The sequence below is a fragment of the Bacillus cereus group sp. BfR-BA-01382 genome (assembly GCF_022663475.1).
Taxonomy (GTDB): Bacteria; Bacillota; Bacilli; order Bacillales; family Bacillaceae_G; genus Bacillus_A; species Bacillus_A thuringiensis_S.
The window spans coordinates 1-57671 of the sequence record NZ_JAKUFQ010000013.1 but is presented as its reverse complement, the minus strand read 5'-3'; the positions used below and the strand labels follow the sequence as shown (position 1 = coordinate 57671).

Sequence of the window (57671 nt, the reverse complement as noted above, 5' to 3'; positions counted from 1 at the left end):
TTCCATTTATCGTTACACTGTTTGCTACAAATGTTGTTTCTAAAGCAATTGGATCAAGGAAAGAGACATTCGTTGCTGTTACTGTACCGTTATTCCGAATGACAACAGAATACGTGTAAGTTTCTCCAAGTGCTGCTTGTTGTACAGATGAAGATTTTTGTATATTTAACTGTGCTGTGTTTACTTGCGTCACAACAAAATTACTATTTGTAACAGTCGTTATTGGAGGGTTTGCTGGATTTATAAGAAAACTTGCAGTAACGTTCGATTGGTTTCTTATATTTCCACCGCTCGGAACACTCGTCACTGTAACTTGAAACGTAATCGTAGCCGTTTGCCCGACCGGAATATTTGGTACCGGGAAACCTAGCATAGGATCCGCACCTTGCTGAACAACTCCATTTATCGTCACACTATTTGTTACAAACGCAGTACCAGACGGAATTGGATCTTGAAAAACAATATTTGTTGCAGGAACAGTTCCTGTATTTTGAATAAGAATCGTATACGTTAACGTATCTCCTACACCGGCTTGTGGTGTATTTACACTCTTCATTACATTAAGTGATCCTACATTCACTCGCGTCACAACAATATTACTAATCGTTACAATTGTAATTGGTGGCTGGAGAGGACTTACTTGGAAATCAGCAGTTACATTCGCATTATTCGGAAGAACTCTATTTGGTGGTACACTCGTGATTGCCACTTGAAAAGTGACCGTCACCATACCTCCTACTGGAATATTAGCAAGTGGAAATCCAATTGTCGGGTTTAAACCTGGTTGAGGTGTCCCGTTTATTGTTACACTATTCGCTACAAAAGTGGTTCCAACTGGAATCGGATCAAGGAATGATACATTTGTCGCTGTCACCGTTCCACTATTTTGTATACGAACTGTATACGTTAACGTATCTCCTACACCGGCTTCAGTAGCACTTACACTTTTCATTACATTTAACCCTGAAGAATTCACAATCGTCATAACAGTATTACTTGGTACTGTTACAGTAATCGGTGGCTCTGTTGGATTTACAAGGAAATCTCCAGTTACATTCGCATTATTTACGACATTATTCCCTTGGGGAATTTCATCAATTAATACTTCAAACGTAACAATAACACTCGCGCCAGTAGGCAAATCATTTAATTGGAATCCAAGTTCTGGATCTGCCCCTTCTTGTAAAACACCATTCACAACTACACTATTTTCAATAAATAATGTCCCTTGTGGAATTGAATCTTGGAAAAATACATTTGTAGCTGGTACACTACCTGCATTTATAACTTCGATTGTATATACTAAAATATCCCCTACAGTTGCAACAGCCGTATTCACTGATTTCACAACTTCAAAGTTCCCTGTTTGTACTGTCGTATTCACAACATTACTCGGAACATTGATGGTTACTGGTGGTTCACTCGGATTCACTTGAAAACTTGCTGTTACATTTGCTTGATTTAAAATATCTTCATTTTCTGGATCCTGTACAATTAATACGTCAAATGTGACTACAACTGTTTGAGCCGCAGGAATATTCGGAAGAGAAAATCCTGTATTCGGATTCAATCCACTTTGCGATACTCCATTAATTGTTACAGAATTTGCAACAAATGAAACAGCAGAAGAAATAGGGTCTTGGAAAAATACATTTGTTAACGGAACGTTTCCTGTATTTTGGACGGCAATTGTGTATGTTAAAGTATCCCCTACCGCCGCTTGCGTTGTATTCACTTCTTTTATTACATTTAAACCGCCTGTATTAACTTGTGTCACAACTGTATTCGTTTGTCTATTAATTGTTATCGGTGACTGATTCGGAATAACGACGAAATTAGCAGACACATTTCCGCGATTCGCAATCGTACCTCCCGATGGTGTAGATGTAACTCGTACTCGAAATGTAACAGTCCTACTTCCGCCAGGAGATATATTAGCTACTGTAAACCCAGTTGCTGGATTTGCCCCAGGTTGTGAAACCCCGTCCACAGTCACACTATTTGCGATAAATGTCGTTCCAATTGGGGTCGGATCTTGAAAAATAACGTTCGTCGCAAGTACATTTCCTGTATTTTCAATTGTAACAGTGTACGTAAGAACATCATTTACCGTCGCAAAAGCTCTATCCACTGTTTTTCTCGTTCTTATATCAGCTATGTTAACGGTCGTAACTACAGTGTTACTTGTCGCTTGCCCTGAAACTGGTTGTTGACCAGGCACTGGAGTAAAGGTAAATGTAGCACTTGCACGATTGGGAATTGGATTGACAAGAGGATTAGATGTTACTCGAACTTGAAAGCGCACTATAGTCGTTTGCGAAGCATTAATACTTCCAAGATTTATACTACTTGCTGGATTCGCTCCTGGGCGTGCTACTCCATTCACTGTAACGCTATTTGGAACAAATGTTGTTCCAGCAGGTATACTATCAACAAAAATAACATTGTTTGCAGTAACGTTCCCATTATTTGTGACATTAACTGTGTACGTTAATACATCATTAAGCGTTGCCGTCTGTAAATCTACAGATTTTTGCATACTTATAGTCGCTTGATTCACTGTCGTTTGTACTGTGTTTGAAGAAGACGTACTTGTAATAGGAGGACTACTAACGAAAGGACGGAATTGATATGACACCATTGCACGATTTAAAATAGGATTTGGGTTCGGAAACGATGTTATTCGTACTTGAAATGTAACAATTCTTTGCGTGTTATTTGGGATTGTGCCTAAATTAATTCCATTAGCAGGGTTCGCATTCGGCTGTGTTACTCCACCTACTGTTACACTACCTGTAACAAACGTCGTTCCGTTCGGAATACTGTCTTGTAATATAACATTTTCTGCACTTCCTGTACCTGTATTAGGAACTGTAATTGTGTAGGTAAGAATATCTCCAACTCCTGCAACTGTTCTATTGACCGATTTAACAGGATTAATAATTGGCCCCGTTGCATCAATTTGAACCCCAAAACCAGCTGCAGCGTATCCATCTCCATTAGTAACGAATCGAACCGTTGCTGATGTTTGATTGTTTACTAAAGATGAGGAGGCATCTACATTTGTAATATCCCACCCCTGTCTTCGGACGGCCAAAGCTATCCCTAACGGCTGATTCAAATCTCCAAACGTGCCACTCGTATCTAAATTTCCACTGTCATTACAAATTTGTGACTGAAAAAAATTATTCGCAGGATTTCTCGGTCCGAATAATGCAACTGTAGCATTTGCATTCGGTCCAAAGCGAAGTTGATCTCCAACAATGTTAGAATCACCTTCTTGAGCAGTTACGAGCACTCGTCCTGTTACAGCTCCTGTAGCTGGAGTAGCAAATCCTGAAATAGTGGCATCAACTGGTGGTGATGAAGCATCAATAATTTCTTGACCTGCATATACTGACAAATTTCGAAGTGGTAAATTGGCATTTTGATACACAACCTCAAGCGTCCATCCAGCTGAACGACTGATTGTTGGGTCGGCTGAAGTTCTTGCAGCTGGCACAGCACCCGTTGTATATGTTCCTGCTCCACCTGCACTAACAAGATTCGTTACATTGGCAGAGCGAGCATAATAAAACTGGTTTCCTACTGAACCTTGCTGCGCGGTAACAGGATCTGGCGTAACAGAAAACGTCCCTGCTGGCGTTGTAAATGTAATGTTATCATTTAAAAATGATAACACATCTTCCGTATCAGTCCGGAACGTACCAGCCCAAACTAATTCTGCATATAACACACTGCTTCCCGCTGGAAGATTTAAAATTGCACTTGAAGAATTCAATTCCCATTCATCTGTTGTCCCTGCTGGGAATCCTGGTACTTGCAATGCTGTATTTACTGTCGTAAACACAGCAAGTGTACCAAAAATATTACCTGGTGCAGGTGATGTAGGACTAAGTCCCAGTGTATTCCCAGTGAACGTGACGGCACCAGGTACTGTTGTCGTAAAACGATTTATAAAAGGCACACAATCATCTCATTTCATTTATAGTAAAAAGTGCTCTATACTATAAAATGTAGACAACCTATGGGATGTACGTTGTCCAACAAAATTCCGCACATATGAGAGGAGTTTATAAAACTATGCGCTATGTTATTATAACAGGAACTTCACAAGGTTTAGGGGAAGCTATTGCCACGCAATTATTAGAAAAAAATACAACTGTCATCTCTATTTCTAGAAGAGAAAATAAAGAGCTTACTAAACTTGCAGAACAATATAACAGCAATTGCATTTTTCATTCCCTAGATCTTCAAGATGTACATAACTTAGAAACTAACTTTAAAGAGATCATTTCATCTATTAGAAAAGAAAATGTATCCTCTATTCATTTAATTAATAATGCGGGTACAGTTGCACCTATGAAGCCAATTGAAAAAGCTGAAAGCGAACAATTCATTACGAACGTTCACATTAATTTACTTGCACCTATGATTCTTACATCTACGTTTATGAAGCATACGAAAGGCTGGAAAGTAGATAAACGCGTTATTAACATTTCATCTGGTGCAGGAAAAAATCCTTACTTTGGCTGGGGCGCTTATTGCACAACGAAAGCTGGTGTAAATATGTTTACACAGTGCGTAGCAACTGAAGAAGTAGAAAAAGAATATCCAGTAAAAATCGTCGCTTTTGCACCTGGTGTTGTTGATACAAATATGCAATCACAAATTCGTGAAACAAATAAAGAAGATTTTATAAATTTGGACCGCTTCATTGCATTAAAAGAAGAAGGAAAACTATTATCACCTGAATATGTTGCGAAAGCTATTCGTAACTTACTAGAAACTGAGGACTTCCCTCAAGGCGAGGTTATTAGGATTGATGAATAATAAAAAGGCGTGCTATTTTAGCACACCTTTTTGTTCTACTTCTCTAAAAATATAAGCACAGACTCCGCAATTTGCTCATAACCGATTTCTTGATAAATTTTATTAGATGTCGGATTCGCTAGATCAGTATATAACGTAGTCGTCTTGTACCCTTCATCTAACATACATTGACTAAGTGCCGCTACACAATTAGATGCGTATCCCTTTTTCCTTGCTTCTTTCGGCGTATATACAAAATTAACTGTTATATTATTTTTAGTTGGTCTCGTTTTTGCAGCTACAGAAACGAGTTTCCTATCCACTTCCAAACCAAACAGTCGATTTGTAGTTATTAATGTATGCGCAGTTTGTTTTGCTTCTTCTTTCGTAGTAGGAAGCTTTACATCTTCACAAAATTGATATATCCACTGTTCTATTAATGGTAATTCATCATTATTTACTGCCCGGAAAAGTCCGTTCGCATTACACCTCTTCTTTACTTTGTTCAGCTCATACACACCTTGCTCCATTGCAACATTCGTTTTCTTATTTTCTAATACCGCAATCTCTTCCGCTAATTTCTGTACAATTTTCTTATTACCGATCAATCCAGGAATATCCGGGTATACTTTCGTTAACTCTTTTGCAAGTTCCTCAATAGCTACTCCTGCAATTTCAGAAGTTGCAACAATGATTTGTTTCTTCTCTTCTGTTTGCAGAAATACAACGGCAATTTCTTCTCCTTGTTTCGCTATCCCCATAAATATCGGTTCTTGGACCATTTGTAATACACCTAATATGAGATTGTTTTCCTGCTCATTCTTTTCTAGAAATGTTGTAACATCTTCTTTAAAATGAAAAATCTCTTCATATACATATAATTGAATCATCGACAATCTCTTCTCTCTATTTATAGTTTCATAAAGTATTGGCGATTAATTCACTAAATTCCTCTTTTACGATTCAACAATATTCAAAGTTAATGAATTCAAATTCGTTTCAGCTTGTAAAATTCTTTGTTTTTCCCTTTCAAATACCTCTTCTTCATTTTGAAATGACTCTTTTCGATTTTTAATCATGCGCTCCATTTCTTTTTTACTCGGTCCACCGTATACATTTCTTTTTTGAATAAAAGCTTCTGGCGATATAATTTCTTTCCACTCTTTTTCTAATAAATTTATTTTAAAATGTTCTTGCAAATACATATTTACATCTTTGAAGTGTAATTCATGTAGTTCTTTTTTCTGCTCCAATGACATATTTGCAATAGCACTTGCTGCATGATGAGCATGCCGAAATGGAATGTCATAATTTTTTGTTAAAACATCTGCGAAATCAGTTATCGTAATTGCATGTTTATAGGAACGACTTTTCAACGTTTCTTCTTCTACTTTCATCGTTCGAACAACTGCATTCATCATACAAAAAACACGAATGGTCTTTTCAATTCCTTTATATAAATACGGCTGCAAGTCATCTTCCGTATCGACAATATCACCAAATGGCGTATTATGGATCATTTGAAATACTGTAAATGCTTCTCCTAAAGCACCACTCGTAATTGCACGAGCGTGTTCAATTGAAACTGGATTTCGTTTTTGCGGCATTATACTACTGATTTGTACATATGGCTTTGCAACAGTAATACCGTCATATTCTTTCGTTGCTAACAACAAAAAGTCATGAATCCATCTACTCGTGTTCGTCATCATTACCATAAGTAGCGAGCTAACTTCCAATAAATAATCCGCCCCGGCAACAGCATCATATGAGTTCTCAATTACATTTGTAAATCCAAGTAGATGAGCAACTCGTTCTCGTTTAATCGGGAAACTTGTTGTAGAGAGTGCAGCCGCCCCCATTGGAGACTGATTTAAAAGTTGGTACGTTTTTTTCATTCGTTCTAAATCTCTTTGCATCGTATCATAAATTGCTAAAGTATAATGACCAAATGTTGTTGGCTGTGCTGGTTGTGTATGTGTATAAGCTGGCATAATCGTTTCCTTGTGATTATCGGCAAGTTGTAATATACTTTCTTGCAATAACAAATGATGCTCCATTAACCGTAGTACATATCGCCTTAAACTCATGCGATACATCGTTACACCCATATCATTTCTACTCCTACCAATATGCATATTACTTACAAAATCGCATTTCGCTTCTTGAGAAATTAAATGTTCGACTAAAAAAAAGAGGTCTTCATGCTGCTCTGTATATACCAATTTATCTTTTGGTATTCGCTCTACTTTTCTAAGTGCGTTTAATATAACTTTAGCTTCTTCTATTTTCATTAAACTTTCTTCAGTCAACATCGTAATATGTGCTTTATGCACTTGAAACATATCTTTCAATAAGTAATTTCGTTGAAAATCAAATACATGTTGTAATACACAATCCACATATGTTTTTCCAGGGAAATCAGCGCCTTCACTCTTTATAAACTCTTCCTTACTCTGTTTCATCACCTTTTCCCCTCTCACCTAAGTATTACTACCCATCATACCCAGAGATAGAAAAAAAGTGCTTGTACATAAAAATAAACTCGGTGCTCTCTGCACCGAGTTTATTTAATAAAAGTCGCATCATACTTATCACTTTGCAACACTTGGAAATGTAAGTTTGCTAAATGTTTCCGTATTTCTGCACTATCGTCTTCATTTAAATTATTCGCTAAAAACACAATTTCTGTACAGTTTCCACGTTTATCCATAGCGTAAACTGCTTTTGTCACCGTCCATGGTGTGTAACCATTCTTTTGCCCAGCATGTCTAAATGTTTTACGGTATTTCTTGGCACTCATGTCTGTTTCAACGATATTTGCCCATACTTTTTCTTCAGCCTCTGTCAAGCCGCCTTTATGGTTTGCTTTTTGAAGTAATACCATATAATCATTTGCGGAAGCTGCTGGTAATCTATCTGACCAAATTTTGTCGTAACGTTCCTCTAAATAAAGCGGAATTTCCTTCTGTAATAATGGTCCCTTCTTCTTTAAGCGTTCATGAATATTCATCGCATATTCACGATATTGCTCTTGAGACATTTCTTTTAACTTTTTTTCTATTTTATATTTTGGAACATGCAATTCTTTATGCAAATATCCCGGGATATATAAAGATGAAACGATTGGAAATAGTGGTTGATGTGCAGGAAGTGATAAACTTTGTAAATTCCGATTAATGTTATCTAATCCTAACAATTCCATTAAGTATTCAGCATTCGCATTCGAACTAAACTTAACCATTCCTTTTGCCACTTCTTCTAAAGAAACCGCTCCTTCAGTTATCTTGCCTGTCTTCTCCAAATACTTTTGCCATCTATCTTGTGCACCTCCATCTGTATTCGGAACATAATAACGATTCACATCATTAATCGAAACTAAACTAGACGAATCAATTTTCCCTTCAGTAACTTGTTTCGTATATTCAAGCGCCACAATTAATTTCATCGTACTAGCGACTGGCAATACAACATTGGGATTTACAGAATAAACAACTTTATCATTTCTCTTTACTAGAAGTGCACTATTTTTTTCATCTTTATGTTCTTCAATAAAAGATGCAATATACTGTGCATCATCATTATTTGAACTCCATACTTTTTTCACTAAAAAGTTACCCGATATTAGCAAAACGAAAATACCCACAATTACTGCGCATACTATAGTTTTTTTCAAGTAAAATTCCTCTCCTATTGTGTAACTCTTCTCTATTTATCATTAAAAAACAAATTAATGGAGATGGTCATTTAAATAACCATCTCCATTATTTTAACTTGTATGCTCCCATTATGTCTACGTCATAAATTTCACAAAATCCTCAAGAAACTTTTTATAATGTAACGACCAACCAATTCGCACCCAATTTTTTAATGCTTTTGCATCAGGTTGAGGCCGAAAATCAGCAATACTCTCTCCTTTTGCAATTCCAACTGTATCTACATCGACACGACGATATACATAGTCTAAAAGGGATGGATTTGCCGCAACCATCATTGTAACGACGTCATGTACTGGGCTTCCTTTTATTTTCGGATTTAACTTTCTATAAGCTTTATAATAATACGTAAATATCGGCTCGATTAACTTATTAAAACTCGTTTTAGAGTGTTTCGTAATATATTTTACCATTTCCGGCGTAATAATTGCTTCAGATGTAACGTTAAGTGGTACTAATGTCACATTTTTAGCATTTTGCATAACTAATTGCGACGCAATCGGATCACCATGAAAATTCGCCTCTGCGACTGGTGTTACATTGCCAGGCATTAAGAAAGCACCGCCCATTATATAATATTCTTTCACATACTTCATCATCGGCTTTTCTAAAATAAATGCCGTCGCTAGTGTTGTTGATCTACCAGCATCGACTATTATTAATTCCCCTTTATATTTTTCAAGAAGATCAAAAAATGCACAAAAAGGCTTTATATTTGGCAAAAAAGTTTTTGGAGGTTTAATTGGCCCTAAACCGTCTGCCCCATGAATTTCTGGATAATACGTTGTAACATCTCCGGATAAAGGAATTTTCGCACCATTAATAACAGGTATATCTTCCCGTCCTGCCATTTGCAATAAATATGCGGCATTACTTGTCGCCTTTTCTTGTGTTACATTTCCATATCCCGTTACTACCCCAACAATATCAATATCAGGATGCAACAATCCATACATAATTGCTAAAGAGTCATCAATGCCTGGGTCTCCTAAAAATAACACTTTTTTCATCGACCTCAACTCCATCCCCTCAGTTGTTATTAATTTATGAATAAACGTGGATATACAGAATAAAAAAGAACAAATTCATACGAAAAAACGCAGTCCTATAAGGACTACGTTCTTCAGCTAACCTATACTGTTTTTTTTACAGCACTCATACTTCCAATAACATAAGCGATAAACGCAAAACAAATTGGGAAGACAACTGTATGTATACCGAACGGATTTGGATAGAAAAGATGAATACACATATATGAACCTACTCCAACGAAAATGGAAGCAAGCGCTCCTGTAGCATTTCCTTTCCTCCAATATAACCCTAATACGATTGGCCAAATGAATGCTGCTTCTAATCCACCGAAAGAAAATAAATTTAGCCATATTAAAAAATCTGGTGGTTTAATCGCCGCTGCATAAACGAGTAGTCCTACAATACCAGTAATCCACAAACTTCCTTTTTTTATCGTACTGTCTGCTGCATCTTTCTTTATGTAATTTACGTATATATCTTTAATAATTGACGAGCTTACAAGTAATAATAAAGAGTTTACTGTAGACATAATCGCTGCCATTGGTGCGGCTAAGAAAACTCCAGCTAACCACGGTGGCAACACTTCCATCGCAAGTAGCGGCATTACTTTATCTGGTACCGTTATACCTGGAAGTACTACTCTTGCAAATACACCTGTTAAATGCATACCGATCATAATTGTACCAACGACAACTGTTCCAATTATTAAAGCTTGGTGCATAGCTTTTGAATTTTTATAAGACATGGCACGCACGCTAATTTGCGGTAAACCTACAACGCCAATTCCAATTAAAATCCAAAATGATGTAACATATGATTTCGTTAAACTGCCATCTGCTCCGAATGGTGTAATTAAATTTGGATTAATTTGAACAAGTTCCTGCATAATCTTTTCAATTCCACCACCAGCAATGACAGTAGCAATTAAAATGATTGTCGTTCCAACTAACATAATGATTCCTAATAATGTATCTGATAGCGCGACTGCACGAAATCCACCAATTAATACGTACACAAGTACAGAAAAAGTAAATAAAAATAGTGCTGTTGTATACGATAGACCCGTTAGTGACTCAATTAATCGTCCACCGCCGACCCACTGGGCTACTGTCGCCGAAAATAAAAAGATAATAATACATAACGCAGAGAGTATAACAACTGCTTTATTATTGTATCTCCCTTTTAAATAATCGATAAGAGTAATTGCTTCCATCTTCCTAGCGATAATTGCAAACTTTTTACCGATAACCGTTAAAACGATATACCCTGTTACAACTTGAATCGCAGATAACAGTACCCATCCAAGCCCCATATTGTAAGCAATACCAGGGCCACCAATAAAGCTACTTGCACTACCGTACGTAGCAATCATTGTCATCGCTAATAATAAACCGCCTAGCTCACGCCCACCTAGAAAATATTCTTGTAAAAATTTATTATGAGCAGTTGCTTGCACGCGTCTTGAAGCATATACACCAATTAAAAATACAACGATAAACGAAATTATCATTGGAATGATTACATACCAATTCATCTATTATTCCTCACTTTTTTCTTCCTCATCGAGTGAAATATCTTGAAATACAAAACGAACAACTAAACTAAGTAAAATAACCATAACGATAAATCCAACGATACAGCTATAAAAAAACCATGTGGGAAAACCGAATACATATGTATATTCACTCGGATTTTTACTACCAAGCCCATAAGCGAATCCGTACCATATTATAAAATTAATAATAGCAAGTCCAAGACCAATTAACGCTTCTCTATGGGCTATTCGAAAGCGTGGATCATCATGATAATCTTTCATTTTTCCCCCTCCTCTCACGATGTATTATTGTACCATTGTTCTTCTAGTTTTTCCTACTAGAAAGCAAAAACAAGCAGGATTTTTTACAATCATATAGAAGGTTCTGTTACATTACATATTTTTTACAATTGTAACACAAATGAAATTTGAATTTTCAGTATTTATTAATTATGATTTTAATTAGAGGCTTTCCATCTAGTTTCCACATCCTTGATTTCGGAATAAGCGCCGTCTCGTACTGCGTTTACATTATATTTTCAAGGGGGTTATACAATGAGTCAACTAGCTGTAAATCTTCATGAAAAGGTAGAAAATTTTCTTCAAGGTACAAAAAAGTTATATGTGAATGGATCTTTCATTGAAAGCGCTTCCGGAAAAACATTTAAAACACCTAACCCAGCAACTGGTGAAACACTTGCCGTCGTTTCTGAAGCTGGTCGTGAAGATATTCATAAAGCTGTAGTCGCAGCTCGTATGGCTTTTGACGAAGGTCCTTGGTCTCGTATGAGCACTGCTGAGCGAAGCCGTCTCATGTACAAGTTAGCTGATTTAATGGAAGAACATAAAGAAGAGCTTGCACAGCTCGAAACATTAGATAACGGAAAGCCAATCCGTGAAACAATGGCAGCAGACATACCACTTGCAATTGAGCATATGCGCTATTACGCTGGCTGGGCTACGAAAATCGTTGGTCAAACAATTCCTGTTTCCGGTGATTACTTTAACTATACACGCCATGAAGCTGTTGGTGTCGTTGGTCAAATTATCCCTTGGAACTTCCCGCTTCTTATGGCAATGTGGAAAATGGGAGCAGCGCTTGCTACAGGATGTACAATCGTTTTAAAACCTGCAGAACAAACTCCACTATCTGCTCTATACTTAGCTGAATTAATTGAAGAAGCTGGATTCCCGAAAGGTGTTATTAATATCGTACCTGGATTCGGTGAATCAGCTGGACAAGCTCTCGTTAATCATCCACTCGTTGATAAAATTGCATTTACCGGTTCTACTCCTGTCGGTAAACAAATTATGCGACAAGCATCCGAATCATTAAAACGCGTTACACTTGAGTTAGGCGGTAAATCACCAAATATCATCTTGCCAGATGCTGATTTATCTCGCGCGATTCCTGGTGCACTTTCTGGTGTTATGTTTAACCAAGGACAAGTATGCTCTGCTGGATCACGCTTATTTGTTCCGAAGAAAATGTATGATAATGTCATGGCTGATCTCGTCCTTTATTCTAAAAAATTAAATCAAGGCGCTGGTCTAAGTCCAGAAACTACAATCGGTCCTCTCGTTTCCGAAGAACAACAAAAACGTGTAATGGGCTTCATTGAAAAAGGGATTGAAGAAGGCGCTGAAGTACTTTGCGGAGGAAATAATCCATTCGATCAAGGCTACTTCGTTTCTCCTACAGTATTCGCTGACGTAAATGACGAAATGACGATCGCAAAAGAAGAAATTTTCGGTCCAGTTATTTCTGCAATACCGTTTAACGATATTGATGAAGTAATTGAACGTGCGAATAAATCTCAATTTGGCTTAGCTGCTGGTGTATGGACAGAAAATGTTAAAACTGCACACTATGTTGCAAGTAAAGTACGTGCAGGTACAGTATGGGTAAACTGTTATAACGTCTTTGATGCAGCATCTCCATTTGGAGGATTTAAACAATCTGGTCTCGGCCGTGAAATGGGATCTTACGCATTAAATAACTATACAGAAGTGAAGAGCGTTTGGCTTAACTTAAATTAATGAGAAAGAACCTGACTTACCTGGTCAGGTTCTTTTCATTATGTATTCCTTTAAACTTGCAGTCCTCCGCTCACATTTAATACTTCACCTGTAATATAAGATGCGTATTCTGATGCTAAAAAGGCTGCTGCGTTCGCAATATCTTCTGGCGTTCCAATTCTACCAACTGGAATAGCGCCCACCATCTTTTCTTTCACTTTATCTGGTATCGTTTTTGTCATATCTGTATCCATAAACCCCGGACAAATCGCATTACAAGTAATACCGAAACTTCCAACTTCTTTCGCTGCTGTTTTTGTTAATCCTACAACTCCTGCCTTTGTAGCCGCATAATTTGCTTGACCTATGTTTCCTTCTCTACTAATTGAAGATATGTTAATAATGCGTCCATACCCTTGTTGTCTCATGTAAAGAAGCGCTGGTTGCATACAATAAAAAACTCCAGTTAAGTTCACTTGTAATACTTGTTCCCAAGCAGACTTCTCCATTTTATGTAACATTGCGTCTCTTGTAATTCCAGCATTATTCACCAAAATATGTAATGTACCAAATTTTTGAACCGCATATTCAATTAACGACTTTGCTTCATTTTGATTACTCACATCACATCGATATGAGCACACTTCATATCCTTCATCTGATAACTCACGTGTCGTCTTTTGTAGATTCTCTTCATTTACATCGCTAATTAATACTTTCGCCCCTAGTTTTGCATAAACCCTTGCAATCTCTTTTCCAATTCCCTGTGCAGCTCCTGTTACAACAGCTGTTTTCCCATTTAAAAACTCCATTCCTATCCCCCATTTCTATTACTTATACTGTATATTTCGGCTTTTTGCTTTCCAATTCCTCTTTGTATAAAAAAGTCTATTTGTGTCAAACTAACTTTGCAACGTCGCATAAACGCAAGGAGATTGTGTCGAATGAACAAAAAGAATTTCAAACAAAGCAAAGCAACTGATGGCATTGATGTTGAGTTCTCTCGCGAACTCGCTGACCACAATGACTTAGAAGCAAACGCACGTGCAAATGCCGCTGATGCACGTCAAAAACGCCAGTCAACCGAAAAATAAGGTACATCACAACCTTATTCTTTTCAAAAGGGACCTACTACCCAACAAAATAAACCGAGAGACATCTCTCGGTTTATTTTCTATATTTTTTTGTATAATGAGCCAAAGTAAGCAACGGATATATATGAGCATAACTATGATAACGAATATAAAACCCACCTGGTAAACCTGTTCCAGTAGGATATTTTTCATTTACATAAGGGTTGGAGAGCAAATATGAAATACCTTTTCGAATGATTGGTGTTTCTTTTTCATAGTAAGAAATGAGAGCATCTAACGCCCATGCCGTTTGTGATGGTGTACTAAACGGCAAAGTAACAAATCTTTTTTCCACACTACTTTGGCAAGATTCTCCCCAGCCACCATCTTCATGCTGTATATGTTCAAGCCATAAAGCTGCTCGTTTTAATGATGGATCGCTAGATGGTATTCCTAGTGACCGTAAACCAGTCAACACTGCCCATGTACCATATATATAACAAATTCCCCATTTCCCATACCATGATCCATTTTCCTCTTGTACATTCATTAACCAATTTATCGCACTTTGTTTTTGTTTCTCGGGCAATTCATTTTGCGCATATGTCCCAAAAAACTCTAGCACTCTTCCTGTAATATCTGGTGTAGAAGGATCTGTAATCATATCACTTGCATTTTCGATTGGTAAATTTGCTAATATACGGCTCGTTACCCCTTTTTCAAAAGCTCCCCAACCACCATCATTATTTTGCAATCCTTTAACCCAATTAACCGCTCTCTTCCAAGCATTATCTACATTTTCGTCCCCTCTACTTCGCGCCAGTGCTCTTAACACAGCAGTTGTATCATCAATATCTGGAATCATCGTATTCACATCCGAAAAGCCCCAACCACCTGGGAATAGATTCGGTGCATGTACACTCCAATCTACTTTCTTCGTTTGCTGTTTTCTTAGTAAATACGCTGATGCATTTTGAATCACTTTACTTGCTTTCGGAACTTGAGCTTCTTGCAAAGCATAACTGAGTAAAGCTGTATCCCATACAGTTGACGGAGAGTTTTGCAAATGGCTCCCTCTCTCCATCTTCCATATATAAGATGCGATTCCCGTTATAGCCTTCTGAATAATTGGCGATTGAATAGAATGCCCTAATGCAAGTAAAGCATAAATCATATAAAACGAGGCAGTTGCGTAACTATATAATGTTCCATTTTCATCAATACGCTCTTTCATAAAACGTTCTACTTCCTCATATCCTTTATGATGCAAAGAAAGTGGATACGTTATAATTTTCTTCACCTCACTTAATAACGTTTGAAAAACTGGAGACCGATCCTCCCGAAACCATTCTCCGCCCCCGCCTGCAATGTGATTTAAATTTGGCAATAACTTTTTCCCTACTCGAAATCTTTTATTTAAACACAACATCATCGGAATTAAATGGATACGTGCTGAGCTACTCAATTCAAATATACTGAGGGGGGAATCGTTCTGCAGAAACATTATTGGTGTTGGCAAATGAAAGAGAGAAGGATATTCATATTCTCCATGAATCGCTAATAAAAACTTCGTCATAAAATGAGCACGCGCCACCCCCCCGCGCTCATTTATAAACATTTCCGCTCGCTTCATATTCGCATCTTCTTTTGTATATTTTTCCGATGCAAGTAAGGCAGCATAAGATTGAATTGTAGCAGATAAATTACCACCCACTTCATCTTCATACAATTTCCATGTTCCTTCATTTGTTTGGAGTGATGCTAATCTTTTTACAAACGGTTCTATCTCTTTATCTCTACCTAATAATTTTAATAAAAAAATCATATGACAATCTGTTAGTGGCGCTCCTTCAAAACAAAACCGCCACGTACCATCTTGCCGTTGCATCGTTTGAAGTGCAGTTGTTCTTCTCGCTATTTCTTCATGCACTTTTTCATATAATAACAAGTTACTCACCCACCCTTTCGAAATCCGTATAACGATATTCAAAAAGGTAGCTGAATATGTATGAAAACAAAGAAAAGCAGAACATATAAAATGTTCTGCTCATAAACAATATCCTACTCCGACAATAATCCCTAATAAAGCACCGACTACTACTTCATACGGTGTATGCCCAACAAGTTCATTTAACTTCTTATATTCTGTTTCTCTACCGTGAAAAAAGTCATTCAATATTTTTGCTTGTTTACTTACTGCAAGCCTTACTCCTGAAGCATCATACATAACAATAATGGCAAAAATAGCAGCAACCGCAAACATCGAGCTTTCCACACCTTCCACAACTCCAACTCCTGTAGCAAGCGCTGTAACTGTTGAAGCATGAGAACTTGGCATCCCACCTGAAGCAAAAAACTTTGCAAAATCAAATTCACCCGTTTTAACTAATTTAAAGACTACTTTCGTTAATTGTGCTAAAAACCATGAAATTACAGCTGCCATAAGCGGATCATTATGTAAAATTGTTTCCATGTTCTCAGCTCCTTACTGACTATAATGGAAATTCTATATAATATAAGTATAAAGAAAAATGCGTAGAAAATACTACGCATTATGATACTTTTGCTGATTTATTTTTTATAAATTTCGGTTGTTTCTGCACTAAAAACTTTGTTTTCGCTACCGAGAATACAAATAAAGCAACCCATATACAGAAAAATGCAATCATATGTGTAGATGTGAAATGTTCACCAAATACAAATACACCTAAAATTAAGCTAATTGTTGGCGCAATATATTGTAAAAATCCCACCATATAAAGCGGAATAAGTTGCGCTCCTTTTGCAAAATAAAATAGTGGTAATGCTGTTACAATACCTGCTCCTATTAAAAGTAACGTTGATAACATTGAAATAGATCCAAATGAGCCGAAACCATGTGCTCCTGTCATAACAAGATAAATGATCGCAAACGGCGTCACTAACATGGTTTCCATCGTAAGTCCAATTGTAGCATCATAGTTTAATAGTTTTTTCGTTAATCCGTATAATCCAAATGAAAAGGCAAGTGAAAGAGAAACCCACGGAATAGATCCGAAACGTACTGTTAAAATGACAACCCCTACTCCTGCTAAACCAACTGCAACATATTGCCAAAAGTTTAACTTTTCCTTTAAAACGACTGTACCAAGTAAAATACTAATAAGCGGATTAATATAATAGCCAAGACTCGCTTCAATAACATGATTATGATTAACGGCCCATATGTAAACAAACCAGTTTCCGCTAATCAAGACTGAAGCTATTGTTAATGACATTAATAATTTAGGTCGTTTAAAAAGATTCACAAATTCCCCAATAAACTGGCGAAACCTCTTCGTAACACCTAATACAAGTAACATAAAAACAAATGCCCAAACGATGCGGTGCGCTAATATTTCATCTGCTGGAACTTCCTCAACCCATTTCCAATAAATCGGTAGAATTCCCCACATCGTGTAAGCACCAGCCGCATATAGTATCCCTTTTTTTTGCTCTGCTGATTGACTCCCCATCTTCCTTTTTCTCCCCTTCTCATTTTTTCTCCATTATACGGTCTCACATGCTCACTTTACCAATAATCAATCTGCATTTCTTTCGACATTTCTCATACAACGAATAATAAACATACCGTTATTACAACAAGTAACGGTATGCCGAAAACAAATTTCTTTTTATGAGTTTTATGATGAAACATATACATGCCGATCCAAGCTCCAACTGCTCCTCCAGCTGCCGCCGATAAAAACAACGTACTTTCTGGCGTTCTCCACTGTTTCTTCTTTGCTTTTCGTTTATCAAGCCCCATAAGGCTAAAAGCTATAACGTTAATAATAAGAAAATAAATCCATTTCATCGCTTTCTCTCCTTATGAAAAATTCGATTAATAGTAACACGAAAAAACGACGGAAACAACTGAAGAACTCTTTTTATCCAACTAGTTTCATTCCTTTTTCTTAATTAATTGCCTTCATATTTATATAACCAACTAAAATCGCAATTAAAGCATTTAAATAGAAAAACGTTATGAGCAGAATCTTATATTTCATTACATTCACCCACTACCATATCATCAAAAAAATTGCTCTCAATCACTTTCTCATCAAAATGAAGAACTACAATTAGCCCTACATATAAAGAAACAAAATTTAGAAACCATTCCCCATTCTCATCTTTCTTAGCTAAGCATTTAAATATCTCTTGAAATTGCATACGCTCGTCTGCAGCAACAACCAGACGCACACCAAAATATTTCAATACGAGATTCAGCTTCAGCTGCACGGATAATGATAAAATATATTTTAATAACTCCGTATACTCTGCACAATCTTTTTGACTATACAACTTCACAAGCTTTTGATGTAAAGTAGAAATCGATAATTCTTCGTCAGTCACTTTAGTTGCTTCTACCATTTCAATCATCTTTTTCATATTCATTACATTCACCCCTTCTGAAAAAATTCTAAAGCCAAAGAGTACTTAATTCAAAATGTACAATAATTGTGCGTTTCTCGTCTCTCGTTCTTCCTCACTGACTAAATCATACTTTTTTAGGAGGTGAAAAACATCATTTAATAATTTCTGTGAATGAATACCTTGCAAAAAACTCTTTAACTCTTTAAAGATCCCTTCAGGTAAAAAACTCTTTTGACTTTCAAGCTTATTCATCACATCTTCAATAGAATGATCAATGTTACATGCCATATTAAACTTCCCCCTCTATCCTCTATAAATAATATCCTCAGCTAACGATGTAAACACTTCTCCTACAAGAGAGTCTTCATCATATACAGATGAACCGTTATTTTCTTCTCGTTTTGCAAAAGGTATTTGCGCGATCACTTCTGTTTGCAATTGTTCTGCAAGCATTTCGCCGCCACCTTTTCCGAAGAGATAGTTTTTCGATCCATCTTGCTCTTCATAATAAGCCATATTTTCTACAATCCCTAAAATCTCGTGTTTCGTATGCTTTGCCATAACTCCTACTCTAGATGCTACGAACGAAGCTACATTGTGTGGTGTTGTAACGATAATTTCTTGCGCCTGCGGGATCATTGCTGCAACATCAATAGCAATATCTCCTGTACCAGGTGGTAAATCAAGAAGTAAATAATCTAATTCTCCCCAGTGCGTATTCGCAAGGAAATTTTGAATCCATTTATTTAACATCGGTCCGCGCCACATAACCGGGTTATTTCCTTCCGTAAAAAATCCCATCGACATAATTTTAACACCGTGACTAACGACCGGAATTGCTGTTTGATCAATCATCGTTGGTTTCTTATTCGTTTCCATCATAGCTGGAATGCTAAAACCATATATATCTGCATCTAATATCCCCACTTTTTTGCCCATACGAGCTAGTGCAGTTGCAAGATTAATTGTCACCGTTGATTTTCCAACTCCACCTTTTCCACTCGTTACAGTAATAAACCGTACTCCTGAATCAAGGCGAAGCATGCTCGGCATACCAGTTTCTGTTCTACTATTTTTCTTTAACTTCTCTGTTAAAGCTGCACGTTCTTCTTGTGTCATAGAACCAAATGTTACATCCACTTTAGAGGCACCAATTGGGTGAAGTGATTCTTCAATATCTTGTTGAATTTTTGCTTTTAACGGACAACCTTGTATTGTTAGTACTACTTCAAGTTTAACCTCTGTTCCGTTCATTTGTATATTTCTAACCATATTTAATTCTACAACACTTTTGTGTAACTCTGGATCCTCTACATGTTTTAATGCATTTATTATTTGTTCTTGAGTAAGCATAGAACTCATCCCTTCTCTTATTCTAATTTATATACAACATCTTCTCGGCGCTTCATCTGTTGAAAAAGCTTATTACCCTCCGCTAACGGGCGGGATTAATGCGACTATATCTCCTACTTTTATCATCTCTTCATTCGTTACAAACTCTTCATTAATTGCAACCATTACTGTATCCAAGGATTGCAAATGATAACTATCTTTCAACCATTCTTTTAATTGCCCAACAGTCATTTCTTGTTTTTCTGAAATTATTAATTGATCCAATCCGACTTCCTCACGCAAATTTGCAAACAATAAAATTGTAATCATTTTCTCATTCTTCCTTCTTTGGTTTTCCTTCTGGATATGGTGTGTTTTCAAGTTGATCTCCAACCCACATCGTTCCATCTTCCCGAAATTCTTTTTTCCAAATTGGAACGATTCGTTTTATACGTTCAATCGCGTACTCATTCGCTTCATAAGCTACTTTACGATGCGGTGATGAAACTGCAATGACTACCGCAATATCCATGATTTCTAGCCGCCCTACACGGTGCGTAATTGCTACTTTTGCATCCGGCCATCTTTCACTAATTTCTTCACCAATTCTCATAAGTTGTTTTACTGCCATCGGTTTATATGCTTTATACTCTAAATGTAGCGTTCGTTTTCCTTTTGTAAGTTCTCTCACGGTACCAATAAATGTTGTAATCGCACCCACTTCCCTTCTTGCGACTTTATTCGTTACTTCTTCAACTAAAATCGGATTATCTACAATCTCAAATAACACTTGTCCCATTAGAACCACCTCTCACTTTATGAAATGTCCAAGGCCATTCACTACCTTCGTTATCTTCTAATAAAAGAACATCGACAAACATATCTTTTTTATATCCTCTTGTCCCGCCCGGCAATACGATAAACACGTTTGATTCTGCCAATGAGGAAACTGAGCTAGATTTATCAAAACCTGATGGATAAGCTATTAATTTCCCCTCATCATATTGCAATTTCGCTCGTACAAATCTTGTAAATGGATTCGGTTTTAGAAAATCTTCTCCTAATAACGCTTTTTCTCTTTTTAAATGTACTTTTTCACTAAACATATACGCCCGAATACACGGTCTTACGAATAATTCAAACCCTACATAACAAGCTGATGGATTTCCTGATAAACCAAATAATAACTTGCCATTTAATTGTGCTACAGTCGTAACACTCCCTGGCCGCATTGCAACTTTATTGAAAAGAACAGAGGCACCTAACTTTTCGTAAATAGCTGGTAAATAATCGTAATCTCCTACTGATACACCGCCCGTTGTAATTAACATATCCACTTGCCCAAGCGCTTCTTTCACAGCTGTAAAACATGTATTAAAATCATCACTAAACTTCCCAAAATATTTTACTCTGCCGCCTGCTCTTCGAATTTGAGACAATATCATATACGTATTACTATTTCGGATTTTCCCTGGCTGTAATGAATCATCGACATCAAGCAATTCACTCCCAGTCGCTAACAGTCCAATTACAGGCTTTCTCGCAACTGGCACTTCACTATAACCGAATGTAGCAAGAAGAGCTGAAATACCTGGATTAATGTACGATCCTTTCTTTGCAAGAACCGTTCCTTTACGAGCATCTTCACCTTGAAAAGAAATATTGTCGCCCTTTTTGAATGATCGCTTCACTTCCATATAATTGTTGCCATTCTTCTCATATTGACGAGTCAGCTCTAACATAACAACCGCATCACACCCATTCGGAATTTGTGCTCCCGTCATAATTCGAACTGCTTGAAACGGACCTACTTTCTCATGAAATAGCGATCCTGCACCAATTTCACCCACTACTTCAAATACAATTGGCGTTTCATAACTTGCTAAATTAGTATCTTCTGCTCGAATAGCAAATCCGTCATACGGCGAACGATTAAATGACGGTACATCATGGTCAGCTATTAAATCCTCTGCTAATATACGTCCATAAGCTAATTCAATTGGTAATAGCTCCTTTAAGCCTTTATCAGCAAATCCCATCACTTTACGAACAGCTTCTTCAACCGTAATTGGCACTCTTCTTTCCATTGTTGACACCCTCTCTATTAACCGAATACGCGATAATATAGTTGTTTCGCTTTCGAAATATCATTTGTACCATGAATAAAAACACGACCATCTCGAAAAACAACCACGCGGTAATCATCGAATTGGCAAGATAGTAAATACGGATTCCGATCTACTTTCCCCAGTTTTTGTAATACTTTTTCTATATCATCAAAATTGTATTTCCTATTGTCTACTGTTCTAATTTGAACTGTATTTCTTCCGCATAAAACAGCTGCTTTCGTTTGATTTTCGTATGATAAATAAGGATAAGTTCGATTCAAACCGCATGAGAGACAAGCGTCTGTTTTTATTTTCCCTAATTTTATAAAATGATTTTGATTACTCCATATATCAAACATGAAAAATGTTTTTCTAATTGCTGAGAAATCTTCCACTAAAATTTTGAGTGCTTCTGCCAATTGATATGCTGCGACGATTTGAACAGTCGGGCTAATAATTCCAGCGGTATCACATGTCACACCTGTAACAGGAATATTTTTCAGCATACAATGTAAACACGGTGTCTCTTGCGGAATAATTGTATAACTCATACCATACGATCCAACGCAAGAACCATATACCCAAGGAATATTATGTTTTTGTGATAAATCATTTATTACAAATCGAATATCAAAATTATCTGTTGCATCAATGATTACATCTACATTTTTTAATAGACCTTCCATATTTTCTGAAGTTGCATCCATTACGAAAGCATGTATTTGTACTTCCGAATTAATTTGTTCTAACCGATTTTTTGCAGCAATTGCTTTCGGCATTTTCTCTCTCGCATCTTGTTCAGAGTACAATTGTTGCCTTTGTAAATTACTCCATTCAACGTAGTCACGATCAATAATCGTCAACTTGCCAACACCTGCACGTACGAAACTTTCGGCACTTGCACTTCCTAATGCGCCTGCCCCTACAATTAACACATGTTTATTTCGAATTTTTTCTTGTCCTTTACTCCCAATTGGTTTGAACAACTGTTGTCGTGAATACCGATCAGCCATTACATACCCTTCCTCTCAAGAACTCTATTTCATATTAGAATGTTGTTTCTGATAACAAGCAAAGTAAGCAAAACCAACAAACCCAGCTCCTCCAATTACATTTCCGATAAAAACAGGAACAAAATTTTTAGCCAAATCCATCCACGTTAGATGACCAGCAAAAATAACAGCGGAAATGACAAACATATTTGCTACTACTTGCTGAAATCCAATCACTACAAATGCCATAATTGGAATCCAAATTCCGATGATTTTTCCGACAAAATCACTCGTCCCGTAAGCGAGCCAAAGAGCAAGACAAACGAGCCAATTACAACCAATTGCTAAAATTAAAGTTCTTCCAAATGATTCATGTAACTTCCCTTCCGCTATCGCTACTGTTTTATTTAAATACTCTCCCTCTGTTAATCCGCCAAGATGTCCAAAGCAATACGCAACGAAAATTGCCCCAATAAAATTCATGAGAGTAATCCAAACCCAGTTATTCAGTACACTTATCAATGTAATTTTCTTTGCATAAAGCGCCATAGACAGTGACATCATATTTCCCGTAATTAATTCTCCTCCTGCTAATACTACGAGCATAAGTCCAACAGGAAATACCGCTCCTCCTAAAACATTCACTAGACTCCCCCAGCGCTCAGGTAAATTCCCTAAAACTCGAATGTTAAGTAAAAAACCTATCGCAATAAACGCTCCTCCTAAAAAACCGAGAATAAGCATCGCTGGCAATGTCTGTCTTACTTTTTGAACACCGGCCTCAATGACAAGCTCAGCAATTTGTTCCGGCTTATGAAATGCCATTACCCATTCCTCCATTTTCTCCAAATAAAAAAGCAGCTTCAAAAAACCTCCTCAAAATAAAGGTTTTTGAATGCTGCTTAATTTCTCTGCACATCTTTTACAGAGATATCAATCATCACTTTTACTATAAAATAGAAAATCCACAACTCTTGTAAATTCCCCATTTTTCACTATGACGCTAGCTTTATATATTAACCACCGATATGTGACATTTCAATTTTAGGTATTGTATTCTTATTTTTATGATTTAAGCGTTCATCTGAATAACGATCTTCCCTATTATTCCATATATCGCGTACTACATCTGTAATGTCCTCATCTGTATGTTCAGAACGAAGCAATTCTCTTAAATCATTTCCTTTAGAAGCAAATAAGCAAGTATATAATTTTCCTTCTGCAGAAATACGAGCTCTCGTACATGATGAGCAAAAAGAATCTGTTACCGATGAAATAATACCTATTTCCTCGTCGCTTCCTATATAACGATACCTAGTAGCCACTTCACCAGAATAATTTGCTTCTATCCGTTCTAACGGCATAACTTGATGAATCGTATCTACTATTTCTTGTTTAGAGACGACCTCTTTTAAATCCCAACCATTATAATTTCCAACGTCCATATACTCAATAAAACGAAGAATATGCTTGTTTTCCTTAAAGTATTGCGCCATCTGCAAAATGTCCTGTTCGTTTTTTCCCTTTTGAACGACCATGTTTATTTTAATTTTCATTCCAACTTCAGCTGCAGCCTGTATTCCTTCCAGAACCCTTTGCACTTTGCTCCTATTACCATTTAAATAGAAAAACCGCTCTTCTTCTAAGGAATCTAAGCTAACTGTTACACGTGATAGTCCCGCCTTATATAAATCAGGAGCAAATTTTTTAAGTAACGATCCATTGGTTGTTAAACCGATATCTTCTACACCATCTATTTTATGAAGCCGCTCAATAAGCTTTGGAAGCCCTCTTCTAAGTAACGGTTCTCCGCCTGTAATCCGTAATTTTCTCACACCTAAAGAAACGAAAATACGTGTTATCCTTTCAATTTCATCAAAAGATAAAATTTTGTCATTAGACAAAAACGAGTAATCAGGACCAAATATTTCTTCTGGCATACAATATCGACAGCGAAAATTACAGCGATCAGTAACTGAAATACGTAAATCCTTTAACGGACGTTGCAACTTGTCTAATGTAACTGATTTCATCTTCATTGCCTCACTTTTATTTTATATTTAAAACACGCTCTGGATGGGTATACACATTTAAGGAGTGATTACGAATAAATCCTATTGTCGTAATACCTAAATCTTCCGCTAGTTGCAAAGCTAACTCAGTTGGAGCTGATTTTGATAGTATAATTTCACAACCGATTTTTGCAACTTTCAATAATATTTCCGAAGAAATACGACCACTAAAAACAATGATTTTATCTTTTATAGAAATATCGTTTTTTAAACAATAACCGTAAATTTTGTCTAGTGCATTATGCCTACCAATATCCATTCGGCTTAAAATAATACCATTCACATCACATAAAGCTGCATTATGAACCCCGCCAGTATGATGAAACGTATCCGCAGATTGCTGCATTTCTTTCATTAACCGAAAACAATCATCGGCAGCAACCTGTACATGGACACCCTTCATCTTTTTTGCACTTAGTGCATCATTTGCAAAAACAAATCCTTGCCTACTCATACCACAACAAGACGTAATATATCGTTTATTTTGCATTTGTTCATAATACGGATTTACTTTTGTCGTTGTTACATGTACAAATCCTTCTTTCTCCTGCACCCATACACTATCAATATCTTCATACTTTCGAATGATTCCTTCAGATGCTAAGAAGCCTATTACCATATCTTCTATATATTCTGGAGTACTAACCATTGTAACAAACTCCTGTCCGTTCATTTTAATGGTGACAGGAAACTCTGTTACAATGCTGTCCTCTATATGCTTAAATACCTCTTGTTCATAACGAAAGATTTCTCTTTCTACCTGTATCGGTTTCACGATCAGTATCCTTCTCTCACGTTATATTTTTATCAAAAACAAATACCGAAACTGCAATATCTTCTTCTACTTTCATATCTGAAAACAAATTCACTAATTTCGCGCCAACAAGTTCCTCCAAATGTTCACGGGAATTCGCAGCATACACTTCTTGAATCATTTTTGTTCTAGCCAGATGAACCATTTCCGCACCGTCCATCGTACTTGAAATAAATTTTTCAGTAGGTGTTAAGTTTCCATAAAGAGTCGCTATAGCCATATTTTCTGCAAAAACAGTATGAATTCGTTCCGGTCCTTTTCCGAAAAGTTCCTTTCGAAGTTTTCGGATCATATCATTAAATTCATGTACTTTTTTTGACATACAATTATACCTCCCAAAAGCCTCATTTTACTTTATTATATATTTTACCAAAATGAGCCTTCCGCCCAAACTATTTCGTACAAATATTTGGGCGAAAAGGTTCACTTCATGAAGTTTATTCGTCTTTTAACCCTTTCCCCATTCCTTTTAAGAAATGAAGCCCAAACCCGATCGCACGGTTAATATCTGGGTCTTTCAATACTTTCATAAGATCGAATACCCCTACTTTTTTATTACTTTCTAGATGTTCATTACCTTCTTCTAGCCCGACTAATAAACTACCTATAAGCTTTTTCGTAAGTTCTGGGTCAAGTTCAGTTAACGCACCTGCAGCGCCCATCATATTATTAATTAAATTTGTAACAGGCTCACGAGTTACTTGACCTAGAACAATCTTCGCAATTGGTTCTTTCGCTTTTAGCATAGAATTTGCAGCTTCTAGCATTCCAATGTCATTTAATTCCCCTACTATATTAAACATCTGATTTAGAGCTTCTTCATTATTAGTTAGAAGCTCTTTTAAATCATCTAACTTTTGCTGTTTTATTTCTTCCTCAGTTAATTCTTGTTTTTGAATCATTTTTATAGGTGCAGCCATAGTTTTCTCCTCCTACTTATCCGTTAAATGCACATACCCTGTACGTGCCCACTTACGATGTACCTCAATTCCAGCTTGAGGGTGACGTTTTTTATTGCGTGGGTTCGCTTTTGGCATCGGATTTTCGCCATCAACTTCTAACACTTCCATACGTACTTTCGTTTGTTTATACGCAGGTGTATTCGTACGTACATCCACAGCAGGACCTGTTAAGAAATTAATTGCCGTTTCGTTATCTGTAGAGTTCATCGGTAAATATAACTCATTCGCTTTTACACGATCTGTAACGAGTGCACGTAATTTTAATGCTCCAAAAGGAGAGACAAGACGAACTAACGAACCTGTTTTTAAGCCACGTTCTTTTGCAAGGTCTGGAGAGATTTCAACGAAAACACCAGGTACTTTCGTTTGAATACCTGTTGATTTATTTGTCATATTCCCTTCATGGAAATGCTCAAGCATACGACCGTTGTTAATGTGAAGGTCAAACTCGGCTGGAAATTCAGCTGGACGTACCCAGTCAGCAATCGCAAAACGAGCTTTTTTATCTGGGAAGTTAAATCCATCTTGGAACAGAAGTGGTGTATTCGTTCCATCAAAACTTCCCCAATGGAAACTGTTCCATCCTTCAAGCACTTCATAGTTCGCTTGCGAGAACAATGGTGATAAACTTGCCATTTCAGCAAAGATTTCACTTGGGTGGCTATAATTCCAGTTTGCACCTAGTTTATTCGCAACTTCCTGGACGATCCACCAGTCTGGTTTCGCATCTCCTAGCGTAGGAAGAACTTGATATAATCTTTGGACACGGCGCTCTGTATTTGTGAAAGTACCTTCTTTCTCAAGAGATGGCGCTGCTGGTAATACAACATCTGCATATTGAGCAGTTTTAGAAAGGAAAACATCTTGCACAACGAAGAAATCAAGGCTCGTTAACACTTCATGTACATGATTTGCATTAGAATCTACAAGAGCCATATCTTCTCCGACAAGATACATTGCTTTCATTTTTCCTTCGTCAATTGCGTGAAGCATTTCAATATTATTAAGACCTGGTTCACTATCAATTTTCACTCCGTAAGCAGTTTCAAATTTCGCACGTTCCATTTCGTTAGTAACGTGCTGATATCCTGGAAGCCATCCTGGTAAAGTACCCATATCACAAGCACCTTGTACGTTATTGTGACCTCGAAGTGGGTATGCACCTGCTCCTGGACGACGATAGTTCCCTGTTGCAAGAAGTAAGTTTGAAATCGCAGCGGAAGTATCAGAGCCACCTGTATTTTGCGTTACTCCCATCCCCCAAAGGATACATGTACCATCTGCATCACGAATCATTTCAGCCATTTGAATAAGTGTTTCTTTTGAAATACCAGTCATTTCTTCTCCATATTCAAGTGTATATTCTTTCAGGCTCTCTTTGAAATCTTCAAAGAAGTTTACATTCTCATTAATAAATTCTTGATCATGCCAACCTTGATCAATCATATATTTCGTAACAGCCATTAACCATACTTGATCTGTTCCTTGTTTTGGACTAATAAAGACATCTGATCGCTCTGCCATTTCTGTTTTACGAAGATCAGCTACAATTAACTTTTGTCCGTGTAATTTATGTGCACGTTTAATACGTGTAGCTAAAACAGGATGACCTTCTGTCGGATTACATCCTACAATAATAACAAGACCAGATTGCGCAATATCTTTAATCGTTCCTGCATCACCGCCCATACCAATTGTACGGAACAAACCATCCGTTGCTGGTGATTGGCAATAACGTGAGCAGTTATCAATATTATTCGTTTCAAATACTTGTCGGGCTAGTTTTTGAATAACGTAATTGTCTTCATTCGTAATTTTAGATGAAGAAATAAAACCGATAGCATCTTTACCATACTCTTCTTTAATCGATCCTAATTTACTTGCAACTACATTCAATGCTTCTTCCCATGTAGATTCAACAAACGTTCCATTTTTACGAATTAAAGGTTTTGTAATTCGTTCTTTAGAATTTACGAAATCCCAACCAAATTTCCCTTTTACACAAGTGGAAATTGCGTTAACTGGTGCATCTGAAGATGGCTGTACTTTAAGGATTTTACGCCCCTTCGTCCACACTTCAAACGAACAACCTACACCACAAAATGTACATACTGTTTTCGTTTTCTTCGTACGAGTATCACGCATGGCCGCTTCCACTTCTGATACCGCAAAAATACCGCTATATCCAGGCTCAACTTCTTTAATTAAATCTACCATCGGTTCAAGAATATCTGGTTTTAATCCCGTCATAAATCCAGCTTCACCGAGCATCGTTTTCTCCATTAAAGCGTTACAAGGGCAAATCGTTACACATTGACCACAGCTAACGCATGAAGAATCATTAATATTTACTCCTTCATCCCAAATAACTCGTGGGCGTTCCGCTTCCCAGTCTATCGATAACGTTTCATTTACTTGTAAGTTTTGACACACCTCAACGCATTGACCGCATGCAATACATTGATTAGGGTCATAGCGATAAAACGGATGCGTCATATCAACTTCACTTACATCTACTTTCGGTTCATAAGGATATTTTTGATGTTCGATTTCCATTAATTCTGCTGTATTATGCAGTTTACAGTTCCCATTGTTATTGTCACATACTGTACAGTATAATAAATGATTTTCTAGTAACCGATCCATCGCCTCTGTTTGTGCTTCTTTTGCGCGAACAGAAGCACGTTCAATGTCCATACCTTCCGTTGCTATCGTCGAACAAGAACGCATTAACTTTCCGTCAACTTCTACAATACAAGTGTCACATGTTTGAATAGAATCTACTTCTGGCACGTAACAAATTTGCGGATGTTCAATCCCGTTCTCATTAATCACACCCAATATCGTTGAACCAGGCTCCGCTGCATACTTTTTTCCGTCAATTGTAATATGAACCATGTTGTCATTCATGGTCTTTCCCCCTTTTTGAGAATAAAAAAACTCCACCACGAAAATATACGCACCACATTTTTGGCACGCTATTATCATGGTGGAGTAGTTTATTAGCACATCTTGCTAAAATACCAATCCATTTATTCATAAATAAAACGATAGATTCATAACAGGTCATATCACGATTCCATCTTTAACACTATAATTATAGCGTTAAATGTACAAATATACAATATAAATTTTAAACTGCGCATATGTCTGTATGTAACTATCCATAATAACCCATATAAAGTTCAACGAGGAATAAGGTGAATATATGGGTTCTTTTCGAAAATGGATAAGGGGCGAAAAATCTTTCTCTACACACGAGCAATCTGAAACTGTATTACATAAAGAAATTTCTTCCTCCATGCCGCTTAATCTTAAACACTTATCCAAATTATTTAGTGGTATTCCAGAATTAATTACACGCACTTTCCCGTTAAAAAACGGAAAAGAAGCTGCTCTTATATATATGGAAGGACTTGTAGATAAAACTGTTATTAATGTAGATATTCTTCGGCCTCTCTTATTTAAAGAATGGAATGAAGACGATTTTTGGGAATCTTCTGTTTCTATAGGGAATATTAAAAAAGTTCAGAAGTGGATAGACATTGAGCAATCTCTCTTACATGGCAAAAGTATTTTATTTATAAACGGTCAATTATCAGCTTTAGAACTAGATACACAAGCGGCGCCAAAAAGGAGCATTGAAGAACCTACAACAGAGACTTCCATAAAAAGCTCACACGAAGGATTTAATGAAGTGGCAAGTGATAGTATCGCACTTATTCGTCGCTATATTCCAAATCGCGAATTAAAAGTGAAGGAATTCACTGTTGGCGAACGAGCAACCTCTAAAGTTTTTTTACTTTATCTTGCAGATGTTGCAAACGAAGATGTTGTACAAGATATGGCATGCCGCATCGAATCAATCAAAGTAGATGCTATTCTTACTACCGGTGAATTAGAAGGATTTGTTGAAGATAATTCCTATACTCTCTTCCCACAATTGTCTATCACTGAACGTCCTGACACAACGGCACATCATATTTTGAATGGGCGAATCGCTGTTGTTGTAGATCGCTCACCAGGCGTATTAATAGGACCTATGACCTTTTCATCCTTTTTTCAGACGATAGATGATTACAGCTTCAGACCTATGATTCCATCTTTTATACGACTTCTTCGTTTCACTGGGCTATTTATTGCAATATTTGCTCCTGCTCTTTATATTGCTATGATTTCCTTCCATTATGAAGTAATTCCGCTCAAATTGTTGTTAACGATTGGAGAATCTCGAGCCAAAATTCCTTTCCCCCCCATATTAGAAGCTTTATTAATGGAATTAGTTCTCGAAATGCTCCGAGAAGCAGCGATTCGGCTTCCTGGGCCTGTTGGACAAACAATCGGCGTCGTAGGAGGAATTGTAATTGGACAAGCTGCGGTTCAAGCTGGGATTGTTAGTAACGTTATGGTTATCGTCGTATCAATTACTGCGGTTGCCTCTTTCATTATTCCTAACTTAGAAATGTCAGCAGGAATTCGGCTTCTTCGATTCCCAATGATGATAGCAGCCTCTTTATTTGGCGTCATTGGAATTATGGTTGGAATGGCAATCATTATCATCCATATTCTTTCTATGGAATCACTTGGTGTGCCATATGGTAGTCCTTTTTCTCCGTCATATGCCTCGGACTTAAAAGATACCCTTGTACGTTTCCCATGGAAAATCATGAAGAAACGGCCACTATCTCTACAATTAAAACAAAATAACCGGCAAAGCGATGTTGAGGAAAAGGAGGAGAATAAGTGACAAAACGTGCAAAGAGGGAAATCACTTTATTTCAATACATTTTAACTATTAGTGGTGTTCAAGTCGGATTCGGCGTACTTACACTCCCGCGTGAAGTTGCACAAGGGGCGAATACAGATGGCTGGATGTCTATTATTATCGGATGTGTCATTACTACTTTAGTCAGTCTATGTATTGTAAAAATTATGGAAAAACATCCAGGATATACTTTACTTGATGTGCTGATACGCTATCTTGGAAAATGGCTAGGAAGAGTAGTAATGATTTTTTGGATTTTATATGCTGTACTCGCAGCTGTTTCCTTAATTTTTTCCCTCTTATACGTTATTCACATTTGGATTTTACCTAGATCTCCTATGTCTTTAATTATGATTTTGCTATCTATTCCAATGCTTATGCTTGCATGTAAAGGAGCACTTATTATTAGTCGTTTTGCTGTTTTCACTGTCATCTTTACACTTTGGATGCCATTATTATTATTTATTCCTCTTAAAGATGGGCATTTTATATATCTACTTCCTCTTATCAAGGAAGGATGGCTACCAATTATAAACACCGTGAAATCAACTATCATTGCGTTTCTCGGATTCGAGTTTTCGTTTGTCCTTTATCCTTATTTAACTAACAAAGCATCTGCAAAAAAAGGAATCGTTATTGCGAATTTGATTACGTTATTTATTTATCTTCAAATCACGTTCGTTTCTTTTATTTATTTTAGTCCAGATGGTATAACAAAGTTTTTATGGCCGACACTTTCTCTTGTTACACCGTTTCACTTCTCATTTCTTGAGCGATTTGAAATTATCTTTTTGTCATTTTATCTCTTTATTATTTTTGATTCCTGTATTCCTTATATTTTCACTGCTTCAGATGGAATTAATCAATTACTTAACAAAAAAGGCAGTTCATTACCTATTTATTTTTTATTATTCGGATGTATTTTCATCTTATTCTTTTATATCCCTTCTTCTTATCAGATAAGTGCGTTGCGGGAATTTTGGGGAACTGCTAGTTATTTTATCGTTTTTCTATTCCCAGTGGTATTTCTCTTATACATGACACTTTATCAGCATTGGAAAAGGAGAAAAATTTAAATGAGACGTTGTATTCATTTTATTATATTTTGTTTCCTCATAATTTTTTTAGTAGGCTGTGAAGATCGGCTTGATTTAGAAAAACAATCCATCTCATTAATTTACGGTTTTGACGCAAAACCAAAAGGAAAATTAATTGTGTATCACGTAAACCCTATTTTTAATGAAGATGTAGAGAAAAAGTACGAAATTCATGAAGCGAAAGTACATACACCCCGAGAAGCAAAAGATACGTTTAACAGTTCAAGCAGCGGTTTAGTGTCCACAGAAAAGTTACAGCTCATATTGTTTAGCACAAATTTTTTAAAACAAGAAGGAGCTATGCCTTATCTGGATGTTTGGTATCGCGATCCTAAAAATACAGGAAATATGCGCATGGTTGCAGTAGATGGCCCCATTTCTTCTGTTATATATAATAATTTCAAAGATAAGCCTGCTCTTCCTGAATATTTAACAGATTTAATTAATACGAACAAACTATACAATCGGACCGTGTTTACGACATTCCATGAATTTCATAGACAAACTTTTAATAAAGGCGTAACTCCTGCTATTTCAGAAATAAAAAAAGGGAAGAAAGATGTTATTGTTACCGGTTCGGCACTATTAACTTCTCGTGGAACTTATAAGATGTCTTTAAATCGCCATGAAAGTGCCCTTCTTCTTATGGTGCAAAAGAAAGCTAATATACCCGTTTCACTTACAATGAAAATCCCCTCTAATTTAGTTGAAAGTAATAGCCATCTAAAAGATACAAAAGGCGACGATTTCATAACAATAAACGTTCTTAGTATGAATCATGATATCGATACAGACTATAGCGATAACCGCTTCAAATTTAATATTAAAATGGATTTAAAAATTGCCGTATCTGAACTTACATTCAACATGGATATAGATAAAGATAGAAAGAAATTAACTTCTCTTATTACAAAACAACTAAACAAAGATTTAAACGAATTAATCTACAAAATTCAAAAACAGCAACTCGATCCATTCGGATTTGGTGATTATGCGAGAGCATTTCACTATAAAGAATGGAAACAAGTTGAAGATGATTGGCCACGTGCCTTTTCAAAAGCTAATGTGAAAGTAGCACCAACTATTAAAATTTTAGAAAATGGGATTATTAAATAGAAAAAACACGCTACTTGCTCTTATACGTTTAAAGAGCAAGTAGCGTGTTATCATTTTTTATTTTGAAGCTTATGCAGTTACGCTTCTGTTTCTGGTTCTTCGTTTTCCGCTTGTTCCAACCTTTGCTGCTCCGCAAGTTCAGCTGAAATCATTCCATAATAAATTTCTGGATATAATCCAAATATTTGATATACACTTCCTAAAAACGGCATCAGAATCCCTCTTTTCTAAAGTTGTATTGCCACTTTTAAGGATTCCCTTTTCATTCATTATACATTCGTTTTTGGCGTTTCTTCTTCATCTTGAACACTTAATAAATTTTGCCATTTTTTATACGGAGCGCTATTTGGATCTACATATCCTTTTGCATGCGAGCGATCCCACAATTGTTTAATAAACATTTCTTTCTCTTTCTTTGCCACCATATCGGCACCTGTACCGTAATAGTTCTGGAAATACAACTCGATTTCATCAAGGAATAGTCTTAATAATTCATCTGATGTTTCTTCTAACGTCGGATCATACTTCGCTTCACGGTCATACATTAAAATCATGTCTAAAAGATTGTGGACATGTTCTTTTCTAAGCCATCTTACATCTTGGGCTCCTAATACGAACGGATGTGTATATAAATGTCCACCTTGTATCATCGCCTTTTCTTGCTCTTCTTCAAATCGTGACAAGATGTTTTCATAAATAAACGGATTATGAAGCAATGCTCTGTGTAATTTATAACTTTCGCTTGAAATATTTTTCCCCATCGACTGAATTAAAAAGCTACGTCCCACACCGTTATATTGATACACAAACTGTCCATCAACAGCAACTAAACTAATCCAGCGATACATATATGCGTATAGTAATGCACGATTACATTTATCATAATCTAATTTTGTTTGAGTCGCGTTTAAATCTGGCATAAAGGCTGGTAAGTGCCAATACTTATCTAAATGCGGCGTTAAACTAGATTTTTTACTATTTAATTTGTTTACACGGCGATAATACGATTGGAAATAGTCACCTTTATCATTCATAAATCCGTTTGAAATATGTCCTGATGATAATTTAGGAAAGTCTTGCAGCGATAAGCCGTAATGTGCTCGATAACAGATCACTTCAAATGGCGAAAAGGCTTCATGTACTGTATCTTTTTCTTTAAACATTTCTTGAATTAATTCCTCTTGCAGCTCTTTCTTTAAAGAAGGATGTATACCCCAATATTGTAATTCCCTATGATGAGCAACTTTCGGAACGAATGGACTCGCTAAATGGAACAGGTCTTCAATTTTTTCACGAACGTATTCATCGCGATCACGTTTCTTATAATCCGCTTCTTTTCGCAACGCCTCAATGATATTCAGTTCTAATTTATCACGATAGCGTACTTGCAGTTCGTCATAACAATAGCTCAGTATATGTTCTCGGTAGAAATCCTCTACCTTTTTCGACTGAATCTCTTCTGTTTTCGCATCACGACAATATTCCCCGTACAAACTCATATAAATTTCCGCTGATATATCTTTCGGTAGTACACCTAAATTTAAATGTTGCTGCATATCTTGCCATATCTTTTCTTGCAGCTGTTCCTCAGCTAATACATATACATTCGTCGGGTTTGTTTTCCCTTCAAATTCCTTACTGCGCTTTTGGATTTCAAACAATAAATTTTCACGTGTTTCATGTAAATTATCAAAAAACCTTTCCCAATATTGAATCATTTTATTAACTGTTTGATATAGCGATTGATACACAAGTTCTAATAGCATTTCTTTTCGATATTCATTTAATTTGTGTACATATTGCGTTACGATGTCTTCAAATTCTCTTTTGAATAAACGTTGCTGATTATTAATCATTTTTCCAAACCAGCCTTGTTGTTGAGCAATTTCTACTCGGCGTACAGCCGTTACCGTTCCATCGATATTACCCACATTAAATTTTTTATCGTAGTTTTGAATTACATTACGCTTTTGTTCATTATTTTCATGTAGTCGATTCATTTTTTCTACTAACTGCTTTCGAATTTCATATAACATAAAACGTGCTGCTACTGGGTGAACTGGATCTGTTTTCTTTAAAAACCATGTATTTAGTTGATAGGACTGCCCTTCAGAACCACTTGGTGAAAAGCGGTCTGATTCAATCATGTCATATAAAAGTGTCGTTACATGTTCATGTACACGGCTCGGAATCGCATACGCATATAAACGCACCGCATGATCCACTCTTGCCACTTCACCTTTCATTTGTTCCATCATTTTCAGCTTCGCAGCTGAAATTTTACACTCATGTTGCAGACGATTTAATTCCTCATCTTTTTGCACCGTGCGTTGTACATAACTTTCTACAGCTTCTAAAAACAGTTTTGATTTCGCAACTCCGAGCTTACCACCCTCTGCTCCTTCACGCGTTTCATTGTACATTTGTCTATAGAAAATATGAGCTTGCTCTGGACGGGTAGCAAGATGTTCCAAGTCCTCTAAATAACTTTTACCTCTCTCCGGCTTTTCACGCTGCATCCCACGTTTTACATCTTGGTCATATCTTTGCTTCTTCTCTTGAAACAGTTGATCTAAATGAAGCCACGATTCATCTAAACCTTGCACAGCCCATTTTAAAGCACAATATTTTAACACATGCTCATACGGATAAATGAGTTTTGCCGTTCCTGCCCCGCAATATCGTCCTTTTCCGCTTGATTCTGCTAATTGCTGAATTTGATTGTCTTCCTGTGCAAAATGATTTGTAGACATCGGGCTAAATAACTGTAAATAAATTGTATTTGCCATTTGCTCCATATAATCTGATAAATTGTGCAAATGGTGTCCATGTAGGTTTTCGTAGTCGTATAAGAAACAATAATTGTACGGTAAATGATGTTGTTTAATTGTATGATTCGTTCTTCCGTCTTCATCTACTTGATCAGGGCGATACTCTAATTCAATTGTTACCCCGCCGCGTTTTGATAATTCTCCAGTAGAACCGAGCGTAATAGCATGTAATTCTTTTAACGATGCATATCCGTTTGCTTGCACCGTCTCAAACTCTTTCGCACTAACTGTTCTCGTCTTTACTAAAACATCAGGCATTAAAAACGCACCGCGTATTAAAATGTTATGATGCTGCAATTTTTTCCGAAGCATTTCACGTAAATATAATGCAATTTGTAGAAACATCCCCGAACCTGTTCCGCCTGCTAGTGATGTTACTATAATGACACGCACACCATATTCTGTTTGATCACTTGTAACTGGAAAAATTTTCTCGATTTCTTGCCAAAAAGAGGTCAATTTATCTTCTTTCATCGCAGCACGTAACGCTAAACGTGAAATGACACGTAACTGTCCTGCTCCTTCTGTTAATGGTTTATCAAGTATAGTCGGATCCATCGGAAACCACTCTGGAATCGTTGGATCTCCCGCAATATACTCCCTAGGCGTTTTACTAGAACTTGTTTGTGTCTTAAACTTTCGAATATGATCAAATTTACTCAAAGTATTCACATCTGTATCAAATACGTGCATTGCTACCTTTTTTCGGCGCTCTTCAGGCAGTTTTTCATATATTTGATGCGTCACAGTACTACCGATTCCACCTAAACCAATTAATATTGTTGGAACTTGTAATGTCATGTGAACCACCTTCCTATTCTTGCTTGTTTGAAAAAAGGGAAAGAGAATCAATACTCCATCCCCTTCTTTTCCCTATCTACTATTCACATTCGTATTTGTAAATCTCCTTACCATATCCTCTATCAATTAGTAAAAGTTCATTTGGATATAGTGTCTTATGCTCCATTCCTACTTCTTCCTCTGTTATAAACATCCCATCAATAATCATTCCTACTACTTGTGACTCTTTCGCTACAAAGACAGATTTCGAACCTTTCTTGGCTATAAACGTAACGGATTGCACAGTTTTTCTTTCTGCTCGAAATGGGATACCAAAATAATGTTTCCACCATTTATTTCGAAGTAATTCTGGTTCAGATTGATATAACCAATCTTTCGCTACTTCTTGATCCCATTCGTAATACAATAGCGCTTTCCGGTGAAATCTTGGACGAACAATCCATCCTAAAACGATTATGCCTACTACTAGCAGCAATAAAGTGATAGGAATGACAAACTTAAAAATAAGCGCATACTTTTCATAAAACGGCGCACTTTGAATATGGAGTGATATTTGCTTCTTTACTTCTTGTAATTTCGCATCTTGTATAACGATGGTAGCTTCTACGGTGCCAGTATCTGTGAAATTGAATGTGTCGGAGTAATAAGGACGAGGATAAACGTAAATTTGATTACCACGTTGTTTTATTTCATAGTTGATTGATTGTTTAGATGTGACACCAGTAGATTTTAATAGTTTCTTTACAGCCCCTTCTGTCATCGGCTTACCATCTAACTTTGGTTGTAAAATAAACGGTTTACTATTCTCTAAATTCGTTACTTTTTCTTCATAATCTTTCGTAACAGTTTGAAGTGATAATTTTGGCTTTTCTGTTGTTTCAATTTTGAATTCTTTCGTCTGTCTGTAAAATCCCTTTATATTCATATGAACTTTTCCACGTACTAACCCTTTACCAATCTTCGTTTCGTAATAAAACACATGCCTCTTATCGTTCCACTTCATCGGATATTGTTTTCCGTCTATTTCTACTTCTGCTTGAAAGTAAGAAGACTGAATTGGTAACTCAGTAGGCTTTGCTTCAATAACAGCAGTAACACCTTCGTACATTTGTTCAACATTTTTTTGACTATTATCATCTTTGTCATAAGTAGAAACCGTATAGTTAAGCGCTGGTTCAACAAGTACTTGCAATCCTTCTTTCTCAATATCCCGATCCACTTCTATCGTATATGTTCCTGGTTTAATGACTTCCTGATTTTCCGTGCTTATATGAACTATATTTCCGAATAATTTCGCTTCTCCGGGTGCATGTATGGAAAAAGAAGACTGTAACTGTAATGGTTTCGAAATTTGTGTGACCTGATAATTAGACAGCGAAGGCGATTGTCGTACAAGCGTCATACGCTTTAATGGGAACGGCGTTGTAATCTCTACTTTCTTTCCTACTACTTTCGTTTTTACAATCGATTCAACGGAGGAGAATGGATCACGATTCGCAACTAATGCTGCCACTTGATTTACACTTTTTACAATGCCATCCTCTCCGCTTGACGGCATCGTAACTCCGTTTATCTCTTTCTTCCATATTTCCTTGAACGTATTTAGTTGTTCTTTTTCTTGTTGTCCTAAATCTTCTTCCATCGTAATTAAGACTGGATGTAACGATATCTTTTTTGCATCCATTTCTTTCTTAAACTGGGCTAATTTCTGTGTAATTTGTTCTTTTCCGCCAACTTTATCTTTTTCTAGATCATTAAATGCCCCGTCAGTTAATACAATAAGCCAAAATTCACGTTTTCCATCTATATCTGCTTCCTTTTTTATAGATTGCATCGCCGTCTCTACTGCGCTAAAAGGAGTATTTAAATACGTTTTCCACGCTCCAATTCCTTCAATTTCTGTTTGCCTTTTATCCTTCGTTAACGAAATGTTTAACGGATTATTCGGCTTGCTCATTGGAACATAAGAAAATGTATCTTTTTCATCTAATAGCGCAACTAAACTTTGCAAAGCGTAATTGGCATATTTCCAGCGATCGTTATTTCTCATGCTGCCCGAATCATCATATACAAGTGAAACGACCCTTTCCTTTGCCTCCTCTCCTTTTGCAAAAGTCCAATAAGGATGTAACCATATAAATAGAAACAACATGAATGTGGCACAAATTCGAATTTTCATGATGAGGCTTCGCCACCTTTGTAGACAAATTCCTATGTTTAAATTTATGAGAGGAAACAAGATATATGACTTGTATTTTAGGACAACTAACCCACCATAACTTTATTATGTAAACATATATATACACTTGGTAATATTCTTTATAGCATTTTCTATCCAATTATATAAGCAAAAAAGCCTGTCTAAGCTTCATACTTAAAACAGACTTTTCCTACTTTTCATATTAAAAACACACAACAAAAAGTTTGATTTTTCAATTAGCACATTACTTCAATTGTAAATCCACCAGGTGCTTCAACGTAAAATGTATATGCATGGGCATGCTTAGGAGGCTCCACCAAAAATCCATCTTTCTTCAATCTTTGATTTATCTTATCTACTTGTTCTTCACTTCCTTGTGGAAATCCTACATGAAATGTTTTTGGATACTGAACTTCTTTTCCCTTCATTAAAGTTAGTATAAATCCATCATTATCACGCATAACTACAAAGGCATTCCCCCTTGTTCCACTACAAATTAAACCAAAATACCTCTCTAAAAACTCTCTAGATGCTGTTACATCTGTAACTGTTAAATTAAGATGTTTAATTCCCAATCCTCCACCTTCTTTCTCAATTTTCTAATATTTTATCATACAAATAAAAAACACGCCTTTCACAGCGTGTTTCATTGCTTCACATATACTTCAACAATTGGATTATCTTTGTTATCTGCATGTAAGCGTATATTCGCTTCACTCGTATTATAAATGCTGGCTAATAGCATAATTGTTAACAAATTAGGAGTCTTAGCATCACTTCCGTATTTTCTTTCAAGCGCTTCTTTATATTCAAACTCTAAATCCCCCTGTATATATGTATACACTTCAAATCCATCCTCTAAATTGCAAACTACTGTATCAATAATATCCGCTCCTACTTGTTTCTTCATTTCATCTCGCAATGCTTCTATAAATTCTTTCCACGGTACTTCGTATGTTTGAAACTGATCTGTAGATTTCATTGCCTTTCCCTCCTTACTATATCCTTTCTCTATATTTCCCCTTTCATATAACAATTATGATAGGTAGGTCATTCGTACAAGCCGCACTTGTCCCCCTTACATATCGTATTACTGTAAGGGGGAAGGAGGACAGAACATGCATAGACAAAGATGTTATGATACGTGCCGACGTTATTTCGGTAAAGTTGTTCGAATTGAAGATCGCGATGGTCGCATTCATTTAGGCAAAATAATCGATGTGACAAATGAATCTGTATGGATCGAACCAATGCAACAGCGCTCATCTTTTGATACAGGATTCGGATACTATGACGCATATGCAAACGGTGGTTGTGATCTTTGCGGCGGCATTAGCAGGTGTGATAGTTGCGGATTTGGTTGCGGTGGTGGATTCAGTAGCTGTGGATGTGGCGGTCGTGGTTGCGGTAATTGTGGTGGCGGCGGCTGTGGTGGCGGTTGTGGCTGGGGCGTTGAACTTGGATTTGGTTTCATCTTCGGAATTACTTTAGCTGCATTATTTTTCATTTAACATAGTAAAGAGTTGACTACCTTTAGCCAACTCTTTTTCTTTATTTTTCACATATAAAAATACGATGCCCTAAAATATGTTGGTACATAAGCCGTACATTTTCATGCTGTACCCATGCCTCATATAACTCATTCGGAATATATGTTGATACATTCCATTCCGGCTCTTCTATATAGCTAGATATCGTTTCTGCAATTGTACCACCGCCAGCAATTGTAATTCTTTTGAAATTTGCTTTCTGAAATAGTTGTACCCACTCATTCTCAGTTAATAATTCTTTCATGCCATATAATTGGGCAATTTTTTCTTCCTCACTCTTCTCAATATGTGTATTAATAATCATTTCAATGACAACAAGCTTACCATCCTTCTGTAATACACGATAGCACTCTGATATAACCCTTTCTTTATCTGTAAAAGCGAGTATCGATTCCCCAAGCACAAACTCAAATGAATCATTTAAACAAGGTAATCGCTCTGCATCACCTTGAATCAATTGTACATTCAATCTTTCAAACAACCATCTATCTTTCGCTTTTTGAATCATAATTTCATTCTTTTCAACCGCTGTTACTTTATAACCGAATTCTTTTGTCATGTAAGCCGCTGTTTTCCCTGTACCACAACCTATCTCAAGGACATCCGCTCCTTGTCTAAGAGGCAGTTGTGCTAGCAATTGTTTTGTTAACGTAAAACCACCAGGATGAGCACTTCCTATTCCGTAATAAGCTAAGAAATCGATGTAAGTATTTCGTTCCATGGGATTCTCCCTTTTTTATTTTATATATTCAAGGAAGAATGAAAAGTGCATAAAAAAAGGGCGCATCACGCGCCCCCTCAGCTTATTTTTCCTCACCGATATATGCCCATTTGTAGCTGTAATCTCCACCAACTGGGTGGTGAACAATTCCTTTTACTTTTGCTCTTTGAACAATTGCATCACCACGTTGATATAATGGTGCAATTGCTGCATCTTCCAGTAACATTTTCTCCGCTTTCAGTAAGCTATCCCAACGATCTTTCGTTTTCGTTAATAGCTCGCCTTTACCTTTTTGCACAATTTCATCATATTTAGGATTTGAATATCCTGTTTGGTTATGAGGCCCATTTGTAACGAACATATCAATGAACGTCATTGGATCTAAGTAGTCAGGGCCCCAACCAGCGTAAGATAAATCATAATCTAGATCTGATTCTAATTTTAACTTTTGTTTAAATGGCTGGTTTTTCAAATTCACTGTTAAGCCTGGTAAGTTTTTCTCAAGTTCTCCTTTTAAGAACTCTCCTACTTTTTTCGCACCATCACCATCATAGTTTAATAGTTCTACTGTAATTGCATCTTTTCCAAGTTCTTTTTTCGCTTTTTCCCAATGCTCTTTTGCCTTTTTCACATCTGTTTTTAAAATATCTCCATTTTCTTTACGGAAGTCTTTTCCATCTGGGCTCTTAGCAAATTCTTTTGGTACTAAGTAATCTGCAGGTGTAGAACCATCATTTAAAATTACATTCGTTAAGCCTTTTTTATCATACGCTTTTGCAATCGCTAAACGTAAATCTTTGCTCTTTAGCACTGTATCTTGCCCACCACGTTTTTGGTTTAAGCGTAAGAAGTACGTTGACGGTGTTTTTTGTGTAAAGAAATCGGGGCTTGATTTATATTTGTCAACAAATTCAGATGTAAGTCCTGAGCGATCAATTTGTCCACTTTCATATAAATTGACACGTGTACCGCTATCTTTTACCACATTAAAGTTAATTTCTTCCAACTTAACTGTTTTATTATCCCAGTATTGTGCATTTTTCTTTAACTTCCAACCTTCTTCATGTTTCCAGTCTGTTAATGTAAATGGTCCGTTGTATAACGTTGTATCTGCTTCTAAACCGTACTTTTCTCCTTTTTCTTTTACAAACTTCTCGTTTAATGGATAAAATGTTCCAAATGAAGTTAATTCTACAAAGTAAGGAACTGGATTTTCTAATTCTACTTCTAACGTATAGTCATCTACAGCTTTTACTCCTAACGTATCTAGCTCAGCTTTTCCTTCATTAATCGCTTGTGCATTTTTTAAATCAAACATAATGTATGCATATTCTGCTGCTGTATTTTTATCTACCGCACGTTTCCAAGAGAATACGAAATCTTTTGCTGTTACAGGCTCTCCATTTGACCATTTTGCATTTTTATTCAATGTAAATGTATATTTTTTACCATCATCACTCTTTTTATATGATTCAGCAACCCCTGGTGTTGCTTTATTATCTTTATCAAGTCTATACAAACCTTCCATTACGTTGTTTAAAGCGAGAAACGATACTTGGTCTGTCGCTTTAGCAGAGTCCATAGATGGAATCTCTTGAGACTCTGTTAAATTAAGCACTTGCTTCGCCGCTAGCTTTCCGCCTTCTTTTTCACTGCTTTTTGGTGTTGTGCTTGCTTTATCTTTTTCCCCAGATCCAGAGCAAGCTGTTAATGCCATACTCATTACTAAAACTGGTGCTACTACCGCTGTTAATTTTTTCATCTTTTTTCTCTTCATTTTTGTACCCTCCCCAATTATATGTACGCTATTAACATTTAGAGATTCCCTACTAACTTTCGTTATCAGAAAATTCTTATTAATTAATATTCTACTGTTTTTTCTAGTTTTGTAAAGTATTTTTGTAAATTTTCTAAAAATTTATTTTTTTATGATAGTAACTTGTTGTTTTAACTACTATATGAATTATCCCCCGTCTACTATATGTAAACATCCATTCCCTTATTCCACTCTATTACTACGTTCTATATTTTTCTTATTAGCATGAGGTCTCTTACTATCATTCATCTTTCTTACTACTTACTGACCTCTCTAATTTCCTCGGATAGAACCTTCTTTATTACCTATCCGATTCTCAATAGGCTAACGAGATTTATTCCCTTATACATACTAAAAAGCATTTCACTTTATTTTTTCCGCCATCCTCAGTTACATACGCCCACTTAAAGCTATATTCTGAACTGATGTTATGTTTCACAATTCCTTTTACATTCGGTTTCATTACGTACGATCTTCCTGTTTGATATAAAGGAACTAACCCTGCATCTTCTTCAAGGAATAATTTCTCAGCTTTCCCTAACGTTTCCCAGCGTTTTTTCGCATCACTCATTAATTCATTACCTGCTTTTCCTACCATTTCATCGTATTTTGGATTTGAATAACTCATTTGGTTGTACGGGCTCTTCGATTCAAACATATCAATAAATGTCATTGGATCCGCATAGTCTGGACTCCAACCTGCATAAGAAATTTCATAATCTTGCGCAGTTTCTAATTTTAATTTTTGTTTGAACGGCTGAATTTTTGTATTAATTGTTACACCTTTTAAATTTTTCTCAATTTGATCTTTTACATAGTCAGCAATCTTTTTCGCAGTTCCATCATCATAGCTTAGCAATTCAATTGTAACTTGATCTTTTCCAAGTTCTTTTTCCGCTGCTTCCCAAGCTGCTGCACCTTTTTTCGGATCATATTTTAGACCATTTTTAAATGCACCTTGGTAATCTTTACCACAAGGACCTGTCGCAAGCCCTTTTGGTACTAATTGATCTGTTGCTTTTGAACCGTTATTTAAAATAACGTTCGCTAAGCCTTTTTTATCAACTGATAATGCAATTGCTTCACGAAGTTTTTTGCTCTTTAAAGGCGTATCTTGTCCGTTACGTTTTTGATTTAAACGTAAGAAGAATGTACTTGATTCCGCATACTCACCATATTCTTCTTTGTTCGATTTATATTTATCTACAAACTCTCCTGATAGTAATGTAAAATCAATTGATCCTGTATCATATAAGTTTACTTTCGTTGCAACCTCTTTTACTACACTATAGTTAATTTCTTCTAATTTCACAGTCTTTTTATCCCAGTACTTATCATTTTTCTTTAGCTGCCAACCTTGTTCATGTTTCCATGAAGACATAACGAACGGTCCGTTATACAACGTTGTATCTGCTTCTAAACCGAACTTATCTCCTTTTTCTTTTACGAACTTTTCATTTAAAGGATAGTACGATGGGAATGCCATTAAATTCAAGAAATACGGTACTGGCTTTTCTAATTCTACTTCTAGTGTATAATCATCTACCGCTTTTGCTCCTAAATCTGTTAGAGGTTTTTCACCTTTATTAATTGCTTCTGCATTTTTAATATAGAAAGCGATAAACACATATTCTGCCGCTGTATTTTTATCAAGTAAGCGTTGCCATCCATATACGAAATCTTTCGCTGTTACAGGATCACCGTTTGACCATTTTGCATCTTTACGTAGTTTAAATGTATATTTTTTGCCATCCTCGCTTTTCGTACTAGACTCTGCCGCAGCAGGAATTGACTTATTATCTTTATCAAGGCGATATAGGCCTTCCATCGTGTTCCCTAAAATTTGCGCACCTAATGTATCAGTAGATTTAGAAGTATCCATCGTCGGAATTTCTTGGTTTTCCGTACGATTTAATACTTGTTTCGCTGCATATTTAATATCAGATTTTTTTCTTCCCCACTATTTGATGTAGTAGTCGTTTTCTTTTCCCCACCTGATCCAGAACATGCTGTCAATGCAACACTCATCGCTAAAACTGGTATTACAACTGCCGTTAACTTTTTCATTTTTTTCTCTTCATTTTTGTACCCTCCCTAATTATATGTACATTACCAACCCTTGAGAGACCCCTTACTAAAGACTTTTTTTTAGAAGATTACAACTAATGTCATTCTACTCTTTTTTCCGTAATTGCAAATAGGTTTATTTTAAATATTCTGTTTTTTATTTAGTAGGATTTATCTTCTATCTACTATATGTACATACTATACACCTTATTCTCCTCTATTTAACCATACTAAAAATTAGTATTTTAAGCTCACAAAAAAAGCATTTAAAAGTAGCTAAGCCACTTTTAAATGCTTTTTCAACTCTATTATTTTTCAGTAACATATGCCCACTTATAGCTGTATTCTGGGCTAATATTATGCTTAACAACACCTTTTACATGCGGTTTCATAACATAAGATCTAGCACTTTGATATAAAGGTACAAGAGCTACATCTTCTTGAAGAAGTAGTTTCTCTGCTTTTCCTAGTTCCTCCCAGCGTTTCTTCGCATCACTCATTAATTCCCCACCAGCTTTTTTAATTATTTCATCATATTTCTGATCAGAGAAACTCATTTGGTTATGAGAGTGCTTACTTTCAAACATATCTAAATATGTCATTGGATCCGCATAATCTGGGCTCCATCCACCATATGAAATATCATAATCTTGATCTGATTCTAATTTAAGTTTTTGTTTAAACGGCTGCAGTTTAATATTTACTGTTACACCTTTTAAGTTTTTCTCAATTTGATCTTTTACATATTCCCCAACTTTTTTCGCATTACCAGTATCATAGTTTAAAAACTCAATTGTAACTTGATCTTTTCCAAGTTCTTTTTTCGCTTCTTCCCATGCAGCAGCTGCTTTTTTCGCATCTGGTTTAATACCGTTTTTAAACGTTTCTTGGAAGTCTTTCCCATCAGGTCCAGCTGCTAAGCCTTTCGGCACTAAATAATCTGCAGGTTTTGACCCATCATTTAAAATAACATTTGTTAAATTCTTTTTATCAATTGATAGCGCAATTGCTTCACGTAATTTCTTGCTCTTTAATGGTGTATCTTGTCCACCACGTTTCTGGTTTAAACGTATAAAGAACGTACTTGGTTCGTTATACACCCCATATTCCTCTTTATTATTTCTATATTTGTCAACAAATTCACCTGTTAATAAGGAGAAATCAATTTGACCACTATCATATAAATTCACATTAGTTGCTGGCTCTTTTACAACACTATAGTTAATTTCATCTAATTTCACAGTCTTTTTATCCCAATATTGATCATTCTTCTTCAGTTTCCAACCTTGCTCATGCTTCCAATCAGTAAGAACGAACGGTCCATTATATACAGTTGTATCAGATTCTAAACCGTATTTATCCCCTTTTTCTTTTACAAATTTCTCATTTAATGGATAGTACGATGGGAATGCTACTAAGTTTAAGAAGTATGGTACTGCTTGTTCTAATTCAACTTCTAAAGTAAGGTCATCTACTGCTTTAACTCCTAGTTCTGTTACAGGTTTTTCACCTTTATTAACCGCTTCTGCATTTTTAATTGGGAATGCAATGAATGCATACTCAGCAGCTGTTTTTGGATCTAATAAACGTTGCCATGCAAATACGAAATCTTTCGCTGTTACAGGATCACCATTTGACCATTTTGCATCTTTACGTAATTTAAATGTATATTTTTTACCATCCTCACTCTTCGTGCTTGATTCTGCCGCAGCTGGGATTGGTTTATTCTCTTTATCTAAACGGTATAAGCCTTCCATTGTGTTCCCTAAAATTTGAGAGCCCAAAGTATCTGTACTCTTCGACGTATCCATTGTTGGAATTTCCTGATTTTCTGTTTTATTGAACACTTGTTTCGTTGCTAATTTTTCCCCTGACTTACTATCTCCACCAGAGCTAGAATTTGTGCTTGTCTTCTTATCTCCACCTGATGTAGAACATGCTGTTAACGCCATGCTCATTGCTAAAACCGGTGCTACAACTGCTGTTAGTTTTTTCATTTGTTTCTTTTTCATTTTCTGTACCCTCCCTAATTCTAAACGATAGCTATTCAAGAATTTTCTGATAATTCTGTTTTTCTCTATATATTTATCAGACGATTCTTACTACTTCTTATTCTACTAATTTTTTAAAATTTGTAAAGTATTATTATTGAAAATTTTTAAAAAATTATTTTCTTACAGTAATATTCATAAAAATTCCATATGATCTTCAAATTCTATTTCTCTTTCATATAAATGTACCACTTTAATGGTATTTATCATATTTACACATTAAATATCTATGAGCTCTTGTTAATAAATAATGTATATTTTTAGAAACTCCTTTCCTACAAAAATAAAAAAAGTCAGCAAAACTGACTTTTTACCCGGCTATTTTTTCTCTTTTCATTTCCTCTATTACTTTCGTATACTTCTCATCATCAAATTCATTTTCACTTTTTGCAACAACTACAGTTGCAATACCGTTACCAATTAAATTAACGATAGCACGTGCTTCTGACATGAAACGATCTACACCAAGTAATAGCGCTAAACCTTCTAATGGGATAACATTCATTGCAGATAAAGTAGATGCTAGCACAATAAAACCTCCACCAGTTACTGCTGCTGCACCTTTAGATGTAACTAATAAAATAGCTATTATAGTTAATTGTTGACCTAGTGAAAGATCGACATGAAAGACTTGAGCTAAAAATATAGTAGCCATCGATAAATAAATTGTCGTTCCATCTAAATTAAATGAGTATCCTGTCGGAATGACTAAACCTACTACTGGCTTCGAACATCCCAAGTCTTCCATCTTTGTCATCATTCGCGGCAGTACTGATTCTGATGACGATGTCCCGAGAACAATGAGTAATTCTTCTTTAATGTGAGCTAAATATTTCCACAAACTAAATTTGTACAGTTTACAAATAAAATTTAAAACAATAAAAACAAATAATGCCATTGTCGCATATACACAAATCATTAATTTGCCAAGTGGTATGAGCGTGCTTAAACCATACTTCCCAATTGTAAATGCCATCCCACCGAATGCTCCAACCGGTGCTAATTTCATTACAATTGATAAAATGTTAAAAAATACTTTCGATAATCTTTCAAAAAAGTCAATAACCGGTTGTCCATTTTTCCCTAACATCGTTAACCCTGCGCCGAATAAAATGGAGAAGAACAGAACTTGTAAAATATCACCTTTGGCGAATGCTTCAAACATGTTAGACGGCACGATATGTAAAAAGAAATCCATCCATTTCATTTCTTGTCCGCTTTGTACATATTGCGAAACATCTCCGCCCTTTAGTTTTGAGGGATCTAATCCGTCTCCAGGACGCACAACATTCGCTACGATGATACCAATAATTAAAGCCGCTGTTGTAACAATTTCAAAATATAATAGTGCCTTCCCACCAACACGGCCTACCTTTTTCATACTTCCCATACTTGCAATACCGAGCACAATTGTTAAAAAGATAATCGGTGCAATAACCATTTTAATCATATTGATGAATGTTTCACCAATTGGCTTCATTTGTTGTCCAACACTCGGCCAAATTGCCCCTACTGCAATACCACAAATAATGGCCACAATAACTTGGAATGTTAAATTCTTTGCAATTCTCATTTTTGCTACTCCCCTGTATTTTCATTTCTCCCAAACTATTTTAAGCAATAACATTTATTCTATGTGATAGCCCCCTTGCTATTTAACTTAAACCACAATTTTATGTTACACTATTATCTTTAATTTGAAAATAGTATATAACATTTAAGAATAAATGACATACTATTATACACAATAAAAAGCAGACATTACGTCTGCTTTAATTCTCCTCAATTTGCTTTTCACTTAACCCTAGATGTGTTCTAAGAGTATTACTCAAACTCTGCAAATCTTTTTTATTAGGATTATAATAATATACACGTTGCCCATTTGGACCATTAGGTAAATATAAATCATCACCAGCTAGTTGTATTTTTTCAACTGAACCGTTTAAACCGTATTTATAAAAAGATAAAATATCATCCATTACTAAGTTTGTTTTAAAATCGTCGTCAACTGCCTCAACTATTTTTTCTAGCTTCGTAATCGATCCTACACTTTTTAATTTACTTAAAATCGATTCAATAACAAGTTGTTGCCTCTGCCCTCTCATCGCATCACTATCAATATGGCGCGTTCTTGCTAGTGCAAGTGCTTCTTCCCCATTTAATTTTTGCAATCCTTTTTTCAAATGAATCGCATCAGGTTCATCTTTACTATTTTGCTCCGTAAATTCAACTGGGACATCTACTTCAATACCATCTAACCCATCAACAATTTTAGTAAAGGAACCAAAATTAAATTTCACAAAATAATCAACGGGCACTTGTAACAATTTTTCTACCGCTTCCACAGAAGCTTGCGGTCCTCCATCTTTACCATTTTTAACGAAACCACTTCCATATGCATGGGTTATTTTATCTTTTTTCTTTTCAACTGGAACGTATGTATATGTATCACGCGGTATGCTCGTTAATTTCACTGTTTTATCGTCTTTATTAAAAGTCGCTAACAATAATGCATCTGTATGAAATGCACCATTATACTCCTTTTGTCGTTCTTGATTTTCATCAATTCCCATAATTAAAAGTGAAACATGATTTGCAATTGGCTTTACAGATTTCTCACGTAAATTGGATTTTTCACCTCGTGCTAAATTCAAATTAGATTTTTGTACGAGACTAGAAGTTTTCATATATACATAGGCTCCATAGCCAATTCCACCAAATAGCAATACCGCTAGTAGTAAACTTATTATCGTTTTCTTTTTATATTTTTGCTTATTTTTCTCTTCTCTTAAAGATGAATGATTCCCCATTTACTCTCCTCCTGTTTCTATTCATCCAATATGTTTTTCATATTTAGCGCTATCCTTTTGAAACATACTTTCTTTCAATCCCTTATCTATTTGTATCCATTCTGTCGTAAGTGAATATTGAATCAAGCCTTCTTGAAAACTAAGAAATTTCAACATAATCCCTGTATTTTTCTCCACAACCATTTCGAATTTCCCTCTTAAATCTTCAGAGGTGCTAACAGGCATCTCTATATTGATGACTCCTTCAATTTTGTAACAATCTAATCCAAGATATTTCGTTTCTTTATAATTCCAATCTTTATATCGAATTAACAAATCTGCGAATTCTGATTGAATACTATATTTCGCTAGTCCTACATATTCATCATCATATCGCTTTTTTTCACCTGATTTTCTCAATAACCTTTCCGTAGGATTTAACTTTAATAATTCATTGTTTCTTTCTTTCGGGTTCCATTTTGTCTCTTTATAGGTATACTTCTCATCATCAAACTCTTTTTTCTTGCCCTCGTTATATATAATTGTTCGTTTTTTCGCTAGTTTATCTTCTTTCGAAGAGATACCTCTTTGTTTTTCCGTATCAATTGCATACTTATATGTTGTAGCAATTCTTGATGAGCTAGAATATTCCTCAAATTGTCCTGAACTATTTTTAAAATAATCAATAGAATCTAGCATCTTTTGATGAATCTTTTCTTTATCTGGATAATGTACATTTGATTTTATTTCTTCTTCATTTTCATAATCAGAAAACGCTTTTTTCTTTACATATTCAAATACTCCACCGTTTTGCGCAAAACTTTGTATAGAAAACTCAGACATAGATACCACTGAAAGTATACAAACCGCTGCACTAATTATCATCATATGGATTTTGTAACTCTTCTTTTTTACCTGAAGATTATGTAGTGTACCATTAATCTTCTCATTTAACTCTGGAGGTACTATAACATTTTCATTTTTTATTCTCTTTTTTAATTTCTCATCAAATAATTTTTCACTATCCACCCTTTACACCCCCTATTCCATCTTTAATCGTTTTTGTAGTTGTTCCCTCGCACGCGATAATCTTGATTTCACTGTTCCTTTCGGTATTTCTAACAGCTTCGCAATACTATCTTGATTCATATCTTCATAGTAATAAAGCACCGTAACAGCTCTTAATTCTTCATGTAACGATTGAATCGCATTATACAAATCTATATCTTCATACTGATCACACGCACTCATATTGTAATCATTCTCTTCTGTCACAATTACATTTTTATACGCTCTAATAATATTGTTACACTCATTCATTAAAATTCGAATTAACCAAGTTTGAAAAAACTCTTCTTTTTTTAGTTTTTTTATATTTTCATAAGCTTTTAAAATTGTTGTCTGTATCGCGTCCTCTATATTTGTCTCATCACGTAACATCGCCTTTGCTATTCGATACATCTTCACTTTTTCTGTATGTATAAGCGTTATAAAGGCTTCATGATCGCCTTTTTTCGCTAAAGAAACATCGGTTTCTTCTTTTATAATCATTTTATATAAAGGGATTACTTTCACAATTGCTCCTCCTGTTTCATCCTCACTTCAAATTTAACTTTACATGTATTAGACGTAGGAACCTAGGAAAAGGTTCATTTTTTTGAATATTTTTGTAAATAAAAAGATAAATATCCTTTATAAGTGTTATGTAATAAACATACTAGATTTAATTTACAAATAAAAAAAGCCCACTTTCTCAGTGGACTTTCTACTTTACAACGGTAAATCCCTCTTCTTAAAAACTACAATTGCTACTATGAAAATACAAAGTGCTCCAGCAGTTAAACCTATACTTACCGGCCATATATTATACGTTCCTTCAGCAATTTCTTTCGGATGAAACAGCGTGAATAATGATAGACTTCTCATCCACTCTAACTTATCACTTAATTTACCTACCATATCCAATACGAAAAATAAGATAGTTAAACTCGCTGAATAACTTAGTGCCTTTCTTTCGTCATTACATATACAAGAAAAGAAAAATGAATACGCACTAACGACTAAAAATATGAGCCCTCCGACTACATTTATCTTCAAAAATAATTCTTTATTTAAGTTATTATCTTGTAAAAACCATTCTGCACCTACTAACCCAGCTACATACGTAACAGATACAATAATCAGAAGTCCCAATATGAGAACAGCAGCTTGTGTAATAGCAATTTCCACTCTAGATACAGGTGTTGCTAACAAGTATGCCATTGCTCCTTTATCTACATGACGAGCAATTAAATGTGTTGCAACTGTTACACAAAAAATTGTTAAAATGATAATAAACAATAGACTATAGTATTCACCAGCTAAAAAATCCATTACGTTTTGAATCGGACTTTCCATACCAACGATTTTTTTCACACTATCAGGCATGGCAGCTATTAGTTCATTTAGCCCTTTCGCTGATACCATTGACGGGAATATCCAAATTAATAACCACAAATATAAAGCCGCACCAAACGCATAACTCAAAATATTTTTTTGTGTTTCTTTCAAACTAGCTAAAAATAATTGCTTATTCATGCGTTACCCCTTCTTTCTTATCGTAATAATGCATAAATAAATGTTCTAAATCCATCGCTCTCGTTTGAAGTGCCGTTACATTATAGTTTGAAATTGTTTGTAAAACAGTTTGATAGTTTCCTTGTACAATGATAGATGCCTCTCTACCTTTTACCACTTCAAATTGCAAATTACACTTTGTAAGAGATTCAATCTCTTCTTGCGATGATACGGTTACATCTATTACCTGTCGTCTCATACTTTGTAAATCGTGAATATTTTCAACCGTTACGAGTCGACCATCTTTAATAATCGCTACTCGATCACACGTACGCTCAATTTCAGTGAAAATATGTGATGACATTAGGATTGTTTTTCCTCTTTGCTTTTCCTCTAATATTAATTCTATAAATACTTGCTGCATAAGTGGATCAAGTCCAGATGTTGGTTCATCTAAAATTAACACCTCTGGATCGTGCATAAATGCAGCAACTATCCCCACTTTTTGCTTCATTCCTTTAGACATTTTGCGAATCGGTGTTTTCACATCAAATTGCAGACGATCTATCAGTTCATCTCGTCTTTTCGTATCCTTTAATCCACGCATTCCTTGCATTAATTTTAAAAACTCTAATCCGTTCATTCCTTCAATAAAAGAAATTTCACCCGGTAGATAACCAACTTCCCTTTGAATTTTCGCTGCTTCATTCCAACAATCTAATCCAAAAATTGTCGCTTTACCAGCTGTCGGTTTTATAAATCCCATTAAATTACGAATCGTCGTTGATTTCCCGGCACCATTCGGTCCTAAATAACCGAATACTTCTCCCTCTTTTACATCAAATGTAATATGAAACAAACCTTTTCCATTCAAAAACTGTTTTGTGACATCCTGAACTGAAATCATAATTCCACCTCATTTTTTGAAATATTTAATATGTGATATTTCAAAATCATTGTACTCCTCATCTTTCATATTCGCAACAACTTTTTGAAATATTTATTAGTCCATATTTCAAAATTATTGTTTTCCATTATTTTTTCTTGTATATTTTAAGTGAGGTGATTGCATTGAACGGATTTGAAAGAGTAAAAGAAAAGAAAAAACGTGCCATTAAAGAAGCAGCATTCGTATTATTTTCAGAACGTGGATTTAATGAAGTGAAAATAGAACATATCGCAAAAGAAGCGAACGTTTCTCAAGTTACAATTTATAATCATTTCGGAAGTAAAGATGCGTTATTTAGGGAGCTTATACAAGAATTTATCATATCTGAATTTCAATATTATAAAGAGCTTGCAGAAGAAAAATTACCTTTTCATGATATGATGCAAAAAATGATTGTAAGAAAAATGAATACTGGCGGGTTATTTCAACCTGATATGTTACTACAAATGATGCAAAGGGACGAAGAACTCCGGAAGTTTATTTATAGTTATCAAAATGAAAAAATCCTGCCCTGGTATTTAGAAATATTAGAACGAGCGCAGCGCAAAAACGAAATTAATCCTCACCTTACTAAAGAAATGATGTTACTTTACATTCAAATGTTTACAAAATTAGGTGATGAATTTGGAGCACAACTTCTTGAAGGAGATCGTGAAAAACATATACAAGATATCGTTACGATGTTCTTTTATGGACTCTCCGTCCCAGAAAAATAATTTTTCTAAAGAACAAATAGAATTACCAAAAAGCCCTTTGGATATTTAAATCGCAAGGGCTTTTTCATATCAAAAAATGTCTAAAACTAACTTTATCTTAAAGAAGTTAAATGCTTCTTTATAGATAACACCTTATTATAGATTAACTCTTTTAGCATAACAGGCTGAATTGAAATAATCGTTTCACCGAAATTCAGAAAATAATTTGAAATAAAATCAAATTCTTGCTTGTTAAAATAGCCTGTTATAATGTAATTTTCATTTTCCTTTTGCATCCTCATGGAAGGGTAATTCTCTTTATCAAAAATGTCTTTTCCTTTTTGATTAACAATGACGCTAAAATTAATTGCATCAGGCTTTCTGTGAAAAGTAGTAAGATAACTTAATAATTCTTCAAGATTTTTTGGATTAATATTGCTCGTTTCCACAATAGAAAGAATTTTATCACATCTAATTATTTGAACATTATTCGTCTCAAAATTAAAGATTTTAGCATACCACTGGCCAAATTTAGATTCTATTCGAATAAATTGGGCAACCAATGCTTTCTCCTCACCTTTTTTTAAATATGTTAAATGATAAACTCGCTCAGCAAAAATCCCCTGTAAAATTTCTTTTAAGAACGGACTAAAATTACTATGATTTGTTACTTCAAAGGAAAGCGTTCGTTCCATAATTGAAATATTTTTACTCACATTATCAGGTAATACATGTTTAAATTTATTTTCAAGCGCAATACTTTCTATATTAAATGGTTTTGTCTTGTATCCATTTAGCGTAAGAATTGAAAAATATAAGGCATACATTTCATCCACACTAAAATAAATTGGTGATAAAACACTATTTTCTATAATTTTATAACTTCCATTTCTACCCAATTCAGAATATATGGGTACACCTATTTCTTCCAATGATTGAATATCTCGCAAAGCGGTACTTTTAGAAATATCATATCTAACCATTAAATCTTTTAAATTAAAATATCTTTTATTATTTAAGAAAATAAGCATATCATTTATTCGTTCCGTTTTTTTCATATTTCCCTCCCAAAAAGGTGTCATGTATTGAAACCCTTTTAATCTATATTATAATTATCAACTAATAAAGGAGTTATATATTTATGACATTAGAAATAGCTATTTTTCTTTCAATGAATGGGCAAGCAAAGGAGGCGATTAACTTTTATACACGTCATTTAGAAGCCAAAAAGTTAATGGTTGTTACGTATGAAGAACTGGCGAAAAGAGATAGTTCTTTTAAAATTAAAAGTGAAAATAAAGATCATATTGCTCACTCTGTTTTACAAATTGGGAATACAAAGCTAATGATAGCAGAAGATACAATGAAGCCTAATGAACGTTATAACGTTGGAAATAACATGTCACTTTGCATTCAAAGCGCTAATTTAGAAGAAATACAAAGGTTTTATAATAATTTAATTTCCGATAAGCATGTGAAAATAATCTCTCCCCTAGAAAAAAATATATTTAGTGAAGCATATGGTATTATTGAAGATCCTTATGGCATACAAATCCAATTAATGTATGATAAACGACTAAACTAAATAATTAATCATATTCACATATTCCTAATAAAAAAGACACGAATTTCGTGTCTTTTTTATTTTATAGAAATGACTCTACCCTTTTCACTGCTTTCAATCGCTAATTGAATCAGTTTAATAACATCTAAGCCTTCTTTTGCTGTTACAGGTAGTTTCTCACCATTTAATATACTATCTCGTACACCTTTATAATAATTATCATAACAACCGACTTCTGTTGGAATGCGCTCTAAGCTTTCTTCTGTTTCTAAAGTAGCAAAATTCTCTTCATCGTCTACTCCATAACCATTATCACCTGGCTTCATTCCATTTTTTAATTGCTCTTCCTGCGAATCCATACCGTACTTCACGATAGAACCTTTCTCTCCATGCACTATAAAATGCGGTCCAGCTTTTTTCACATAACTGCTACTACGTAAAATGACACGTTTAGCTCCGTAATGCAGTACTATGTGGAAATAATCATCCACCTCTGCACCTGGTCGTTGTTTTATTACATCTGCACTTATCGCATCTGGTTTTCCAAATATTGATAACGCTTGGTCAATTAAATGCGATCCTAAATCGTATAATATACCGGAACCTGGTAGATTTTTTTCTCTCCATCGATCACGCACATGTGGACGGAAACGATCAAAATTTGATTCATATGCGTATACATTCCCTACTCTGTTTTCTCCTAACAATTTCTTAATTGTTAAGAAATCATTATCAAAACGACGATTATGATATACGCTTAACATTACATTATGCTGCTCTGCTAATGAAATAAGCTCTTCCCCTTCTTCAATTGAAACAACAAATGGTTTTTCTACAACAACATGCTTACCGTTTAAAATTGCTTCTTTTACATATGGAAAATGAGTTGTATTAGGTGATGTAATAACAACTAAGTCAACATCAGCTCGCTTCACCAATTCATCAATTGTACTAACAACATTAGCGTTTGGTAATGTTTCTTTTACTACCTCTTCTTTTGAGGATAATACAGCACGAATATCATATTCTTCTATTGTTTGTAATAGTGGGATATGAAATGTCGTACTAGAAAAACCAAATCCTACAATCCCTACACCTATTTTTTTCATGTTGCCCCTCCATTTGTCCCGCTTTAACGGGCAGTAAGATTCCTAACTCAAAATCCAGCGAAAGCTAAGAAATTAGGTGAGGAGTCAACTGCTCGTTAAAGCCCGATTGGTTCAACTAATAATCAGTGGGGAT

50 protein-coding genes and 1 pseudogene (1 of these 51 running past the window's edge) are annotated in these 57671 nt (G+C 35.5%); 9 read left to right on the top strand and 42 right to left on the bottom strand.

Going from position 1 to position 57671, the window contains the following annotated elements:
* Positions 1-3967, bottom strand: the 5' portion of a protein-coding gene (locus MR160_RS08370; protein ID WP_081143775.1) for a DUF7507 domain-containing protein. It extends 3506 nt beyond the left edge of the window; the window shows 3967 of its 7473 coding nt (coding positions 1-3967); its start codon is at positions 3965-3967; its stop codon lies off the left edge, out of view.
* A gap of 116 nt (positions 3968-4083) precedes the next feature.
* On the opposite strand from MR160_RS08370, the gene MR160_RS08365 reads away from it, so the two are divergent.
* On the top strand, positions 4084-4833 hold the full coding sequence (locus MR160_RS08365) for a (S)-benzoin forming benzil reductase (protein WP_001271058.1): 750 nt from the start codon (positions 4084-4086) through the stop codon (positions 4831-4833).
* A 35-nt stretch (positions 4834-4868) separates the two neighbouring features.
* Here the strand turns inward: MR160_RS08365 and MR160_RS08360 are convergent, their stop codons facing one another.
* The 6 genes from MR160_RS08360 to MR160_RS08335 all read right to left on the bottom strand — a co-directional run bounded on the left by MR160_RS08360 (position 4869) and on the right by MR160_RS08335 (position 11376).
* Positions 4869-5702 carry a GNAT family N-acetyltransferase gene (locus tag MR160_RS08360; RefSeq protein ID WP_000615511.1) on the bottom strand — a complete coding sequence of 278 codons (834 nt, stop codon included), beginning with the start codon at positions 5700-5702 and terminating at the stop codon, positions 4869-4871.
* 66 nt (positions 5703-5768) lie between these two features.
* Positions 5769-7277: an argininosuccinate lyase gene (argH, locus tag MR160_RS08355; RefSeq protein WP_014895313.1), complete on the bottom strand. Its 1509-nt coding sequence runs from the start codon at positions 7275-7277 to the stop codon at positions 5769-5771.
* A gap of 101 nt (positions 7278-7378) precedes the next feature.
* A complete protein-coding gene (locus tag MR160_RS08350; protein WP_081143774.1) occupies positions 7379-8488 on the bottom strand; it encodes a serine hydrolase in 1110 nt (369 codons plus the stop codon).
* A 117-nt stretch (positions 8489-8605) separates the two neighbouring features.
* Positions 8606-9538, bottom strand: coding sequence for a nucleoside hydrolase (locus MR160_RS08345; RefSeq protein ID WP_000756464.1), 933 nt, complete (start codon positions 9536-9538; stop codon positions 8606-8608).
* Between the two features lie 122 nt (positions 9539-9660).
* Entirely contained in the window at positions 9661-11094 is a 1434-nt protein-coding gene (gene panF / locus MR160_RS08340) for a sodium/pantothenate symporter (protein WP_001104822.1), read from the bottom strand.
* A 3-nt stretch (positions 11095-11097) separates the two neighbouring features.
* Entirely contained in the window at positions 11098-11376 is a 279-nt protein-coding gene (locus tag MR160_RS08335; RefSeq protein ID WP_000656243.1) for a YhdT family protein, read from the bottom strand.
* Between the two features lie 273 nt (positions 11377-11649).
* Here MR160_RS08335 and dhaS point away from each other — a divergent pair, with 273 nt between their 5' ends.
* A complete protein-coding gene (gene dhaS / locus MR160_RS08330) occupies positions 11650-13134 on the top strand; it encodes an aldehyde dehydrogenase DhaS (protein WP_000080306.1) in 1485 nt (494 codons plus the stop codon).
* A gap of 50 nt (positions 13135-13184) precedes the next feature.
* On the opposite strand, the gene fabG is transcribed toward dhaS, so the two are convergent.
* On the bottom strand, positions 13185-13925 hold the full coding sequence (gene fabG / locus MR160_RS08325; RefSeq protein ID WP_000395038.1) for a 3-oxoacyl-ACP reductase FabG: 741 nt from the start codon (positions 13923-13925) through the stop codon (positions 13185-13187).
* A gap of 132 nt (positions 13926-14057) precedes the next feature.
* Here fabG and MR160_RS08320 point away from each other — a divergent pair, with 132 nt between their 5' ends.
* Entirely contained in the window at positions 14058-14207 is a 150-nt protein-coding gene (locus MR160_RS08320; protein ID WP_001035815.1) for a YfhD family protein, read from the top strand.
* A 73-nt stretch (positions 14208-14280) separates the two neighbouring features.
* On the opposite strand, the gene MR160_RS08315 is transcribed toward MR160_RS08320, so the two are convergent.
* The 17 genes from MR160_RS08315 to fdhF all read right to left on the bottom strand — a co-directional run bounded on the left by MR160_RS08315 (position 14281) and on the right by fdhF (position 29771).
* On the bottom strand, positions 14281-16134 hold the full coding sequence (locus tag MR160_RS08315) for a terpene cyclase/mutase family protein (RefSeq protein WP_000928149.1): 1854 nt from the start codon (positions 16132-16134) through the stop codon (positions 14281-14283).
* Between the two features lie 99 nt (positions 16135-16233).
* Positions 16234-16659, bottom strand: a complete 426-nt coding sequence (locus MR160_RS08310; protein WP_000447819.1) for a divergent PAP2 family protein — start codon at positions 16657-16659, stop codon at positions 16234-16236.
* A 79-nt stretch (positions 16660-16738) separates the two neighbouring features.
* Complete coding sequence (rarD, locus tag MR160_RS08305; protein WP_000535541.1) at positions 16739-17680, bottom strand: EamA family transporter RarD; 942 nt, start codon at positions 17678-17680, stop codon at positions 16739-16741.
* A 92-nt stretch (positions 17681-17772) separates the two neighbouring features.
* On the bottom strand, positions 17773-18021 hold the full coding sequence (locus MR160_RS08300; protein ID WP_000871349.1) for a DUF1294 domain-containing protein: 249 nt from the start codon (positions 18019-18021) through the stop codon (positions 17773-17775).
* Between the two features lie 182 nt (positions 18022-18203).
* Positions 18204-18602, bottom strand: coding sequence for a hypothetical protein (locus MR160_RS08295; RefSeq protein ID WP_081143771.1), 399 nt, complete (start codon positions 18600-18602; stop codon positions 18204-18206).
* Positions 18603-18644: 42 nt separating this feature from the next.
* Entirely contained in the window at positions 18645-18869 is a 225-nt protein-coding gene (locus MR160_RS08290; protein ID WP_000752380.1) for a hypothetical protein, read from the bottom strand.
* A 15-nt stretch (positions 18870-18884) separates the two neighbouring features.
* On the bottom strand, positions 18885-19934 hold the full coding sequence (locus MR160_RS08285; protein WP_081143770.1) for a P-loop NTPase: 1050 nt from the start codon (positions 19932-19934) through the stop codon (positions 18885-18887).
* 72 nt (positions 19935-20006) lie between these two features.
* Positions 20007-20243 carry a molybdopterin converting factor subunit 1 gene (moaD, locus tag MR160_RS08280; RefSeq protein WP_000628473.1) on the bottom strand — a complete coding sequence of 79 codons (237 nt, stop codon included), beginning with the start codon at positions 20241-20243 and terminating at the stop codon, positions 20007-20009.
* Between the two features lie 4 nt (positions 20244-20247).
* Positions 20248-20712, bottom strand: a complete 465-nt coding sequence (locus MR160_RS08275) for a molybdenum cofactor biosynthesis protein MoaE (RefSeq protein ID WP_081143769.1) — start codon at positions 20710-20712, stop codon at positions 20248-20250.
* Complete coding sequence (locus MR160_RS08270; RefSeq protein ID WP_000442187.1) at positions 20693-22000, bottom strand: molybdopterin molybdotransferase MoeA; 1308 nt, start codon at positions 21998-22000, stop codon at positions 20693-20695. Before MR160_RS08270 ends, MR160_RS08275 begins: the two co-directional genes overlap by 20 nt.
* A gap of 17 nt (positions 22001-22017) precedes the next feature.
* Positions 22018-23034: a molybdopterin-synthase adenylyltransferase MoeB gene (locus MR160_RS08265; protein ID WP_000785263.1), complete on the bottom strand. Its 1017-nt coding sequence runs from the start codon at positions 23032-23034 to the stop codon at positions 22018-22020.
* A 24-nt stretch (positions 23035-23058) separates the two neighbouring features.
* Positions 23059-23838: a formate channel gene (locus tag MR160_RS08260; RefSeq protein ID WP_000863998.1), complete on the bottom strand. Its 780-nt coding sequence runs from the start codon at positions 23836-23838 to the stop codon at positions 23059-23061.
* Between the two features lie 191 nt (positions 23839-24029).
* Positions 24030-25046 carry a GTP 3',8-cyclase MoaA gene (moaA, locus tag MR160_RS08255; RefSeq protein WP_000844115.1) on the bottom strand — a complete coding sequence of 339 codons (1017 nt, stop codon included), beginning with the start codon at positions 25044-25046 and terminating at the stop codon, positions 24030-24032.
* 16 nt (positions 25047-25062) lie between these two features.
* Positions 25063-25860 (bottom strand): formate dehydrogenase accessory sulfurtransferase FdhD, encoded by a 798-nt coding sequence (gene fdhD / locus MR160_RS08250; RefSeq protein ID WP_000802662.1) that lies wholly within the window; start codon positions 25858-25860, stop codon positions 25063-25065.
* 16 nt (positions 25861-25876) lie between these two features.
* Positions 25877-26221: a Na-translocating system protein MpsC family protein gene (locus tag MR160_RS08245; protein WP_000039580.1), complete on the bottom strand. Its 345-nt coding sequence runs from the start codon at positions 26219-26221 to the stop codon at positions 25877-25879.
* A 115-nt stretch (positions 26222-26336) separates the two neighbouring features.
* Entirely contained in the window at positions 26337-26819 is a 483-nt protein-coding gene (locus MR160_RS08240; protein WP_000729897.1) for a helical membrane plugin domain-containing protein, read from the bottom strand.
* 12 nt (positions 26820-26831) lie between these two features.
* Complete coding sequence (fdhF, locus tag MR160_RS08235) at positions 26832-29771, bottom strand: formate dehydrogenase subunit alpha (protein ID WP_242297216.1); 2940 nt, start codon at positions 29769-29771, stop codon at positions 26832-26834.
* 298 nt (positions 29772-30069) lie between these two features.
* Here fdhF and MR160_RS08230 point away from each other — a divergent pair, with 298 nt between their 5' ends.
* From MR160_RS08230 to MR160_RS08220, 3 genes are read left to right on the top strand one after another with little or no spacing between them, the layout of a single operon-like run.
* The gene (locus tag MR160_RS08230; protein WP_000534546.1) at positions 30070-31608 is read left to right on the top strand and encodes a spore germination protein; all 1539 of its coding nucleotides are present in this window, start codon (positions 30070-30072) and stop codon (positions 31606-31608) included.
* Positions 31605-32702, top strand: coding sequence for an endospore germination permease (locus MR160_RS08225; RefSeq protein ID WP_000166526.1), 1098 nt, complete (start codon positions 31605-31607; stop codon positions 32700-32702). Before MR160_RS08230 ends, MR160_RS08225 begins: the two co-directional genes overlap by 4 nt.
* Positions 32703-33839, top strand: coding sequence for a Ger(x)C family spore germination protein (locus tag MR160_RS08220; protein WP_242297214.1), 1137 nt, complete (start codon positions 32703-32705; stop codon positions 33837-33839).
* A 77-nt stretch (positions 33840-33916) separates the two neighbouring features.
* Here MR160_RS08220 and MR160_RS08215 read toward each other — a convergent pair whose 3' ends face one another.
* The 5 genes from MR160_RS08215 to MR160_RS08195 all read right to left on the bottom strand — a co-directional run bounded on the left by MR160_RS08215 (position 33917) and on the right by MR160_RS08195 (position 40653).
* A complete protein-coding gene (locus tag MR160_RS08215; protein WP_001116178.1) occupies positions 33917-34051 on the bottom strand; it encodes a hypothetical protein in 135 nt (44 codons plus the stop codon).
* Between the two features lie 57 nt (positions 34052-34108).
* Positions 34109-37471, bottom strand: coding sequence for a tubulin-like doman-containing protein (locus MR160_RS08210; RefSeq protein WP_079245819.1), 3363 nt, complete (start codon positions 37469-37471; stop codon positions 34109-34111).
* A gap of 79 nt (positions 37472-37550) precedes the next feature.
* The gene (locus MR160_RS08205; RefSeq protein WP_079245820.1) at positions 37551-39650 is read right to left on the bottom strand and encodes a vWA domain-containing protein; all 2100 of its coding nucleotides are present in this window, start codon (positions 39648-39650) and stop codon (positions 37551-37553) included.
* Between the two features lie 257 nt (positions 39651-39907).
* On the bottom strand, positions 39908-40246 hold the full coding sequence (locus MR160_RS08200; RefSeq protein WP_000511532.1) for a VOC family protein: 339 nt from the start codon (positions 40244-40246) through the stop codon (positions 39908-39910).
* Between the two features lie 71 nt (positions 40247-40317).
* Positions 40318-40653: a hypothetical protein gene (locus MR160_RS08195; protein WP_000842916.1), complete on the bottom strand. Its 336-nt coding sequence runs from the start codon at positions 40651-40653 to the stop codon at positions 40318-40320.
* Between the two features lie 136 nt (positions 40654-40789).
* On the opposite strand from MR160_RS08195, the gene MR160_RS08190 reads away from it, so the two are divergent.
* Entirely contained in the window at positions 40790-41182 is a 393-nt protein-coding gene (locus MR160_RS08190) for a hypothetical protein (RefSeq protein ID WP_000555008.1), read from the top strand.
* A gap of 40 nt (positions 41183-41222) precedes the next feature.
* Here MR160_RS08190 and MR160_RS08185 read toward each other — a convergent pair whose 3' ends face one another.
* The 10 genes and pseudogenes from MR160_RS08185 to MR160_RS08140 all read right to left on the bottom strand — a co-directional run bounded on the left by MR160_RS08185 (position 41223) and on the right by MR160_RS08140 (position 54128).
* On the bottom strand, positions 41223-41942 hold the full coding sequence (locus MR160_RS08185) for a class I SAM-dependent methyltransferase (RefSeq protein ID WP_000440865.1): 720 nt from the start codon (positions 41940-41942) through the stop codon (positions 41223-41225).
* An 82-nt stretch (positions 41943-42024) separates the two neighbouring features.
* On the bottom strand, positions 42025-43719 hold the full coding sequence (locus MR160_RS08180) for a peptide ABC transporter substrate-binding protein (protein ID WP_000823460.1): 1695 nt from the start codon (positions 43717-43719) through the stop codon (positions 42025-42027).
* Between the two features lie 373 nt (positions 43720-44092).
* Positions 44093-45825 (bottom strand): annotated as a pseudogene (locus MR160_RS08175) (peptide ABC transporter substrate-binding protein).
* Between the two features lie 308 nt (positions 45826-46133).
* Positions 46134-47837 carry a peptide ABC transporter substrate-binding protein gene (locus MR160_RS08170; RefSeq protein ID WP_000730154.1) on the bottom strand — a complete coding sequence of 568 codons (1704 nt, stop codon included), beginning with the start codon at positions 47835-47837 and terminating at the stop codon, positions 46134-46136.
* A gap of 349 nt (positions 47838-48186) precedes the next feature.
* Positions 48187-49449, bottom strand: coding sequence for a dicarboxylate/amino acid:cation symporter (locus MR160_RS08165; protein ID WP_001216974.1), 1263 nt, complete (start codon positions 49447-49449; stop codon positions 48187-48189).
* Positions 49450-49648: 199 nt separating this feature from the next.
* On the bottom strand, positions 49649-50686 hold the full coding sequence (locus MR160_RS08160) for an LCP family protein (protein WP_000526731.1): 1038 nt from the start codon (positions 50684-50686) through the stop codon (positions 49649-49651).
* Between the two features lie 21 nt (positions 50687-50707).
* The gene (locus MR160_RS08155; protein ID WP_000376636.1) at positions 50708-51694 is read right to left on the bottom strand and encodes a hypothetical protein; all 987 of its coding nucleotides are present in this window, start codon (positions 51692-51694) and stop codon (positions 50708-50710) included.
* 12 nt (positions 51695-51706) lie between these two features.
* Positions 51707-52240 (bottom strand): RNA polymerase sigma factor, encoded by a 534-nt coding sequence (locus MR160_RS08150; RefSeq protein WP_000864724.1) that lies wholly within the window; start codon positions 52238-52240, stop codon positions 51707-51709.
* Between the two features lie 195 nt (positions 52241-52435).
* Complete coding sequence (locus MR160_RS08145; protein ID WP_001041417.1) at positions 52436-53242, bottom strand: ABC transporter permease subunit; 807 nt, start codon at positions 53240-53242, stop codon at positions 52436-52438.
* Positions 53235-54128: an ABC transporter ATP-binding protein gene (locus MR160_RS08140; protein ID WP_000626558.1), complete on the bottom strand. Its 894-nt coding sequence runs from the start codon at positions 54126-54128 to the stop codon at positions 53235-53237. The genes MR160_RS08145 and MR160_RS08140 overlap by 8 nt, the downstream gene beginning before the upstream one ends.
* Positions 54129-54283: 155 nt before the next feature.
* Here MR160_RS08140 and MR160_RS08135 point away from each other — a divergent pair, with 155 nt between their 5' ends.
* Positions 54284-54886 carry a TetR/AcrR family transcriptional regulator gene (locus tag MR160_RS08135; RefSeq protein WP_003309799.1) on the top strand — a complete coding sequence of 201 codons (603 nt, stop codon included), beginning with the start codon at positions 54284-54286 and terminating at the stop codon, positions 54884-54886.
* 92 nt (positions 54887-54978) lie between these two features.
* Here the strand turns inward: MR160_RS08135 and MR160_RS08130 are convergent, their stop codons facing one another.
* Positions 54979-55947, bottom strand: coding sequence for a helix-turn-helix transcriptional regulator (locus tag MR160_RS08130; protein WP_044783433.1), 969 nt, complete (start codon positions 55945-55947; stop codon positions 54979-54981).
* Positions 55948-56006: 59 nt separating this feature from the next.
* Between MR160_RS08130 and MR160_RS08125 the strand changes: the two genes are divergently transcribed.
* Positions 56007-56450: a VOC family protein gene (locus MR160_RS08125; protein WP_000171340.1), complete on the top strand. Its 444-nt coding sequence runs from the start codon at positions 56007-56009 to the stop codon at positions 56448-56450.
* Between the two features lie 56 nt (positions 56451-56506).
* Here the strand turns inward: MR160_RS08125 and MR160_RS08120 are convergent, their stop codons facing one another.
* A complete protein-coding gene (locus MR160_RS08120) occupies positions 56507-57538 on the bottom strand; it encodes an oxidoreductase (RefSeq protein ID WP_000719768.1) in 1032 nt (343 codons plus the stop codon).
* Positions 57539-57671 lie beyond the last annotated feature (133 nt).

Bases quoted from the DNA above. Each gene is read 5' to 3' on its own strand.
- MR160_RS08365 (WP_001271058.1), top strand. From the start codon at position 4,084: ATGCGCTATGTTATTATAACAGGAACTTCACAAGGTTTAGGGGAAGCT.
- MR160_RS08360 (WP_000615511.1), bottom strand. From the start codon at position 5,702: ATGATTCAATTATATGTATATGAAGAGATTTTTCATTTTAAAGAAGAT.
- argH (WP_014895313.1), bottom strand. From the start codon at position 7,277: ATGAAACAGAGTAAGGAAGAGTTTATAAAGAGTGAAGGCGCTGATTTC.
- MR160_RS08345 (WP_000756464.1), bottom strand. From the start codon at position 9,538: ATGAAAAAAGTGTTATTTTTAGGAGACCCAGGCATTGATGACTCTTTA.
- panF (WP_001104822.1), bottom strand. From the start codon at position 11,094: ATGAATTGGTATGTAATCATTCCAATGATAATTTCGTTTATCGTTGTA.
- MR160_RS08335 (WP_000656243.1), bottom strand. From the start codon at position 11,376: ATGAAAGATTATCATGATGATCCACGCTTTCGAATAGCCCATAGAGAA.
- dhaS (WP_000080306.1), top strand. From the start codon at position 11,650: ATGAGTCAACTAGCTGTAAATCTTCATGAAAAGGTAGAAAATTTTCTT.
- fabG (WP_000395038.1), bottom strand. From the start codon at position 13,925: ATGGAGTTTTTAAATGGGAAAACAGCTGTTGTAACAGGAGCTGCACAG.
- MR160_RS08320 (WP_001035815.1), top strand. From the start codon at position 14,058: ATGAACAAAAAGAATTTCAAACAAAGCAAAGCAACTGATGGCATTGAT.
- MR160_RS08310 (WP_000447819.1), bottom strand. From the start codon at position 16,659: ATGGAAACAATTTTACATAATGATCCGCTTATGGCAGCTGTAATTTCA.
- rarD (WP_000535541.1), bottom strand. From the start codon at position 17,680: ATGGGGAGTCAATCAGCAGAGCAAAAAAAAGGGATACTATATGCGGCT.
- MR160_RS08300 (WP_000871349.1), bottom strand. From the start codon at position 18,021: ATGAAATGGATTTATTTTCTTATTATTAACGTTATAGCTTTTAGCCTT.
- MR160_RS08295 (WP_081143771.1), bottom strand. From the start codon at position 18,602: ATGAATATGAAAAAGATGATTGAAATGGTAGAAGCAACTAAAGTGACT.
- MR160_RS08290 (WP_000752380.1), bottom strand. From the start codon at position 18,869: ATGGCATGTAACATTGATCATTCTATTGAAGATGTGATGAATAAGCTT.
- MR160_RS08285 (WP_081143770.1), bottom strand. From the start codon at position 19,934: ATGCTTACTCAAGAACAAATAATAAATGCATTAAAACATGTAGAGGAT.
- moaD (WP_000628473.1), bottom strand. From the start codon at position 20,243: ATGATTACAATTTTATTGTTTGCAAATTTGCGTGAGGAAGTCGGATTG.
- MR160_RS08275 (WP_081143769.1), bottom strand. From the start codon at position 20,712: ATGGGACAAGTGTTATTTGAGATTGTAGATAATCCGATTTTAGTTGAA.
- MR160_RS08270 (WP_000442187.1), bottom strand. From the start codon at position 22,000: ATGGAAAGAAGAGTGCCAATTACGGTTGAAGAAGCTGTTCGTAAAGTG.
- MR160_RS08265 (WP_000785263.1), bottom strand. From the start codon at position 23,034: ATGGCTGATCGGTATTCACGACAACAGTTGTTCAAACCAATTGGGAGT.
- MR160_RS08260 (WP_000863998.1), bottom strand. From the start codon at position 23,838: ATGGCATTTCATAAGCCGGAACAAATTGCTGAGCTTGTCATTGAGGCC.
- moaA (WP_000844115.1), bottom strand. From the start codon at position 25,046: ATGAAATCAGTTACATTAGACAAGTTGCAACGTCCGTTAAAGGATTTA.
- MR160_RS08245 (WP_000039580.1), bottom strand. From the start codon at position 26,221: ATGTCAAAAAAAGTACATGAATTTAATGATATGATCCGAAAACTTCGA.
- MR160_RS08240 (WP_000729897.1), bottom strand. From the start codon at position 26,819: ATGGCTGCACCTATAAAAATGATTCAAAAACAAGAATTAACTGAGGAA.
- fdhF (WP_242297216.1), bottom strand. From the start codon at position 29,771: ATGAATGACAACATGGTTCATATTACAATTGACGGAAAAAAGTATGCA.
- MR160_RS08230 (WP_000534546.1), top strand. From the start codon at position 30,070: ATGGGTTCTTTTCGAAAATGGATAAGGGGCGAAAAATCTTTCTCTACA.
- MR160_RS08220 (WP_242297214.1), top strand. From the start codon at position 32,703: ATGAGACGTTGTATTCATTTTATTATATTTTGTTTCCTCATAATTTTT.
- MR160_RS08215 (WP_001116178.1), bottom strand. From the start codon at position 34,051: ATGCCGTTTTTAGGAAGTGTATATCAAATATTTGGATTATATCCAGAA.
- MR160_RS08210 (WP_079245819.1), bottom strand. From the start codon at position 37,471: ATGACATTACAAGTTCCAACAATATTAATTGGTTTAGGTGGAATCGGT.
- MR160_RS08205 (WP_079245820.1), bottom strand. From the start codon at position 39,650: ATGAAAATTCGAATTTGTGCCACATTCATGTTGTTTCTATTTATATGG.
- MR160_RS08195 (WP_000842916.1), bottom strand. From the start codon at position 40,653: ATGAAATCTACAGATCAGTTTCAAACATACGAAGTACCGTGGAAAGAA.
- MR160_RS08190 (WP_000555008.1), top strand. From the start codon at position 40,790: ATGCATAGACAAAGATGTTATGATACGTGCCGACGTTATTTCGGTAAA.
- MR160_RS08185 (WP_000440865.1), bottom strand. From the start codon at position 41,942: ATGGAACGAAATACTTACATCGATTTCTTAGCTTATTACGGAATAGGA.
- MR160_RS08180 (WP_000823460.1), bottom strand. From the start codon at position 43,719: ATGAAGAGAAAAAAGATGAAAAAATTAACAGCGGTAGTAGCACCAGTT.
- MR160_RS08170 (WP_000730154.1), bottom strand. From the start codon at position 47,837: ATGAAAAAGAAACAAATGAAAAAACTAACAGCAGTTGTAGCACCGGTT.
- MR160_RS08165 (WP_001216974.1), bottom strand. From the start codon at position 49,449: ATGAGAATTGCAAAGAATTTAACATTCCAAGTTATTGTGGCCATTATT.
- MR160_RS08160 (WP_000526731.1), bottom strand. From the start codon at position 50,686: ATGGGGAATCATTCATCTTTAAGAGAAGAGAAAAATAAGCAAAAATAT.
- MR160_RS08145 (WP_001041417.1), bottom strand. From the start codon at position 53,242: ATGAATAAGCAATTATTTTTAGCTAGTTTGAAAGAAACACAAAAAAAT.
- MR160_RS08140 (WP_000626558.1), bottom strand. From the start codon at position 54,128: ATGATTTCAGTTCAGGATGTCACAAAACAGTTTTTGAATGGAAAAGGT.
- MR160_RS08130 (WP_044783433.1), bottom strand. From the start codon at position 55,947: ATGACACCTTTTTGGGAGGGAAATATGAAAAAAACGGAACGAATAAAT.
- MR160_RS08125 (WP_000171340.1), top strand. From the start codon at position 56,007: ATGACATTAGAAATAGCTATTTTTCTTTCAATGAATGGGCAAGCAAAG.
- MR160_RS08120 (WP_000719768.1), bottom strand. From the start codon at position 57,538: ATGAAAAAAATAGGTGTAGGGATTGTAGGATTTGGTTTTTCTAGTACG.